The 57671-nt window shown below is 46.0% G+C and carries 56 protein-coding genes (2 of these 56 cut by a window edge); 41 read left to right on the top strand and 15 right to left on the bottom strand.

Translation table 11 applies throughout. The features are described from left to right. Nucleotides 1-146 carry the beginning of a SpoVR family protein gene (locus tag BLS69_RS14585; protein WP_091032671.1) on the bottom strand. 1291 nt of this gene lie to the left of the window's left edge, so 146 of the gene's 1437 nt are visible here — the first part of the coding sequence; it begins with the start codon at nucleotides 144-146; its stop codon lies beyond the left edge, outside the window. Continuing rightward, a complete protein-coding gene (gene yhbH, locus BLS69_RS14580) occupies nucleotides 143-1312 on the bottom strand; it encodes a sporulation protein YhbH (protein WP_036609998.1) in 1170 nt (389 codons plus the stop codon). The genes BLS69_RS14585 and yhbH overlap by 4 nt, the downstream gene beginning before the upstream one ends. A 308-nt stretch (nucleotides 1313-1620) precedes the next feature. On the opposite strand from yhbH, the gene BLS69_RS14575 reads away from it, so the two are divergent. From BLS69_RS14575 to BLS69_RS14540, 9 genes are all read left to right on the top strand, one after another. After that, complete coding sequence (locus tag BLS69_RS14575; protein WP_091032669.1) at nucleotides 1621-2955, top strand: MFS transporter; 1335 nt, start codon at nucleotides 1621-1623, stop codon at nucleotides 2953-2955. Nucleotides 2956-3378: 423 nt separating this feature from the next. After that, nucleotides 3379-4647 (top strand): sulfotransferase family protein, encoded by a 1269-nt coding sequence (locus tag BLS69_RS14570; protein WP_091032666.1) that lies wholly within the window; start codon nucleotides 3379-3381, stop codon nucleotides 4645-4647. Beyond that, nucleotides 4644-6575 carry an asparagine synthase-related protein gene (locus BLS69_RS14565; RefSeq protein WP_091032664.1) on the top strand — a complete coding sequence of 644 codons (1932 nt, stop codon included), beginning with the start codon at nucleotides 4644-4646 and terminating at the stop codon, nucleotides 6573-6575. The genes BLS69_RS14570 and BLS69_RS14565 overlap by 4 nt, the downstream gene beginning before the upstream one ends. A gap of 29 nt (nucleotides 6576-6604) precedes the next feature. Next, nucleotides 6605-6742: a paeninodin family lasso peptide gene (locus BLS69_RS31895; protein WP_017689562.1), complete on the top strand. Its 138-nt coding sequence runs from the start codon at nucleotides 6605-6607 to the stop codon at nucleotides 6740-6742. A 139-nt stretch (nucleotides 6743-6881) separates the two neighbouring features. After that, entirely contained in the window at nucleotides 6882-7829 is a 948-nt protein-coding gene (locus BLS69_RS14560) for a phosphoenolpyruvate carboxykinase (ATP) (protein WP_091032661.1), read from the top strand. Further along, nucleotides 7826-8125: a lasso peptide biosynthesis PqqD family chaperone gene (locus BLS69_RS14555; protein WP_017689560.1), complete on the top strand. Its 300-nt coding sequence runs from the start codon at nucleotides 7826-7828 to the stop codon at nucleotides 8123-8125. The genes BLS69_RS14560 and BLS69_RS14555 overlap by 4 nt, the downstream gene beginning before the upstream one ends. Before the next feature lie 4 nt (nucleotides 8126-8129). Beyond that, the gene (locus tag BLS69_RS14550) at nucleotides 8130-8612 is read left to right on the top strand and encodes a lasso peptide biosynthesis B2 protein (protein WP_074094340.1); all 483 of its coding nucleotides are present in this window, start codon (nucleotides 8130-8132) and stop codon (nucleotides 8610-8612) included. A gap of 52 nt (nucleotides 8613-8664) precedes the next feature. Then, on the top strand, nucleotides 8665-9798 hold the full coding sequence (locus BLS69_RS14545) for a nucleotidyltransferase domain-containing protein (protein ID WP_256332350.1): 1134 nt from the start codon (nucleotides 8665-8667) through the stop codon (nucleotides 9796-9798). Further along, complete coding sequence (locus BLS69_RS14540) at nucleotides 9798-11615, top strand: ABC transporter ATP-binding protein (protein ID WP_176872847.1); 1818 nt, start codon at nucleotides 9798-9800, stop codon at nucleotides 11613-11615. The genes BLS69_RS14545 and BLS69_RS14540 overlap by 1 nt, the downstream gene beginning before the upstream one ends. Before the next feature lie 166 nt (nucleotides 11616-11781). Here the strand turns inward: BLS69_RS14540 and cysC are convergent, their stop codons facing one another. Continuing rightward, nucleotides 11782-12420, bottom strand: a complete 639-nt coding sequence (gene cysC, locus BLS69_RS14535) for an adenylyl-sulfate kinase (RefSeq protein WP_091032653.1) — start codon at nucleotides 12418-12420, stop codon at nucleotides 11782-11784. Nucleotides 12421-12626: 206 nt separating this feature from the next. Here cysC and BLS69_RS14530 point away from each other — a divergent pair, with 206 nt between their 5' ends. Continuing rightward, complete coding sequence (locus tag BLS69_RS14530; protein ID WP_091032651.1) at nucleotides 12627-13037, top strand: hypothetical protein; 411 nt, start codon at nucleotides 12627-12629, stop codon at nucleotides 13035-13037. Nucleotides 13038-13134: 97 nt separating this feature from the next. After that, nucleotides 13135-13914 (top strand): delta-lactam-biosynthetic de-N-acetylase, encoded by a 780-nt coding sequence (gene pdaA / locus BLS69_RS14525; RefSeq protein ID WP_091032648.1) that lies wholly within the window; start codon nucleotides 13135-13137, stop codon nucleotides 13912-13914. A gap of 179 nt (nucleotides 13915-14093) precedes the next feature. Here the strand turns inward: pdaA and BLS69_RS14520 are convergent, their stop codons facing one another. Both BLS69_RS14520 and BLS69_RS14515 read right to left on the bottom strand, forming a co-directional pair. Further along, entirely contained in the window at nucleotides 14094-14942 is an 849-nt protein-coding gene (locus tag BLS69_RS14520) for a DegV family protein (RefSeq protein WP_091032645.1), read from the bottom strand. 105 nt (nucleotides 14943-15047) lie between these two features. Then, a complete protein-coding gene (locus BLS69_RS14515; protein ID WP_091032642.1) occupies nucleotides 15048-15518 on the bottom strand; it encodes a hypothetical protein in 471 nt (156 codons plus the stop codon). A 337-nt stretch (nucleotides 15519-15855) separates the two neighbouring features. Between BLS69_RS14515 and BLS69_RS14510 the strand changes: the two genes are divergently transcribed. Next, nucleotides 15856-16242: a DUF423 domain-containing protein gene (locus tag BLS69_RS14510; RefSeq protein WP_091032639.1), complete on the top strand. Its 387-nt coding sequence runs from the start codon at nucleotides 15856-15858 to the stop codon at nucleotides 16240-16242. Nucleotides 16243-16366: 124 nt separating this feature from the next. On the opposite strand, the gene BLS69_RS14505 is transcribed toward BLS69_RS14510, so the two are convergent. Continuing rightward, on the bottom strand, nucleotides 16367-16939 hold the full coding sequence (locus BLS69_RS14505; RefSeq protein WP_091014625.1) for a hypothetical protein: 573 nt from the start codon (nucleotides 16937-16939) through the stop codon (nucleotides 16367-16369). A 595-nt stretch (nucleotides 16940-17534) separates the two neighbouring features. Here BLS69_RS14505 and BLS69_RS14500 point away from each other — a divergent pair. From BLS69_RS14500 to BLS69_RS14490, 3 genes are all read left to right on the top strand, one after another. Then, nucleotides 17535-17795 carry a hypothetical protein gene (locus BLS69_RS14500; protein ID WP_091032637.1) on the top strand — a complete coding sequence of 87 codons (261 nt, stop codon included), beginning with the start codon at nucleotides 17535-17537 and terminating at the stop codon, nucleotides 17793-17795. Nucleotides 17796-17945: 150 nt separating this feature from the next. Then, entirely contained in the window at nucleotides 17946-18560 is a 615-nt protein-coding gene (locus tag BLS69_RS14495) for a hypothetical protein (protein ID WP_091032635.1), read from the top strand. Nucleotides 18561-18769: 209 nt separating this feature from the next. Continuing rightward, the gene (locus BLS69_RS14490; protein WP_017689545.1) at nucleotides 18770-19072 is read left to right on the top strand and encodes a YunC family protein; all 303 of its coding nucleotides are present in this window, start codon (nucleotides 18770-18772) and stop codon (nucleotides 19070-19072) included. A gap of 108 nt (nucleotides 19073-19180) precedes the next feature. Here BLS69_RS14490 and mtnA read toward each other — a convergent pair whose 3' ends face one another. Next, nucleotides 19181-20254 carry an S-methyl-5-thioribose-1-phosphate isomerase gene (gene mtnA / locus BLS69_RS14485; protein WP_091032634.1) on the bottom strand — a complete coding sequence of 358 codons (1074 nt, stop codon included), beginning with the start codon at nucleotides 20252-20254 and terminating at the stop codon, nucleotides 19181-19183. Nucleotides 20255-20277: 23 nt separating this feature from the next. Beyond that, on the bottom strand, nucleotides 20278-21495 hold the full coding sequence (mtnK, locus tag BLS69_RS14480; RefSeq protein ID WP_176872713.1) for an S-methyl-5-thioribose kinase: 1218 nt from the start codon (nucleotides 21493-21495) through the stop codon (nucleotides 20278-20280). Between the two features lie 297 nt (nucleotides 21496-21792). Between mtnK and BLS69_RS14475 the strand changes: the two genes are divergently transcribed. The 10 genes from BLS69_RS14475 (at nucleotide 21793) to BLS69_RS32140 (ending at nucleotide 31365) form a co-directional block, all read left to right on the top strand. Then, the gene (locus BLS69_RS14475) at nucleotides 21793-22254 is read left to right on the top strand and encodes a Dps family protein (protein WP_017689542.1); all 462 of its coding nucleotides are present in this window, start codon (nucleotides 21793-21795) and stop codon (nucleotides 22252-22254) included. A gap of 126 nt (nucleotides 22255-22380) precedes the next feature. After that, nucleotides 22381-22956, top strand: a complete 576-nt coding sequence (locus BLS69_RS14470; protein ID WP_091032630.1) for a DUF1802 family protein — start codon at nucleotides 22381-22383, stop codon at nucleotides 22954-22956. 370 nt (nucleotides 22957-23326) lie between these two features. After that, nucleotides 23327-24109, top strand: a complete 783-nt coding sequence (gene sufC / locus BLS69_RS14465) for a Fe-S cluster assembly ATPase SufC (RefSeq protein ID WP_062833524.1) — start codon at nucleotides 23327-23329, stop codon at nucleotides 24107-24109. A gap of 25 nt (nucleotides 24110-24134) precedes the next feature. Then, nucleotides 24135-25439, top strand: a complete 1305-nt coding sequence (sufD, locus tag BLS69_RS14460; protein WP_091032628.1) for a Fe-S cluster assembly protein SufD — start codon at nucleotides 24135-24137, stop codon at nucleotides 25437-25439. Continuing rightward, nucleotides 25436-26656, top strand: coding sequence for a cysteine desulfurase (locus BLS69_RS14455; protein ID WP_091032625.1), 1221 nt, complete (start codon nucleotides 25436-25438; stop codon nucleotides 26654-26656). Before sufD ends, BLS69_RS14455 begins: the two co-directional genes overlap by 4 nt. Continuing rightward, nucleotides 26646-27077, top strand: coding sequence for a Fe-S cluster assembly sulfur transfer protein SufU (gene sufU, locus BLS69_RS14450; RefSeq protein ID WP_017689537.1), 432 nt, complete (start codon nucleotides 26646-26648; stop codon nucleotides 27075-27077). The genes BLS69_RS14455 and sufU overlap by 11 nt, the downstream gene beginning before the upstream one ends. Before the next feature lie 20 nt (nucleotides 27078-27097). Beyond that, complete coding sequence (gene sufB / locus BLS69_RS14445) at nucleotides 27098-28495, top strand: Fe-S cluster assembly protein SufB (RefSeq protein ID WP_091032622.1); 1398 nt, start codon at nucleotides 27098-27100, stop codon at nucleotides 28493-28495. 300 nt (nucleotides 28496-28795) lie between these two features. Next, a complete protein-coding gene (locus BLS69_RS14440; protein ID WP_176872711.1) occupies nucleotides 28796-30145 on the top strand; it encodes a jacalin-like lectin in 1350 nt (449 codons plus the stop codon). Nucleotides 30146-30354: 209 nt separating this feature from the next. Further along, nucleotides 30355-31074 carry a M23 family metallopeptidase gene (locus BLS69_RS14435; RefSeq protein ID WP_091032619.1) on the top strand — a complete coding sequence of 240 codons (720 nt, stop codon included), beginning with the start codon at nucleotides 30355-30357 and terminating at the stop codon, nucleotides 31072-31074. A gap of 150 nt (nucleotides 31075-31224) precedes the next feature. Further along, nucleotides 31225-31365: a hypothetical protein gene (locus BLS69_RS32140; protein ID WP_017689533.1), complete on the top strand. Its 141-nt coding sequence runs from the start codon at nucleotides 31225-31227 to the stop codon at nucleotides 31363-31365. A gap of 133 nt (nucleotides 31366-31498) precedes the next feature. Here the strand turns inward: BLS69_RS32140 and BLS69_RS14430 are convergent, their stop codons facing one another. Both BLS69_RS14430 and BLS69_RS14425 read right to left on the bottom strand, forming a co-directional pair. Continuing rightward, nucleotides 31499-32548: an HD-GYP domain-containing protein gene (locus tag BLS69_RS14430; protein WP_091032616.1), complete on the bottom strand. Its 1050-nt coding sequence runs from the start codon at nucleotides 32546-32548 to the stop codon at nucleotides 31499-31501. Nucleotides 32549-32671: 123 nt separating this feature from the next. Next, complete coding sequence (locus tag BLS69_RS14425; RefSeq protein ID WP_091032613.1) at nucleotides 32672-33418, bottom strand: molybdenum cofactor biosynthesis protein; 747 nt, start codon at nucleotides 33416-33418, stop codon at nucleotides 32672-32674. 120 nt (nucleotides 33419-33538) lie between these two features. Here BLS69_RS14425 and BLS69_RS14420 point away from each other — a divergent pair, with 120 nt between their 5' ends. The 7 genes from BLS69_RS14420 to BLS69_RS14390 all read left to right on the top strand — a co-directional run bounded on the left by BLS69_RS14420 (nucleotide 33539) and on the right by BLS69_RS14390 (nucleotide 40371). Then, nucleotides 33539-34969, top strand: coding sequence for a bifunctional metallophosphatase/5'-nucleotidase (locus BLS69_RS14420; protein ID WP_091032610.1), 1431 nt, complete (start codon nucleotides 33539-33541; stop codon nucleotides 34967-34969). Nucleotides 34970-35042: 73 nt separating this feature from the next. Beyond that, nucleotides 35043-36164 (top strand): HD-GYP domain-containing protein, encoded by a 1122-nt coding sequence (locus tag BLS69_RS14415; protein ID WP_091032607.1) that lies wholly within the window; start codon nucleotides 35043-35045, stop codon nucleotides 36162-36164. Nucleotides 36165-36384: 220 nt separating this feature from the next. Then, nucleotides 36385-37521, top strand: coding sequence for a radical SAM/CxCxxxxC motif protein YfkAB (gene yfkAB / locus BLS69_RS14410; protein ID WP_091032604.1), 1137 nt, complete (start codon nucleotides 36385-36387; stop codon nucleotides 37519-37521). A 46-nt stretch (nucleotides 37522-37567) separates the two neighbouring features. Next, nucleotides 37568-38920, top strand: a complete 1353-nt coding sequence (locus BLS69_RS14405; protein WP_091032598.1) for a hemolysin family protein — start codon at nucleotides 37568-37570, stop codon at nucleotides 38918-38920. Between the two features lie 278 nt (nucleotides 38921-39198). Next, nucleotides 39199-39438: a spore coat associated protein CotJA gene (locus BLS69_RS14400; protein WP_017689526.1), complete on the top strand. Its 240-nt coding sequence runs from the start codon at nucleotides 39199-39201 to the stop codon at nucleotides 39436-39438. After that, entirely contained in the window at nucleotides 39428-39703 is a 276-nt protein-coding gene (locus BLS69_RS14395) for a spore coat protein CotJB (RefSeq protein WP_036669913.1), read from the top strand. The genes BLS69_RS14400 and BLS69_RS14395 overlap by 11 nt, the downstream gene beginning before the upstream one ends. A 98-nt stretch (nucleotides 39704-39801) precedes the next feature. Further along, entirely contained in the window at nucleotides 39802-40371 is a 570-nt protein-coding gene (locus BLS69_RS14390; RefSeq protein ID WP_036669914.1) for a manganese catalase family protein, read from the top strand. 191 nt (nucleotides 40372-40562) lie between these two features. Here the strand turns inward: BLS69_RS14390 and BLS69_RS14385 are convergent, their stop codons facing one another. From BLS69_RS14385 to BLS69_RS14370, 4 genes are all read right to left on the bottom strand, one after another. Further along, nucleotides 40563-41555: a 3-oxoacyl-[acyl-carrier-protein] synthase III C-terminal domain-containing protein gene (locus tag BLS69_RS14385; RefSeq protein WP_091032595.1), complete on the bottom strand. Its 993-nt coding sequence runs from the start codon at nucleotides 41553-41555 to the stop codon at nucleotides 40563-40565. 54 nt (nucleotides 41556-41609) lie between these two features. Then, entirely contained in the window at nucleotides 41610-41960 is a 351-nt protein-coding gene (locus tag BLS69_RS14380) for a hypothetical protein (RefSeq protein WP_091032592.1), read from the bottom strand. A 187-nt stretch (nucleotides 41961-42147) separates the two neighbouring features. Beyond that, nucleotides 42148-42516 carry a carboxymuconolactone decarboxylase family protein gene (locus BLS69_RS14375; protein WP_091032589.1) on the bottom strand — a complete coding sequence of 123 codons (369 nt, stop codon included), beginning with the start codon at nucleotides 42514-42516 and terminating at the stop codon, nucleotides 42148-42150. Nucleotides 42517-42528: 12 nt separating this feature from the next. Then, on the bottom strand, nucleotides 42529-44160 hold the full coding sequence (locus BLS69_RS14370) for a thiamine pyrophosphate-binding protein (protein WP_091032586.1): 1632 nt from the start codon (nucleotides 44158-44160) through the stop codon (nucleotides 42529-42531). Between the two features lie 414 nt (nucleotides 44161-44574). On the opposite strand from BLS69_RS14370, the gene BLS69_RS14365 reads away from it, so the two are divergent. Further along, complete coding sequence (locus BLS69_RS14365) at nucleotides 44575-45546, top strand: Gfo/Idh/MocA family protein (RefSeq protein WP_091032583.1); 972 nt, start codon at nucleotides 44575-44577, stop codon at nucleotides 45544-45546. Between the two features lie 176 nt (nucleotides 45547-45722). Here BLS69_RS14365 and BLS69_RS14360 read toward each other — a convergent pair whose 3' ends face one another. Beyond that, nucleotides 45723-47441 (bottom strand): methyl-accepting chemotaxis protein, encoded by a 1719-nt coding sequence (locus BLS69_RS14360; RefSeq protein ID WP_091032580.1) that lies wholly within the window; start codon nucleotides 47439-47441, stop codon nucleotides 45723-45725. A gap of 295 nt (nucleotides 47442-47736) precedes the next feature. Here BLS69_RS14360 and BLS69_RS14355 point away from each other — a divergent pair, with 295 nt between their 5' ends. The 8 genes from BLS69_RS14355 to BLS69_RS14320 form a co-directional block, all read left to right on the top strand. Then, entirely contained in the window at nucleotides 47737-48423 is a 687-nt protein-coding gene (locus BLS69_RS14355) for an HAD family hydrolase (protein ID WP_047844222.1), read from the top strand. 203 nt (nucleotides 48424-48626) lie between these two features. Then, nucleotides 48627-49517 (top strand): carbohydrate ABC transporter permease, encoded by an 891-nt coding sequence (locus BLS69_RS14350; protein ID WP_091014599.1) that lies wholly within the window; start codon nucleotides 48627-48629, stop codon nucleotides 49515-49517. A 53-nt stretch (nucleotides 49518-49570) separates the two neighbouring features. Next, nucleotides 49571-50440: a carbohydrate ABC transporter permease gene (locus tag BLS69_RS14345; protein ID WP_091032578.1), complete on the top strand. Its 870-nt coding sequence runs from the start codon at nucleotides 49571-49573 to the stop codon at nucleotides 50438-50440. Between the two features lie 14 nt (nucleotides 50441-50454). Further along, nucleotides 50455-52296 carry a sensor histidine kinase gene (locus BLS69_RS14340; protein WP_256332302.1) on the top strand — a complete coding sequence of 614 codons (1842 nt, stop codon included), beginning with the start codon at nucleotides 50455-50457 and terminating at the stop codon, nucleotides 52294-52296. A gap of 11 nt (nucleotides 52297-52307) precedes the next feature. Continuing rightward, a complete protein-coding gene (locus BLS69_RS14335) occupies nucleotides 52308-53912 on the top strand; it encodes a helix-turn-helix domain-containing protein (protein WP_091032572.1) in 1605 nt (534 codons plus the stop codon). A gap of 133 nt (nucleotides 53913-54045) precedes the next feature. After that, a complete protein-coding gene (locus BLS69_RS14330; protein WP_091032570.1) occupies nucleotides 54046-55443 on the top strand; it encodes an ABC transporter substrate-binding protein in 1398 nt (465 codons plus the stop codon). Nucleotides 55444-55511: 68 nt separating this feature from the next. Continuing rightward, nucleotides 55512-55847 carry a cupin domain-containing protein gene (locus tag BLS69_RS14325; protein ID WP_091032567.1) on the top strand — a complete coding sequence of 112 codons (336 nt, stop codon included), beginning with the start codon at nucleotides 55512-55514 and terminating at the stop codon, nucleotides 55845-55847. Further along, nucleotides 55844-57671: the 5' portion of an alginate lyase family protein gene (locus tag BLS69_RS14320; RefSeq protein ID WP_091032566.1), read on the top strand. The gene runs 89 nt beyond the window's last position; the window shows 1828 of its 1917 coding nt (coding positions 1-1828); its start codon is at nucleotides 55844-55846; its stop codon lies beyond the right edge, outside the window. The genes BLS69_RS14325 and BLS69_RS14320 overlap by 4 nt, the downstream gene beginning before the upstream one ends.

Here is a 57671-nt window from a genome sequence, read left to right as displayed (position 1 = left end):
GTCGGCATGCCGTAGGCTCCAAATGTATAAATAATATCCGATGGGCAGATTTCGTACCGCATGGGGTAATAGTCCAGACCAAAACCATTGGCAATCTCCATAATCTCGGCAATAGCGTATTCTAGGTCGCGGATCTCATCTGTCATCTAACGCTGCCTCCTTCCCGTTTCTGGAAAAAGCTGCGCAAAGCTTTGTACACTTCGCCTTTTTCTTTGATCACATAATACATGAACTGATCCATCTTGATATGACGATAAGCCGACATCAGTGTACTGCTGCGGTTGTACTGATTCACTTCGCCGTATCCAAACATATTGCTACGCTTCATTAACTCACCGATCAGCTTCACACACCGTTCGTTATCCGAGGTCAGATTATCCCCGTCAGAGAAGTGGAAAGGGTAAATGTTGTAGCTGGAAGGTGGATACCGGCTGTCAATAATATCCAGTGCCTTCATATATACAGAGGAGCAGATGGTGCCTCCGCTCTCGCCACGGGTAAAGAACTCTTCTTCGGTTACTTCCTTGGCTTCCGTATGATGGGCGAGGAAAACAATCTCAACTTTCTCATACTGACGGCGTAGAAAACGAGTCATCCAGAAGAAAAAGCTGCGCGCGCAGTATTTCTCAAACGAACCCATGGACCCGGATGTATCCATCATGGCAATAATAACGGCATTGGATTGTGGAATGATTTTGTCTTCCCACGTCTTGTAGCGCAGGTCATCCGGACTGATGTGATGGATGCCTGGCGTACCGGTCGTTGCATTACGACGCAGATTCTCCAGAATGGTACGTTTCTTGTCAATATTGGACTGCATGCCTTTTTTGCGAATATCGTTGAAAACTACCGTATGTGTCTCAATCAGGTCTTTATCTTTCTGCTTCAGATCGGGTAATTCCAGCTCAGCGAAGAGCATATCTTCCAGTTCCTCAATACTAACTTCGGCTTCCACAATATCATGACCAGGCTGATCGCCAGCTTTTTCACCTTTGCCGGGTTTCTGCGAAGCAGATGGATCACGACCGATGACGTCTCCGACCTGACTGTCACCGTCTCCCTGACCGACATGTTTTTGCTTCTGGTAGTTATACACAAAACGGTACTCATCCAGACTGCGGATTGGTACCTTGATGATTTGTTTTCCATCAGACATGATGATGTTTTCTTCCGTAATCAGATCAGGCAGATTCTGCTTGATGACATCTTTCACCTTTTGCTGATGGCGCTGTTGGTCCTGGTACCCTTTGCGGTGAAGCGACCAATCTTCCTTCGACACGACGAACGAGTAAGGCTGGTGTGAATTTGACATGTAGGCACCCCCCATTGATTACGCGGCACAGTTTGGCCTGTCGGTAATTAAGTATATTCACGGGCGAGGACGATATGTGATGAGAGTGGATATAAAATGATACAATTACGCAAGTTCACCTCGGAGGTAAGGTGAGTCGTAAGAACAGAACTGCACCATTTTTTACAGAAACAGTGAACAAGTGTGATATCCTTCCTTTACAATAGGAGAAAGACATCGATCTGGCATCTAATAGAGGTTGTTTAAAAAGTCACTTAGACTTGTTGAACTCGCACTAATATAGAGATGCATGTAAAGGAAGGATTTATGTGAATAAAAAGGCGATCAAGGCTTGGATTATGTATGATTGGGCCAACTCGGCTTATGCGACAACTGTGCTGGCCGCAGTACTGCCTGTATTCTATGCTTCGGTGGCTGCAGCAACGCTGGATACGGATACCGCCGCCTCCTACCTGGCCTATACACACTCCATTGGCATGTTGTGCGTAGCTCTGCTAACACCGTTGTTAGGCACGCTAGCTGATTTGTCAGGACGGAAGGGCGACTTCCTGCGTGTATTTGCAATTATAGGTGTCCTTGCTACATTGGGATTCAGCGCAATCGGTGAAGGGGACTGGTTCCTTGCTTCCGCGTTGCTGGTCATATCCACGATTGGTTTTGCGGGTGGTAACACCTTTTACGATGCAATGCTGCCGGATCTGGTACCCGTGGAACGAAGAGACATGATATCCTCCAAAGGTTATGCTTATGGTTATATTGGAGGAGGCTTGCTGCTTGCAGTGAACCTGCTGATGATTCAGCAACCGGGCTGGTTCGGGATGAGCAGTACACTAGCAGGCACAAGACTTGCTTTCATCTCCGTCTCGTTGTGGTGGTTGCTGTTCTCGATACCGATCTTTCGCCATGCTCCGAGACGGCCTGCATCACCGGATCTGCCCGGAACGTGGACAGGGTATGCTGCGGTGGGCGTACGCAGACTGCGGCAAACCTTTCGTCAGATGCGGCGTTTTCCCCAGTTAATCCGCATGTTAGTGGCTTTCTGGTTTTTTAATGACGGCATTAATACCATCATTCTGATGGCTACGATCTATGGGACAAGTATAGGCATAGGCACAGCCGACCTGATGCTCGCGCTACTGTTAACCCAGTTCATCGGGTTCCCGTGTACATTGTTACTGGGAGCATGGGCACAGCGTTGGGGAGCAAAGCAGGTATTAATTGTTAGCTTATCGGTCTACATATGTATTGTGATTCTCGGTTATTTCATGACACAAGCGATCCACTTCTATGTGCTCGCCGGGTTGGTTGGTGTCGTGCAGGGTGTGAGTCAATCCACAGCGCGTTCCCTGTTTAGCAATCTGATGCCAGCAGGCAGAACAGGAGAGTATTTTGGTTTTGTGAATATTACAGGCAAATTCTCTTCGATCTTTGGTCCATTTGTGTTTGGTTATGTTGGGCAGATCACGGGTTCCACGCGTTGGGGTATTCTGTCGCTCATCTTCTTTTTCGTCGCGGGAATTGCTGTATTGTTAACCGTGAAGGTACAGAAGGGGATGCAGGATGCTACACGGGCAGATCAGGAAGAAGAGCGAACTAGGAGCGTTGGAGCTCCTGGGAAAAGTTCAGATGTAAGGTTTACCTGATGTTTGTTCACCCGTTTTCATATTAAGTTTCTCAACGGATTACGTATGGCTTCAGGCATTGTTCCTCACAGAACATGTCTGGAGCTTATTCGCGTTTGTGCAATCAGAACATAATTGATCATGAATAAGTGCTTAAATGACAGACAGCAGAATACAGTGAAAGAGTATGAATTTATGAAAAGGTGAAAATAAAAGATTGACATGATACATTTTGTATCATAGAGTAAAACTATAAATACATATTGTATCTGAGAGTTGTCGAATGTAACCATGTGTTTTGCTTCATTCCCGGGTGAACTTCCGACGGAATATTGCAAAATGCTGACCTATAGCGTGCATATTACTCGTTTTGCCAAACACAAAGGTAGAGTCTGGTCTATCCCAGCTACATATTTATACTAATGAACAGAGGAGAGGCTGCCATTGATCGATGCTCAAGGTAACGGACTTGTTTTCTTACTATGTGTTCCCCGCAGTGGTAGTTCCTTATCCACCGTAATGCTGCAAAATCATAGTCGTATATTTGCCACCCAGGAAATGTGGTTTCTGATGAATCTTGTCGATTTGCCCAAGGCTGATTCACGTGCTTATGGTGGCAGCTCCATCATTCGTCAGTTCTACAATGCCATGGTATCCGAGGATGTCTTCGAAAAGGCGTGCAGAAGTTTTGCTCTTGAGATCTACAATGGATTCCTGGAAGGGAGCGGAGCAGACTTCATCGTTGATAAATCTCCACGATACTATTACATGCTGGAATGGCTGGATCGTCTGTTCCCTCAGTCCAAGCGTATTCATCTCCAACGTAATCCTCTGGCCATAGCTGCATCATTCAAAAAGGTAAACCGCCACACAGGAGAAGGATTCGACCTGATTCATAGTCTGCAGAGCCCCAAATTAAATATGAAATCCGTAGATCTTACACTGGGTATGCTCCGCTTGAATGAGTATTTTGCCAAACCCCACTCCAATGCGTATGAATTGCAATATGAACGATTGGTTTCCAATCCTCAAGAAGAACTTGAGAAACTATGCGCGTTTCTGGGAATTCGATATGAACAGGGAATGGAGCAGTATGGACAGTTTCTGGACAGTGCCAAGTCTGACATGTTCTACAGTATGGGCGTGGGTGATCCTTTCCTCTCTTCGCATCAAGAGGCACATCAGGGTTCTGTTAACAACTGGAAAAACATATTAGAACCACATGAAGTTGAACTGTATTGCCGTGTGATGGGGGCAGATCTGTTCCACCGGATGGGATACAGTGAACAGCTGGCAGAAGCCGAACAATGGACGGGTGTACATTATGATGCAAGTCCAGATCAAGAGGTCATTGACCGAATCACGCATCAGTTGACAGCAGCGACCGGTTGCCAGTGGCAACCGCAATATCGAATGCAACCGGCAGATTCTGTCGTTCATGATCCGCTTGGGAATCTTAATGACCAAGTTGCCGAAGAACCGGAAAAGACAGACCCGACGCTAGCTGCACTGGTGACGATCAGACAGCTGCAAGCCGCATTACGGGCAGCAGATCATCGTCTGGAACGGGGTTACAGTGAGCGAGAACGCTTGAAAGTCCAGCTGGCTTCTGCTCAAAGCAAAATACAGCGTATCAAATCATGGGTACCATTTGGTCATCAGATCAGCGCCTGGGCTTCACAGCGCAAGATTCTACGGGGAGGCAAGTCATGAGCGCCATAGCAGGAATTGTTCACAACGATGGTCAGCAGGCGCTATGGGAAGACAGCTGGCGTCTGTACGCAAGCCTGGGGCATGTCCCTGCGGATACAACAGGGGTGTGGAAAGGCAACGAGGCGTTCCTTAGCTGTCACGCCCAATGGATTACACCGGAATCGGTTAGCGAGAAGTTGCCTTTATATGATGAGGAAAGTGGTCTGACCATCACGGCAGATGCGATTCTGGATAACCGGGAACAACTGGCAGATCAATTACAGATATCCAGAGCTGAACTGGCTATGTTGGCGGATAGTGAACTGATCTTGCGTGCCTATCAGCGCTGGGGAGACGATGTGGCTGTCCGATTACTGGGCGATTTTGTATTCGCCATCTGGGATGAGCGGAATCGCAAACTGTATGCAGCGAGAGACATTACAGGTATGAGAGCTTTTTATTACCGACATGATGGTTCACGTTTTGCTTTCTGCACACTCATGAATCCGTTGCTTGGGCTTGAAGGGGTACATAAAGAACTTGATGAGACTTGGCTGTCCGAATTCCTTGCCATTCCTGACATGCATGATTCAGCAGATATCAATTCGACCGTATATCGGGGAATAAGCCAACTGCCTTCTGCACATACACTTGTCTTCCGGGATGGGAGACTGGAACTGAAGCAATATCATCGCTGGAATGAAGTCGAACCTCTGAGGCTTAAATCCGATGGTGAGTATGTAGAAGCGTTTCGGGAGATCTTTGGGCAGGCGGTTGGATCACGACTACGAACGCACAGGCAGGTGGCTGCTGCTTTAAGTGGAGGGCTGGACTCGGGAGCCGTGGTTGGTTTTGCTTCCGGAACATTGAGAAGTCAGGGCAAACGGCTGCAGGCCTACAGTTATGTTCCCGTACCGGATTTCACAGATTATACGTCGAAAACGTTGCTCGCAGACGAACGGCCCTTTATACGTTCAACCATTAATCATGTCGGCAATATCACAGAGAACTACCTTGATTTTGAAGGCAGAAGTCCACTCAGTGAAGTAGATACCTGGCTCGACATTATGGAAATGCCTTATAAATACTTTGAAAATTCATTCTGGATTCGCGGATTCTATGAAAAAGCGAGCCAACAAGATGCAGGCATCCTGCTCACAGGCGCACGTGGTAATTTCACCATCTCCTGGGGCCCGGCTCTGGATTATTACGCCAGTCTACTGAAAAGTGGTCGCTGGTACCGCTGGTTCCGTGAGATGCAGCAGTATAGTGAACGAACCGGCATGCCCTTCTCCCGTATAGCTAAGATCACCGGGAAAAAGGCATATCCGGATTGGTTCAAGGCTCAGTCCAAAGGAGCAAGCCAGGCCGCGTCCGTGCAGTTGATCCATCCTGATTTTGCTCAAAGAACAGGTGTGCTGGAAAGACTCAAATCCATTATTGTTCTGCAGGGCGGTGCCCAGGCTGATGCACTCAAAGTACGTGCCGAGAAATTTAATAACCTGGCCATCGCCAACAAAAACGGTGCTGTAGCTACGAAATGTTCTCTGCGTTACCGGGCTTGGGAACGTGATCCGACAAGTGATGCCAGAGTCATCCGGTTCTGTCTGTCTGTACCGATTGAACAATATGTGAAACATGGGACGGATCGTTCATTGATTCGCCGGGCTACTTCACCGGAGTTACCTGACAAGGTCAGACTGAATCAACGGGTACGGGGTGTACAACCGGCGGATTGGCTGCATCGCATCATTCCGAGTTGGGATGCCTTTACGGCTGAGTTGCGTGCTTTGTGTTCTGACAGCAAGGTCGCTGGCATATTAAACACGGAGCGTATCAAATCTGCCCTGGCGAACTTTCCGAGTCCGAGACCAGAGCTTGCTTCACATCCAGATCTGCGATTGATGATGCATAGTCTGATTGTCTATCGGTTCATTCGGAAATTCTGAATGAGGGCACATGAAAGGAGGTGAATACGATGCAAATGGAAAAAAAGGAATGGCAAGCACCAGCTCTTGAAGTGTTGGAAGTCAATCAAACGATGGCCGGTACTGGCTACAGACAAATTGACTGGGTAACGGTTCACGATGCGGATCTGTACGATCCAACTTCCTAAGTTGTTAAGTTTTATGAAGTGTCATCATACTTAAAGGGCGGAAATGCAACAAATCCAGCTTTTCGCCTCCGCCCTTATATTGAGCAACATGAATATAAGGGCTTTTTTTTACATTTTATTACGAAGGAGGCGTCGTTCATTGTTGCCTGTGCATTATGTGGCGTATGGTCTACGCTGGTCGAGCCAAATTCGAATGCCTGAACTACAGATCGCACCCAAGGATGCAGAGACTGATTTTGATGTCGTGGATGTGCACATCGAGTCTTCAGATCTGACCCCATTGTGGGAGGATTGGGATGTAGGCAACGACAACTTTGTGGCACGAGAGGGCAGTCTTTTTTTCAAAATCGAAGATACAGGTCTGTTTCTAATGGAGCAAGGAAAGCGCATTGTTGTATACCCTATACCGGGTGCAGATGAGAAAAAGGTCAGATTATTCATTCTGGGCACATGTATGGCGGTCATTATGATGCAGCGTGGCATTCTTCCACTGCATGGTAGTGCAGTTGTTATTGATGGCTGGGCTTACGCATTTGTCGGACATTCGGGAGCAGGCAAGTCGACGTTGTCGGCCGCACTGGCATCACGCGGATATCCGCTTCTCACCGATGATGTTGTTGCACTGACCTGGGATGCCGGAGGAAGAGCTATCGTATCACCTGGTTACCCGCAACAGAAGTTATGGCAGCCCAGTCTGGACGGTTTTGGCATGAAGGAGCAGGATTATGCAACGGTTCACGCAGAGATTACAAAGTATGCGATACCTGTTCAGCACTATTTTCATGAGACGGCTGTGCCACTAGGTGGAATATTCGAACTGGCTCCACAACCGGAGGAAAACCATACATCTGTTCAACTGGTTGAAGTGACGGGGCTAGAACGACTGCATCTGTTATGCTCGCATACGTTCCGTGGTGGACTCGTTGCAAGACAGGGGCTGGCACAGTGGTTGTTCGAGACGGCTTCAAGACTTTCAGCAAGTGTGGAGATTGGCAGATTGGTCAGAACGGGTGCGGAGTTTACAGCATTTGAGATGGTGGATCGGATCACAGATCATATACGTAAAGGAGTGCATACAGGACAATGACAGCGACTACGCCGATGAATGTGGAAGACCGGGTAACCCGGAAGGAAGGCAATCTGGTCAGTGATATGGGCAGTGAGAAAGTTATGATGAGCATTAGCTCTGGAAAATACTATAATCTGGGGAGTACCGGTGGACGAATCTGGGATCTGATCGCAGAAGAACGCACGCTGGGTGAAGTTGTTGAGGTACTTGCAGCGGAGTATGAGATTGAGCCAGATGTATGTCGTGAGCAGGTGGTGCAATTCCTGGAACATCTGTCCCGTGAAGGTTTAATCGACGTTACTCGCGGAGTGTAGAATGATGTTGCGAAAAATAAAGGTTTATCTCTCGCTCCCGCGGTCGATGCGTCGACTGGTATGGGAGGCCTATATCCTCCTTGGCTGGGCACGCATTCAGAAGGCTATGCCATTTGCCAAAATCGCGCCAGGGCTGGGTACGCCTATGGTAGAAACACCGATGACAGGACTCGAACGCAGCGAGGTCATCACTATACGGAATATTTCCAAAGCGATTTCGCTCGCCAGTAAATATACGTTATGGGAAAGCCGCTGCCTTGTAATGGCGATTGCCGGGATGAAGATGCTTGAGCGACGCAAGATAGAGAGTACGTTATACATGGGGACTGCACGGAATAAGCAAGGACATATGATGGCTCATGCCTGGCTGCGAAGTGGTAAATTGATCGTGACCGGAGCTGATACTATGGACCAATATACGGTTGTCGGTGTGTTTGGCAAACGGTGTCCGGAGAAGGGATCTGGGGAGATTGTCTATGATACATGAAAGTGAACTCTATTCATCAGGGTTTCCGAAGGAGCTTAAGCTGATTTTGAGCATGATTAGAGGTGATCTGACGGCTCTATCCCCTGAAGAACTTAAGGCGGGTTTGCAAGGAACCGATTGGCAGCTCTTTCTGCGGCTTGTCTATCATCACCGCTTATACTCTGTCCTTTATTTGAAAATGAAAGAATTGAACTCTGCAATCATTCCTGCAGATGTTATGGAGAGTCTGAGACAACAATATACGGTCAATACGTTCCGCATGTTACATCTGACAGCTGAAATGGAGCAGGTGTGTGGAGCTTTTCGTGAACGCGGCATCCGCAATATTACACTAAAGGGACCAGCGCTCGCACATGATCTCTATGGCGATGTATCGATGCGAACCTCCAAAGACCTGGATATCCTGATTCCGTTTGATGATGTGGAAGCGGCTGAAGGCATTCTGGCTACCCTCGGATATATATCCAAGGAAGGGGAGCGGGCACCTACGGTGCGCAGCTGGAAATGGCGGGAACATCATATCTGTTACACCCATCCGGTCAAAAGGACTCAAGTGGAGATCCATTGGCGCCTGAACCCGGATTCGGGCAAAGAAACCGATTTTGAATTGCTGTGGAAACGCAGCCGGTTCAGTTCATACACACAGACACCTGTCCGTATGCTTGAACAAGAAGACCTATGGGCTTATCTCGTAACCCATGGTGCACGACACGGCTGGTTCAGACTGCGCTGGTTACTGGATATCGACCAGATGATCCGCAGCATGCCACTCGATGTGAAGAAAGTAGAGAGACATCTGAAAGCGGAGGGACGTTTATCTATCGGTTCACAGGCTCTTTATCTGGCCTCGGAGTTGCTGAACACGCCGCTGGATGTAGAGTACAGATCCTTGATGTCCTTAAGTGACCGTACAGGCAAGAGATTAGCCAACGAAGGCGCAAAGTTCATGAACGACATGCTGGAAAGTCCGGCTGATATGAAGTCTTATCAATCGTATTTGTTTAGTCTTCGAAGTACAAAACAGAAATGGTTTTTCTTTATTGAACGTTTATATCCGAGTACATGGGATGTGGATCAATTGCCGCTTCCGCGTTCTTTGTTTTTTCTGTACTTTCCGTTACGTCCGTTTCTCTGGTTCTGGCGGCGAATTAAAAGGTATACGGTGACGGAAAGGGGTAAAGTATGATCTCGGAATTAAGGTATTTCATGCGAAAGTTGCATCATGTCACGGGGCCCATTTTATATTGGAATCTGCTAGGGATGATCTGTATCAGTCTCATGGAAGGGATCGGTATCTACATGCTTGTTCCGATGCTGAGTCTGATTGGCATATTTGAGATGGGCTCCACAGGCTTAAACATTCCCTGGCTTGGCGAAATGTTGAATCGTTTTTCTGAAAATAGCCAATTGTTATTCGTATTGTTCACCTTTGTGTTGATTGTCTCCGGACAGGCCTGGATGCAGCGTCTCCAAACGATCCGTAATACTCGAATCCAGCAGCAATTTGTACGAACGCTGCGCATGGAAACCTATGGTGCTATTATTATGGCGCAATGGTCATTTTTTCTCCAAAAACGAAAATCCGATTTTAACCATATATTAACGACTGAACTTGCACGTGTGAGCCAGGGAACGAGCATTATGCTGCAAATGGCAGCCTCTCTGATCTTTACGGGCATTCAGATCGGTCTTGCTTTCTGGTTATCCGCCAAGCTGACGGCACTTGTGCTGGTCTGTGGATTGTTATTGTTTTTTGTCTTGAGAAAATTCGTCAAGCGGGCCAAGCAGATCGGAGACCAGACCTCTGAATTCTCGCAAAGTTATTATAACGGCATTACTGAGCATTTTAACGGAATTAAGGATATTAAGAGCAACATGCTTGAGCGCTCACACATGAACTGGTTTGAGCGCATGTGCAGACAGATTGAACGCAATGTCATTCAATTTAGTCAATTGAACAGTGGAACACAGCTGATTCACCGGATGTCCGCGGCAATCATTATCGCTGCATTCATCTATCTTTCTCTACGTGTAATGACCGTGCCACCCGCAAGTCTGCTGCTCATCATCCTTATCTTTTCCCGGTTATGGCCAAGGTTTACGGCAATTCAGTCCAATCTGGAGTACATCAGCTCCATGCTGCCTGCATTTCGGATAGTCAGAGAACTGCAAGCGCAGACGGCGAAGAGTCGTGAGATTAGTGCAGAGATTGCTTCGGCAGGAGACGTTGGAACTGATGGGATTCAACCTATGGAACTGAAGGAATCTATTACCTGTGAGGATGTCTGCTATCGCTATGAGGGAAGTGATACGTACTCATTGAGAAATGTGCAAGCTTCGATTCCAGCAAGGGGTATGACCGCAATTGTAGGTAAATCCGGAGCAGGCAAGAGCACGCTGATAGATCTGATTATGGGCCTCGTAAGGCCTGAAACTGGTCGTATTCTGATTGACGGTGTGCCTCTGTCAGAAGAACGATTATTGAGCTGGCGAAGTTCCATCGGATATGTCTCCCAGGACCCATTCCTGTTTCATACGAGTATTCGTGAGAATCTGCGTCTGGTTGATCCAAATGCAAGTGAAGAACAGATGTGGCAGGCTCTGCAATTTTCCTCCTCTGCGGCATTTGTACGGAGGTTGCCTCAGGGTCTGGATACGATTATTGGTGATCGGGGTATTCGTTTATCCGGGGGTGAACGTCAGCGATTGGTGCTCGCCCGGGCCATGCTGCGGAATCCTTCGGTCTTGGTACTGGATGAAGCAACAAGTGCGCTGGACAGTGAGAATGAACAGTACATTCATGAGGCGCTTGAACGGTTAAAAGGACATGTGACCATTATCGTGATTGCACACCGATTGTCTACGATTCGGACGGCAGATCGTGTAATTGTGCTCGATGAAGGTCGGGTGATTCAAGAGGGCGGGTACCAGCAGTTATCTACTGATCCGGTAGGGACGTTCAGCAAACTTCTTAATATGCAAGCGGGTGTTGTTGGGCAGTAAAGTAAGTGAGTGAGGGGACATCAAGACGTTATAACGCGATGATAGAATATTGTATCTTCTTCGGTATATTCATTTATCGCTGGTATAACCAGCAATGTATCACGTAAAGAGGCGCGCCACTATGGGCGCGCCTTTCATGTAAGTAGGTTAATATAATGAGCAAGAATTAATGGACCAGTTCTGTATTGGAAGGGCGCGGAAGCTGGAGAGCGCCGATCTGTTCCAAATGTTGTACGATCTCTTGCACGGCTTCCTCAATGGAAGATTGCTCCGTATCGATGATAAATGAAGGAGATTTTGGTACATCATAGGGGGCAGAAATGCCTGTGAAATGCGGGATGTCACCGTTGCGTGCTTTTTTATAAAGCCCCTTGGGGTCACGCCGCTCACATTCTTGAATTGAACAGCGCACATAGATTTCAATGAAATCGTCTGGTTCAAATAACTGTCTGACCATCTCCCGATCCTGTTCATGAGGAGAGATAAAAGCCGAAAGTACAAACAACCCGGCATCTACCATTAACTTCGATACTTCACCAATTCGCCGCAGATTTTCTTGACGATCCCCTGCTGTAAAACCGAGATCACGGTTCAGTCCATGACGTACATTATCCCCGTCCAGAACATAACAGCGTACGCCTTGATCGTAGAGATACTGCTCCAGGGCAAATGCAAGGGATGACTTTCCTGCACCTGATAACCCGGTAAACCATATGGCACGACTACGGTGCCCATTATGCTTCTCCCGGTCTTGTCTGTTGATGCTGGATGATTGCCAGGTTATATTGCGCTCTTCCTTCGACATGAGTATCCCGCCTTTTCCCTACCATGATATGTATAATATTTTAACATATTTACAAGATTATAGCACCTTACAGATTTCTTCAAAATAAGCGTGAATCGACAAAATATCGGGTATAGATGTAGTACATACATAAGCATTATGCATATATCCAAGGAGTATTTGCATCCAATGATGCAAAATGCTCATATCGCAGGAGGAACAATGTCATGAACGAAAACATACAAAACATACAAGTTGGATTCAAATGCCCGGATTGCCAGCAGGATATCCGAGCGGAATTTATAGATGAACAGGTCAGCACGGTTCGTTGTAAAGGTTGTGACAGAGCGTATACACTTTTGAAGCCAACCATCGGTGATGAGATTCTACTGGATTGGGAGCAGGAGGCTTTGTATCACAAGCTGAGGGCAGAGCGGTCTGAACTGGATAATCACAATATGTCGGCCTTGATTATCAAAGTTATCGAGCTGCTTACATGGCGTGATCGGGGAGATGGACAGACCCGTGCCATACAGACCGTGAGGGAATGGCTTGCTTCCAGTGGCAAACCTCAGACCTTGCTTGAATTGTTCCATCAATCTCCGCCACAACCTGAAAATAAACGTTTCGATCGTTGATGATTTACATACATTAGCCGTTCCTGTGGCATATTACCTGAAGGTATTCGTGTGTGCAAACGACTAACCGAATTTTTCAGGAACAGGAGCGGATAAAATGAAGCGAATGGTTCTATATGTACTGTTGGGACTGTTATCCATCAGTATGGTACCGGCACAGACTGAAGCATCACCGGTTACCGGAGCGTATCACTTTGGCTTCAAAAAAAGTCAAAACGGTCAACTGCCCTCCATTGATCAGGAAGGCTTTAAATCGATCTTACAACATAACGATGCCATTTTCCTGGGGGATACAAAACAGAAGGAATTGTATCTCACGTTTGATAACGGGTATGAGAATGGATTCACACCTGCCATACTGGATGTTTTGCGTACCAAGAAGGTGCCAGCTGCTTTCTTTGTGACAGGTCATTATCTGAAAGATCAGCCTGAGTTGGTCAAACGTATGGCGGCTGAAGGTCATATTGTCGGTAATCATTCATGGAGTCATCCGGATATGACCCGCATCTCCAATGAAAAGCTTAGAGAGGAACTCGAGAAGGTCAAGTCGGAGGTCAATCGGCTGACGGGTCAACAAGCGACCTTTTTACGGCCACCGCGTGGGATTTTTAACAATCGTACGCTCGCAGAGAGTCATGCTCAGGGTTATGTGAATGTGTTCTGGTCTGTTGCTTATAAAGATTGGGATACCAATGTGCAGCGTGGCGCACAATATGCTCATCAACAGGTGTTGAAACAACTCCATCCGGGGGCTGTCATTTTGCTTCATTCGGTATCCAAAGATAACACGGAAGCTCTGGGTTCCATCATTGATGAGGCTCGCAAGCAAGGATACGCATTCAAAAGTCTGGATGATCTGCGGACCAAAAATTATTGATCTGTATCGTAATGACCAAGGTTACTCTTGAGTTTGGCAAAATATTAAAGGGCATCCTGAGCGATTAAGCTCGGAATGCCCTTTTTAGTTATAACGGTATGCCAATCCAAGTATTGGATGTACCACATACAGATTAAGAAGAAAGGATTGGGTAATACGATACAATGTAACGTGTAATACTATAAAACAGTGTTATAGATGATTCCAATCGTTTTCGGGCCGCAGTGACTGCATACTACACAACCAGCAGTGGTCAGTTCCACACGGGCACCCGTTTGTTCCTGCAAAGACTTCTGCAAGTCAAGCGCATCCTCTTCAGCCATGGTGTGCACAACAATCAGCAGGTCTGGATCGATCTGATCCTTCTGGCTGAGCGTATTATTCAGCATTTGTTCCAGAGCTTTCTCCCGTTTGCCGCGGACTTTATAGGCAGGTGCCATCTTGCCATCCGTTACCCGGATGACAGGACGAATCTTCAACAGGCTGCCAATCAGATTCTGCATGCCTGAACAGCGTCCACCTTTATGCAGATACTCCAGTGTATCGATGACAAACTCCGTGCGTACATTTGATTTCATCGCCTCAATCAGGTGTGTAATCTGAGTCAGGTTTTGCCCTTTATCAGCAGCATGTACAGCTTTCATCACCATCAGTGCAATTCCTGATGAGAGATTCTGTGAGTCAATGACCGATATTCGACCTTCCGGGAACTCGGAACTCGCTAGTCGTGCATTTTGATAGGTAGAGGAAAGTTCAGAAGATAAGCTGATATATAAAATCTCATCCCCTTGATCTATGTAAGGTTGAAATGCCGTTATGAAATCAGCGGGGGAAGGTGCAGCTGTTTTGGGAAGACGCCCATCTTGGCTGACACGTTCATATAGCTGTTCAGGCTTAATCTCAGCACCGTCTTTCAGTGATTCATCACCGAACACGACATATAAGGGGATGATACCGATATCGTGCTGCTGGATCCATTCTGGAGCCAGATCACTTGTGCTGTCCGCAAAAATTTTGATTCGTGACATGTCAATCTCCTTTGAAAACAATGATTTTGGCAAAAAATATAGATTATACTTATGTGTAAACCCATTCATTTTAATTATAAGGAAACATGACGCTGATGCAAAGCGTTACATCAGCGTCATGCCTACCAAGATAAGTCCAACGAATAACAGAATCATGATCCCATTTAATATGGTTCCGATAATGGCAAAAACTTTCTTTCGATTCTTGAGAACAAGACCAATAATTCCGACGATACCTCCGGCCAGATTGAGAATCAGGCAGACCAGAATGGCTAATGAAGCCAGAACCACGGCTGGATGCAAGGCTATCTCTTCTGTCTGCAACGGGGTGAGAACTCCGATGGACTCGTTTACAGCCATGGTGGCAATAAAGAATATCAGAATATAACCCAAGATTGCAACCAATCCAATGACAAAGCTGGCGATCCCAGGTCCGGAATGTTTCAGTGGTGCCATTGGTTGCCTCTCATAATCTGGCGGGTATGCTTCATACCCATTGTTATTGAATGGATCTGCATGGCCAGGGTTCGGATCCGTGTTGTTATAACCTGAATTATAGGAATCGCGATTATCCATAATGTTGACTTACCTCCCTTAATCATCGTACTGAGTGTTATTAACCTAATCGATGAGTAATGATTCTCCTTTTAGAGGTTGTTCAAACTCGGTACTGAAAACCAATCTTTTTGAACTTGCACTTAAAATACAACGATTACATACCTGTTACTTTTCCATAATTATTGATAAAAATCAAGGATTTACGCCAGTTTTCTACGATATATAGGGTAAAGATAGGATTAGTAAGTATAAACAGACATATGATCTATGAAGCTCCACCCCGACTGGTAAAGGAGGAGTGGATTCGCTACAATAATAGGAGTGAAGTGTAGTTGAATTAAGGGAGAGAACTTATATGCAACGAAGATGGATGATGCTTGGAGCTGTAATGACCATGCTGTCGGTGGCGATAGGTGCTTTTGGTGCTCACATGCTCAAGGATACGATTGGGCCCGCGGCCATAGCTACATATGAGACGGGTGTGCAATATCACATGATTCATGCATTGGGCCTGCTCATTATTGGTTTGACGGCTGGTCAACTTGGAGCATCTACAAAACTGAAGTGGGCAGCGCGCCTGTTGTTTATCGGAATTATCGTGTTCTCGGGCAGCTTGTATGTGCTTAGTATTTCTGGCATCAAGATTCTGGGTGCCATCACACCGATTGGTGGGGTAGCCTTCATTGCCGGATGGTTGTTATTGGCATTAGATGTATGGCAGCGAGGTAAGGATCGCTCCTGATCGGTCCAAACAAATCTCGGAGGGTTCAATCCTACATGAACCATAGAACTAAAAAAGCAACTTGCGTTAGAATGTCCCGTCATTCTAACGCAAGTTGCTTTTTGTTTTAATCCGATGAAGTTAGTTACAGAAACTCATCGATTTCATTGGTTCGGAACGTATACACCTGTTTTTCATCGACATGGTAGATGCTCACAATACTGGTATCTCGATCAAAATTCAGAATGCGGCAAGGAATGCTCTGATGTTTACCGTTCTTGTTATTGACAACAATACGGGTGAGTTTGTTCTCTTTAATGAGCGTGTCAATCCACGCGTCAAACGAGTTTCCATCGGAAACATTGGATGTTTGGGTGGCAGGCTTTTTCTCGCTAACCGGCTTTTCTTGCTGATTCTGTGTTTTGACTGGAGCAGGTGAGGCAGGTGTCTGAGCTGCAGTGGACGCCTTCTGTGCTGCGTTGGCTTTTTTGCGTTCGTTGTGAAGTGTGACGAAAGAGTCCTTCTTGGACTGGAGTGTCGCTTCAATAATTTTGCCTAGCTCTATGCCGGATTGAATCCGAAAGTCCGCAATTTGTTCTTCATTGTTTATGAACTCCAACAGGGACTGCAGTGCCAATGCATTTGAGCGGCTCTTAATAAGTATATCGACATTAAATAAAAAGCCGATGTCCTCTTGATTGGATAAGGTTTCTTTCATTCATCCCAGCCCCGTTAAAAAGTATGTCAGCTCAAAAAAACGCTTCAATTAACTATATCATTAAAAAGGAAATTATCATAGTGCTAGAGACGCAGAAATATGCCGAAACAAATGGGTGAATATCACAAATAAACCTTATTATTCACGTCTTTTAGAAGGTGTCCACAAGACAATCCAGAATGAGGAAAACAACATTCGTGAACTGTGGAAGAGGAGGTTGAACGGGAAATTTGTTGACCGATGCAGTCCATCATTGTTGGAGAGCATGTATCGGCATGTGCGGAGCAACTTATCGTACCTCATTTTGGAGTAGAGTCGCAAAGTGCTGGTATATGTAAATAATCAACCCGTATGAGACAACATTCATTAGTTTTCAAAAGTGTTTAAAAGGAGTTGAGAATGCTAAAAGAAATCAATTGTGACTGTATTTTATGACGAGATCCGTAAAGGCTGTGCTTTTGCTTAACTTCCCTTTATTATGTTGATCTCCAAAATAGGCTCATGCCCACTCTAATTGTTTGTACTCTGACGTTTAACAACCGTCTTCTCGTTATTATGTTACAATATGCTCATCACACATTAAGGAATGAAGATCATGCATCAAGAGGACAGTCTATTTGAACAGATTATGAAGCAGAAAAGATTGAAGCCTATCAAGCCTGCAACTACAAAAGTTCAAGTAAAACCAATACATAAAAAGAAACTAGCTCAGGAGCAATTAAGTGAATTGGATGTCCAGTTCAAAAAGTCGGTAGCTGAATCAATAGATCGAAGTGTACTTCATAGACGTGTACTGGGAATTAGAAGAGAGTTAACGGAGATAAGGAAATTAAAGAATGATGAGCATACGTTTTAAATTAGGCCTAATTCAACTCATCTTGGGTGAGAGTGGTTTTTATATTATGGCGTTTATTCCCTGCGTTCTAATCCCTTCTATCGAATCCCATAGACCCGCTCCTTTTGGCATGGTATAATCATTCCATAATTTAGGAGACGAGGTCTACATATGAAGAAGTTGGTTTTATCGTTTTTAGCTTTATTATTGTTTGTCGTTTCAACTACATATTCACCGGCACCAGCAACAGCGGCTACTAAGTATGATTTTAAGAACGTAAATTGGGGTATGACAGTTAATCAGATTAAAAAGAAAGAGAAGTCGAAATTGTTAGATACAACCAAAATCAAGGATATCTCACTACTGGAATACAAAACAACGGGATTCAGAGTAAACGCAAAACTAGTATACATATTCTATAAAAATAAATTAGTACGGGCAGTATACGAGATTTATCCTAATGATTCTAAAAAAACCACTATGGATAAGTACTATAAATACTTCAGCATAAAACGTGATCTCTTTGACGAATATGATGGTTCAATTAACTTCAAAGATGGTTTAACTCCAGGTGGGAAACGAGTACTTTATGATAGCGAGGACGTAGAAAAAGATTTAGTCACGGGTGCTATTGCTCTTGAATCTAATTGGGTAATTGACAAGAAAAAAACCAGTATTAGTTTGATGTTGGCTAGAGTTACTGATGCTGTAAGACTTAGAGTGATATACACAGATTATAATTTAAAGTATGACCTTGATGAACTTATAGACGCTCAAAAATATTAACGATTATTATAAGAGCTGCCTCATTCCTGAGGTAGCTTTTTATATTTCAACTAAAGCATATTTCTAATAATCTGCGAGAAGAATTATCAACAATATATTTGAACTGTAAGTACCTACATTTTCTCAAACACGGCAGGTGTCCACACGACAATCCAGAATGAGGCATACAATTATCGTGACCTGTGGAAGAGGAGGTGGATCGGGAAATTATGGTGACGATGGAGCCTATTGTAGTTGGAGAGCATGTATTGGTTGGGGTAGAAGTCAAGCTGCCCAAAACAACGTTGTTGACCATTAATACATCCAAAGGATATATCATGTGCGGAGCACTCGACGTGGGATTACTTAATGAGAAGCTCGGGGATCGCAAAATTATTGCGGCTCGGGCGGTTGGTGTGCGTACACTGGAGCAGTTGCTGCATGCACCTATGGAGTCGGTGACAACAGAAGCCGAGGCCATGGGCATTACGGTTGGCATGACGGGTGTAGAAGCTTTGTTGAAAATGATCTAATCACTAACAAAAGGGCTCCCCATATGGGAAGCCCTTCTTTAGCGTTGTAATACAGAGCCTGGCACATCGTAGCTCCCACCTCTATACACACGAACGCTTTCCATTTAATTAAACTTCTTCCTTCGCGAACAAGGCAGCCAGATTTTCTTGGAAAGGTGCGCGAACAACGCCTTTTTCCGTGATAATAGCTGTTACATATTCGTTAGGCGTTACGTCAAATGCTGGATTAAATACTTTAACACCTTGCGGTGCTGTACGTTTACCAAATCCTTCGGTCACTTCCTCCGCGGCACGTTCCTCAATTGGAATCAGGTCGCCGGATGGAGTGGACAAGTCTATGGTCGACAATGGGCTTGCTACATAGAACGGAATATTGTGAGCCTTGGCAAGCACGGCTACGCTGTAGGTTCCGATCTTGTTAGCTACGTCACCGTTCGCTGCCACACGGTCTGTTCCGACGATAACAGCTTGAATCCAGCCTTTGGACATCACCATGCCTGCCATGTTATCACAGAGCAGCGTGACGTCAATGCCGGCTTGCTGTAACTCAAATGCAGTCAGGCGTGCACCCTGAAGTACAGGACGAGTTTCGTCTGCAAATACTTTCAGGTGAATGCCACGTTCCTGTGCGAGATACATTGGAGCAGTTGCCGTACCGTATTTCGCAGTAGCCAGTCCGCCTGCATTACAGTGAGTGAGAACACCCATACCATCTTCGAATAAAGGCAGTGCATTCTCGCCGATCATGCGGCATACTTCTTCGTCTTCCTTCTGAATTAACAGAGCTTCTACTTCAAGAGCATCATTGCCCTCATCCAGGCTCAGGCCGGATTCAACGACCTCATTTGCTTTTTGCATCATGCGATCCAATGCCCAGAACAGGTTCACCGCTGTTGGACGGGAAGTGGCCAGATGAGCACATATGGATTTCACGTGGTCCAACCAACCTTGAATGGTCGTTCCGTCATATGATTTGGCACCCAATACAACACCAAATGCAGCAGCAATACCAATCGCCGGAGCACCGCGTACTTTCATGGAGTGGATGGATTCCCATACTTCCTCGGGTGTATACAGTTTCAACATGAGGATCGTTTCGGGCAGCAGACGCTGGTCAAGCATTTCAAGCTTGTCCTTTTTCCAGATGAGAGAGGACAGAGGCTGATATTCAGGGGTTGTCATGGGTGGTTCCTCCGTTCCTTATGTTAAGCCTTAGTAGTAGTAACAGCTGTGGATACAATATCCAGTACTTCGCCGATGGTATTCAAGCGACGATTGTTCTTGATCAATGCTTTACCAATGGACAATGCTTTACGCTGAGCATGTTCACGTTCAGTCGCATTTGGAATGGTATCAATATCCGCCACGTGAGCGAGTCCAACGATACGACGAACCATTTTGGCACCTGCGAAGCCAATGGAATCTCTGAACAATTGTTGTACATACAGATCCTGATAGCCTGGCGTTTTTGCCATCGGATCAACGAGGTCATTAACCCAGAGGGCACGGAAACGAGATTCGAATTCAGTCCATACATCACGAACCATGTTCAGCAAAAGCGTCTCACGCTCACGCAAAGCAGTCTCATCCTGAATCCATCCTGGCAGGGATGCGTAATTCAAGAGCAGGTTCGCGAGGACTGCACCAACATCGAATCCCATGGGTCCGTAATATGCAAATTCGGGATCGATGACTTTGGTCGATTCAGGTGTAACAAAAATACTGCCTGTATGCAGATCTCCATGAAGCAATGCCTGCCCATATGTCAGGAATTTTTCCCGCAGCAAGGCCACTTCAAGGTGAAGCTCTCCATCTGTGCGCAGGGCTTCAGCTTCGTCTTCAATAGAAGCATCATAATTATTTTTCTCGGCGATCCGGTAGGGTTCATCAAAGATCAGATCCTCCGTTATTTTGCATTGGTCCGGATTAATGAATCTGCCCTGTTGTTCCTTCTTCAATTGCTGATCCATGCCCAAGTCGGATGTGAAGAACAGCGTTCTTGCCATGAATTCCCCAATATGCTGTGCAAAAAGAGGATAGGAAACACCTTCAATCAGGCCTTTGCGCATGATCACATGATCACTCAGATCTTCCATAACCGTTAAGGCGAGGTCATCATCGTAATGATACACTTCGGGTACCATCCCTGGACACAGACGATACTCCTCCTGAAGAATCTCACGTTCAATGCGGGCACGTACCAGAGACAGTGGCCATGATTCTCCAACCACTTTCGCATAAGGAAGCGCCTGTTTGATAATGATACTTTTATCGGAGTTCAGATCCGTGATGTGGAAAACCAAATTCAGATTACCGTCGCCGATCTCGTGACAATCCAGATTTGCATCTGCCGCAAATGGACCCGGTAATGTTTTGGCCAGTTCAATTGCATCCTGGGGGGTAAACGGGCGATATTGGGACAAAGGTGCCACCTCCATATATATGAAGAAACAGGAAAACCCACTTCTTTGCTTGGTATATGTCAGTATATCGGAAATAGCGTGGTTTTTGAACTTTTTTTTGAGACAAGCCAAGTTGATCCTGATTCGAACTTCCTGTTCCAGGGTAAAAACAAATAGGCCGGACAGTTGAGAGAAACACTGTTCATAAGCCTCTCCGCTAGCAAGCGGTGACACATTATTAACTCTCTGTTATGCATTGCGGGACAACCTGCTTATCATGCCATGACAGACTAATTTTAAATAAAGGATGGGATTAATATGGCTACAAAAAACAAAACAGATCAAGCAAAATCGGTGGAACAAGTACTTAATCGTCAGGTAGCTAACCTGAACGTATTGTATGTTAAAATCCATAACTATCACTGGTACGTAAAAGGACCTAACTTCTTCACGTTGCATGTGAAATTCGAAGAGTTCTACAACGAAGTTACAGTACAAATGGATGAAATCGCAGAGCGTATCCTAACGCTGAAAGGTAGCCCAGCGGCTACAATGAAAGAGTATCTGGAGCTTTCTTCTATCCAGGAAGCAGCAGGCGGAGAAGACGCAAAAACAATGGTGCAAAACCTCATCGAGGACTTCGCTACACTTTCGAATGAATATCAGGAAGGTATCGAAGTTGCAGATGCAGCTGAAGATCAACCAACATCCGATATGCTGACAGGCTTCAAGGCCGACCTGGAGAAACACATGTGGATGCTTCGCTCTTTCCTAGGTTAATATAGCCAAGATTTTGCCTAATACAAGTGGTTCTCTTACGTAAGCTTTCTGAGCTCGGATCTTTGTTGTCAGAAACGCCCTGAGCGTCTATACTGCTGACAAGAATGATAGGGGAGGGAACCGCTTATGTTAGAACCAACGATACCGGCTTTAAAAGAATGGGCTTCTGCAATCAAAGCACTGGAAACGGGTCGCCAAATTATGGTGATGCGCAAAGGTGGTATTGTAGAGGAAACCCGACATTTTGAGCTGAAAAGTCCGGCGTTTTACCTGTATCCGACTTATGAACATCAGCGTAAAGAACTGATTAAGTCCTCGGATCAATCCTATGTTGAAGAATCACTGGCCGAATGGGTGCCCGAAGCTTCGACAATCCCTATTACTGCATATGCCGAAGTAACGCAGGATCTGGAGATACGAGATCAGGAGATGCTGGATCGACTTCTTGACTTTCATATGTGGACAGCGGATTTTGCCGAAGACCGTTTGAAATGGAAACGGAAAGATCCGCTCCATGTATTGATTTTACGTGTGTACCTTTTGAAAGAACCGATGGAAATCCCCGTACTGCCTGAATATAACGGTTGTCGTTCATGGATTTCTATTCCGAATGGTCCGGTGCCGCGCGAAATGACGCCGGTGGTGGACGTTGCGGATTTTGACGAACAGGTACAGAAGATTAACGAGATGCTCAAATTGTAATATTATTAATGAAGGGGCTTGTCCATAATATGGATAAGTCCTTTTTTGGATTAGTGTATAGCAGATACGATAAAAGCTTGATTTTCTGTGATTTTTCTCACTGTCCATCTTGGCGGGAGATGTTTTCTCATTTGATTCAATCTGGTATTTATTATAGAATCAGAAAGAATAATGTTTCCTGCAAGGAATATACACTCTGAGGAAATAGCTTGATTATCATTGAGAATCAGTTTAGAATTATTCTAAAGTGTTCTTGCTTTAAGGAATCGAGTACAAGAGAAATTCAGGGGAAGCCCTGTTCAGATATAATAGGCGCTTTTTCGTTTTCGACAGTAAACATCAATTTAATCAATGGAGGGAAACAATACACATGGCTACGAATTTCGTCATTGAAGGTCTGAAAGCGACGATCGAAGGTAAGGAAATCCTGAAAGGCATCAACCTGGAAATGAAAGGTGGAGAAATCCACGCAATCATGGGTCCGAACGGAACAGGTAAATCAACTCTGGCTTCTGCATTGATGGGCCATCCGAAATATGAAGTAACTGACGGTACAATTACACTTGATGGTGAAGATGTATTGGATATGGCAGTAGATGAGCGTGCACGTGCAGGTCTTTTCCTGGCTATGCAATACCCAAGTGAAATTGCAGGTGTTACAAACTCCGACTTCTTGCGTAGTGCAATTAACGCACGTCGCGGCGAAGGTAACGAGATCTCCCTGATCAAGTTCATTCGTCAAATGGAAGGTAAAATGAAAGAACTCGACATGAACCCTGAGTTCGCTCACCGTTACCTGAATGAAGGTTTCTCCGGTGGTGAGAAAAAACGTAACGAGATTCTGCAAATGATGCTGCTTGATCCGAAAATCGTAGTACTTGATGAAATTGACTCCGGTCTGGACATCGATGCTCTGAAAATCGTAGCAAACGGTGTAAATGCAATGAAGAGCGAAGATCGTGGTTTCTTGATCATCACTCACTATCAACGCCTGCTTAACTACATTACTCCTGACTACGTACACGTTATGATGCAAGGTCGTATCGTGAAATCCGGCGGACCTGAACTGGCACACCGTCTGGAAGCTGAAGGATATGACTGGGTTAAGGAAGAGCTGGGAATTACAGACGAAACTGTAGGTCAAGAAGCGTAAAGACAAAACGGAGGAGGATTAATCAATGACTACACAAACAATTCTTCCGGTTGAATCTGAAGCGCTTCGCGCCTTGTCGGAAAGCAACAATGAACCCGGCTGGTTGACCGAACAGCGGCTCGAAGCTTTAAAGCTTGCGAGCGGGCTTGCGCTTCCTAAACTGGAAAAACAAAAAATCGAACGCTGGAATGTCAGCGAGTACGGAACATATAAAACAAGTGAAGCTATTTCTTCTTTGACAGAAGTACCTGCTTCTATCAAAGATCTGGTTCAGGATCAAGCTGAAGGCAGTCTGGTTATCCAGCGCAATTCCGGTACGGTATACTCCAAGGTGTCTGCTGATCTGGCGGCAAAAGGAGTTATCTTCACGGATCTGGCTACAGCGGTTCGCGAACATGGCGATCTGGTAAAACCATATCTGAACACAGCGGTGAAAGCGGATGAGCATTCCCTCGCTGCATTGCATGCGGCACTTTGGAATGGCGGGGTCTTCCTGTATGTTCCGAAAAATGTCGAAATCGAAGTACCACTGCAAGCAGTGTTACTTACGGATGACGCATCTGCAACGTTTGCACCTCACGTGCTTGTGGTTGCAGAAGCAAACAGTTCAGTAACTTATGTTGATAACTATGTATCTGGCGAATTGTCCGCACCTGTTTTCCATAATGGTGTTGTGGAAGTATTCGCAAAATCCGGTGCTAAAGTACGTTTCGCATCGGTTCATCAACTGAGTGTGAATGTAACTGATGTTTCATTCCGTCGTGCAGTGTTGGAGAATGATGCTTCGATCGAGTGGATTGTAGGCGAAATGAATAACGGCGATACAGCGAGCAACACGATGACCGTGCTGAAAGGCAATGGATCAAGTTCTGATTCCAAAGTCATCGCTGTAGGTTCCGGTTCACAGAAAATCAACTACACCACAGAAGCTCGTCACTTCGGCAAGAATACACCAAGTCAGATGATTACACGTGCAGTTATGCGTGAAGAAGCTTCTGCAATCATCAACGGGATCACGAAGATTGAGAAAGGCGCTACCAAAGCCGATGGACAGCAGACAGAGAAAGTGTTGATGTTGAGTCCTAAAGCACGTGGAGACGCCAACCCAATCCTTCTGATTGATGAGGATGATGTAACAGCAGGTCACGCGGCTTCTGTTGGTCAAGTCAATGCCGAGCAGATTCATTACTTGATGTCGCGCGGAATTAACCGTACGGATGCCGAACGCCTGATCATCTATGGCTTCCTGGCTCCGGTGGTGGCGGATATTCCTTTGGAAGCACTGCGCACCCAATTGCAGTCCCTGATTGAGAAGAAGCTGGGACAATGAACCCGTCCATTCGCGAGCAGTTCCCGATCCTCCACCAGGAAATTAACGGACACCCGCTCGTATATTTAGATAGTGCTGCGACTTCACAGAAGCCTCGTGCTGTGATCGAAGCAGTCAAACATTATTATGAGTATGAGAACTCCAACGTACATCGCGGTGTTCATACCCTTGGAAGCCGTGCAACCGACGCTTACGAAGGCGCACGTGAGAAGGTAGCCAAGTTTATCAATGCTCGTAGTACACAGGAGATTATCTTTACTCGCGGGACAACGACAGCCCTGAATCTGGTGGCTTCATCATATGCCCGCGCCAATTGCAAAGAAGGCGATGAAATTGTTATCACGCAAATGGAGCACCATAGTAATCTGATTCCTTGGCAGCAGGTTGCCAAGGAGACAGGTGCAACATTGAAATACATCCCGCTTCAGCCTGACGGTCATATTGAATTGGCTGATGTCGAGAAGACGATTACGAACAATACTAAAATTGTAGCCATCGCTTATGTATCCAATGTTATGGGTCTGATCCATCCTGTGAAACAAATTGCTGAAATTGCACACCGCAATGGTGCTGTCATCGTTGTTGATGGCGCACAAAGCACACCTCACATGAAGGTGGACGTGCAGGATCTAGACTGTGATTTCTATGCATTATCCGGTCATAAAATGTGCGGACCAACCGGAATCGGTGCACTCTACGGCAAAAAGGCGCTGCTGGAGTCCATGGAACCCATTGAGTTTGGCGGTGAAATGATTGATGATGTGGGTCTGTACGAATCCAACTGGAAAGAGCTTCCCTGGAAGTTCGAAGGTGGAACCCCGATTATCGCAGGTGCGGTAGGGTTGGGAGCTGCCATTGATTTTCTGGAGCAGATTGGTATGGATGAGATCGCACATCATGAGAGTGTGCTGGCAGCTTATGCAACAGAACGACTGGCCGAGATCGATGGGCTAACCATCTATGGCCCAGCCAAGCGGCATGTGGGTGTTGTTACCTTTAATCTGGGGGATGTTCATCCGCATGATGTGGCAACAGTGCTGGATGCGAGTGGCGTAGCCATTCGTGCCGGACACCATTGCTGTCAGCCGCTAATGCGCTGGCTTGAAGTTAGCTCAACAGCTCGTGCCAGCTTCTATCTATACAATAACGAACAAGATGTAGATCGGCTTGTCAGCGCCTTAATCCAGACAAAGGAGTATTTTGGCGATGCAACTTGATGATCTGTACAGACGTGTTATAATGGACCACTACAAAAACCCGCGTAACCGCGGAACATTTGATAATGACGCTGTCACGGTGAATTTGAACAATCCAACGTGCGGCGACCGGATTTCACTGCAAATTTTGCTGAAAGACGGAATCGTTCAGGAAGCCAAATATACGGGTGAAGGCTGCTCCATCAGCATGTCCTCTGCATCGATGATGACGGAGGCTGTCAAAGGCAAAACGATGGAACAGGCACTCGATATCGCTAACCGTTTTTCCTCACTGATGAAAGGTGAAGAAGTCGATTTCGACGATTATGAAGATCTCGAAGCCCTATCCGGTGTGAACAAGTTCCCTGCACGCATCAAATGTGCCACTCTGGCCTGGAATGCATTACGCAAAGGGATTGACGAAGAGAACAAAGTACAATAACGATAGGGAGGTAGAGCAAGATGGCTAAAAAAGCACCAGAAATGGAAGAGTACAAATATGGTTTTCGCGACGAGCACAAATCCATCTTTCAAACCGGTAAAGGTCTGACTGCAGAAGTGGTTACCGAGATTTCCAAGATTAAGAATGAACCGGAATGGATGTTGGAATTCCGTCTGAAATCCTTGAAACAATTCGAGAAGATGCCAATGCCGAAATGGGGCGGAGATCTCGACGGATTGGATTTCAACGATATTCAGTATTATGTGCGTGCTTCTGAAAAACAAGGTAAAACATGGGAAGAGGTTCCTTCTGAAATCAAGGAAACCTTTGATAAATTGGGGATCCCTGAAGCAGAGCAAAAGTTCCTTGCAGGTGTATCGGCTCAGTATGAGTCCGAGGTTGTATACCACAACATGCAAAAGGAATTGGAAGACCAAGGTGTAATCTTCATGGATACGGATACGGCTCTCAGAGAGCATCCGGAAATCCTGCGTGAATATTTTGCAACAGTTATTCCGCCAGCAGATAACAAATTTGCTGCATTGAATAGTGCGGTATGGTCCGGAGGAAGCTTTATCTACGTGCCTAAGGGCGTTAAATGTGAAGTGCCTCTGCAAGCCTACTTCCGGATTAACTCCGAGAATATGGGACAATTCGAGCGTACACTCATCATTGCCGACGAAGATAGCTTCGTTCACTATGTAGAGGGCTGTACAGCTCCAATCTACAGCACGAACTCACTGCATAGTGCGGTCGTTGAGATCATTTGTAAGAAAAATGCCCGTGTTCGTTACACAACGATTCAAAACTGGGCACCAAACATCTACAACCTCGTTACGAAACGTGCGGTTGCAGAAGAAAATGCAACAATGGAATGGGTCGATGGTAACATCGGTTCCAAACTGACAATGAAATATCCAGCGGTTGTACTGAAAGGCCGTGGAGCTAAAGGTTCCGTACTCTCCATCGCTGTAGCTGGTAAAAACCAGCATCAGGATGCAGGTGCGAAAATGATTCACTTGGCTCCGGATACAACATCTACGATTGTATCCAAGTCCATCAGTAAACATGGTGGTAAAGTAACGTACCGTGGTTTGGCTTCCTTTGGACGTCAAGCTGAGGGCGCGAAATCCAACATCAAGTGTGATACACTCATTCTCGATAATGAGTCCACATCGGATACAATTCCTTACAATGAAATCATGAATGATAACATCATGCTGGAGCATGAAGCTACAGTATCCAAAGTGTCTGAGGATCAGCTCTTCTACCTGATGAGCCGCGGTCTGACTGATGCAGAAGCAACACAGATGATTATCATGGGCTTCATTGAGCCATTCACGAAGGAATTGCCAATGGAATACGCCGTTGAGATGAATAGATTGATCAAATTCGAAATGGAGGGCTCCATTGGTTAATCCAATGCAGCGCCTTTCGAAGCCGTAAAGCTAAACTTAGCTGCTGATGTTAAGCAGTAGATATAGTTTCATGTGATCGAATACCCTCTAGAGCAGACTTTTGAAAAGTCTCTCTAGGGGGTATTTTTATTCAAAAAATCTGGGGATAACAGCGTTCAGAAGGTTGTTCTGTAATCGGAGTGGCAAGTGAAAATATTCTTTAGTTCAATTTGTATATTTACAAATGAATAGACCAGCGTTATTCTTCCATTAACGAATGTTACATATATTTGAATAGATTCTAATATGAGGAGGTATATGATGCCAAGAAGTATAGTTAAAAAGGGAGCAGCCTTGGTATTGTCTGCTGTTGTTGTCTTTACGAGCTCTCCTTTATTTTTATCCTCGGCCAGTGCAGCAGAAGGTAGTACGGTATCCGGTTCATTCAACGTACTTAGTTACAATGTAGGTGGTCTTCCGGATCTGGTATCCAGTTCCAACCCCAAGGAGTACACCGTTCAGATATCCCCAAAATTAAATGACTATGACATCATTAATGTGCAAGAGGATTTTAATTATCATAATGAGCTGATATCCCAAGTCACTCTGCCGTATTTGACGACAACAAGCGGAATTGCGGGTTTTGGTAGTGGGTTGAACAGTCTGTCCAAATATCCATTCCGTGACTTGAAGCGTGTAACCTGGGATAAGCGATCCGGTCTTTTTGACAATGGAAGTGATGAATTGACTCCAAAAGGATTTACAGCAGCTACATATGAGATCACACCTCAGGTGAAAGTGGACGTGTACAACTTGCATGCGGACGCAGGTAGCGATGATAAATCGCTTGAGGCCAGACGAGATAATATCAGACAACTCTCCAATTACATCAAGGAGCACTCGGACGGGAACGCGGTTATCGTATTTGGGGATACCAATACACGGTACACCCGTGCGGCTGACAATATAGAGTTGCTCATGTCTGAGAATGGTTTAAGAGATCCGTGGATCGATTTGATTCGAGGTGGGAGTATTCCCGCTGATGGAGACGCCCTTATGGATGCAACCAATTTAAATGGACCAAACTATGAGATAGTGGACAAAATTTTGTATCGAGGAAGTAAAGCATTGTCCCTGAATGCACAGAGCTATCGATTAGAAAATCAAACATTTGTTGACCCGAGTGGGCAGCAACTCTCCGATCATTATCCGATTACAGCGGAATTTGTGTACAGCACATCTTCTCAGTACCAACTAAGTTCAACAATCGGAGGGTCTGGAGGAACTGGGTTTAATGATCTAAATCATATTCCGGAGTCCAGACCTAGCTCAGTGGTGCTTAACTCGGGCAACCGTGTAGACGGCATTTCAACGTTGTACAGGGATGGAACGAACCTGGCACATGGTGGTCAATCCAACAATGCCACACTTACCTTGGCAGACGGAGAGTACTTAACTCAGGCAACAATTGGCCAGGGGACACGTAATGGAGATAAACGAATCTTTTACGTGGAGTTGTCCACCAATCTTGGAAATAAGATTGAAGGGGGACAAAAGACATCGGATCAAATTAAACTTGAGGCACCAGCAGGGTGGTATATAGCCGGATTTTATGGAAGAGCAGGACAGGAACTCGATCAGTTAGGGGTCATATACAGACCTCTGAATTAGGAGTGTGTAGTGGTTGAACTAAAAACATAGTATATGTAACTGATAGAGTAATCATAGTAACATAGCGCGCCGCTTGGAATATACGTTGGAAAGACCACAAGGTTTTCCCAATGCTATTCTGAGCGGTATTTTTGTGGAATAAAATAAGACCAATAGCACAAGCCATTTCGTAGATTTAAGCATTTAATGATAGAAAAGGATGTGAGTGTATGAGCGTAAACCCTTTCGAGGGCTATCGGATTACAAGTTCATTCGGCTATCGAATTCATCCTATTCATGGTGGACAGACATTTCACCGCGGAATTGATCTCGTGACAGAGCCCTGGAATGGCCCCGTCTATGCCTTTATGGAAGGTAGGGTACGTTTTGCTTCCGAAGGAGTTACAGGCTCCGGATTCGGCGGTTACGGGCTTACAGTTGCCCTTCAAGATCATCGTGGCTACTTGCATTGTTATGCTCACCTTTCGCGGATTGCCGTAACCGTTGGGCAGCGTGTGAAGCGAGGGCAGCTTATCGGTAATCAGGGAAGCACCGGTCAGAGTACTGGCCCGCACGTACATTATGAGATTCGTAAAACAAGTGCACCATCTTACGGGTATACAGCCAGCGAAGATGGTGTGACGGAACCGGGTGCGTATCTACAGGCCGAATACGGAACTGCATCCCAGGAACAGGAGGCTCCGCCGATGACCACTGAGCAGAAGAAAATGTTTGAAGCCATGCAGAAAACGCTGGAGATTCAAGGGGGATGGATTCAGCAACAGGAGCAACTTTCCAATATGGATTGTCCCGCATGGGCGCAGCAAGCGTTTGATTATTATCGACCGTTTATTATGAACGACAAAGGCAGTTATGAATTTTGGAGATTACTTGTTATTATGCACCGCAAGGAAAAAGGCATTCAGGTTCATTCGGATTCCGACATATAGATCTCTGCAAAGAACAGGGAGTAGCAAAAGGCTGATCCACTCAGGTAGATGCAGACAGACAACCATTTATCGAATGTTGCCTGTTCGCCCGGTTCATTCCAACGGAAACGTCATATGTTAGGGTATACCTGATGAAGAGGAGGCAATCACATGAGCGAAGTAGGATATGGCTGTGGTGGCAACGTAGGCGGAGTAGGCGGCGTTGGCGGATACAATATGTTCACAAACACTGGTGCAATCTTGGTACTGTTCATTCTGTTGGTTATCATCACAAAAGCATTCTGCGTGTAATTCCAACATGATCGAATCGGAATAGACAAAAGGGAAGCCGATTACGGCTTCCCTTTTGTCATATGCCGACCTATGAGTTGGCTATTTCAGTTACTATGGAGTTCTTCGTATACATGCTGTGTACAATGAACAGTTACTGTACATAGATCTCAACGATAGCAATATCTCTTTCTTTCGCTAAATCGATAAAGGCCGTAGAGGTCTGAACGAGTGGTCGGAAATAATCCGCAGGATTATTCATGACAATGAGTCCCGTCTGACCCGTGGTGAGCAGAACCCTTTTACCGATAAAATTAGGCAGCATGTGCTTGATCAGTTCCTGCGTTGCTTCAGCATTTAACTGACCAAAGCTGAGGCTGTACAGTTCACATAGAACAGAGATCAGTTCCTGTTTGGTCTGGTACACCCGATTCGTCGTCATGGCGCTGTAAACGTCTGCTACAGCAGTTATACGGGCATATGGGTGGATCTCGTCTCCTCGCAGTCCATGAGGATAACCACTTCCATCCTCGCGCTCATGATGCTGAAGTGCAACCGTTGCCAGAATTTCATCCTGAGTGGATTCTTTAATGATATCGTACCCATAGAATGTGTGTTTCTTCATTTCGTCAAATTCTTCCGTGGTCAATTTACCAGGTTTATGTAACATTTCAGAAGGAATCTTGGACTTGCCAATATCATGAAGATATCCTGCTTTGGCTACCGTTAGACATTCTTCGGGGTTGTAACCCATCCAGCCGGCGATATAAAAAGCGAGCATTCCGACTTGCAATGAATGGTTGTACGTATAATCGCTATCCCCGTCCAGCATAAGTAACAAGGAGACAACATCTTTTTGTTTTTCCAACTGTTCTGTTAGGGTGAACAAAATCTCATCGACCTGTGTCTCATCAATAAAACCCTTCTCCATCGCTTGTTGAAATAGAGATTCAGTACCTTTGATCGTATCGTTAAACAAGTTAGTTAACAGACGGGTTTGATCGGAAGGTAAGGTTTGTGCATCAGAGTGTAGGTCGGATGTTGTGTGTTCTACATCTGCGTACTCGATTCCATGTTGCAACAGTTTGGATAGGTCATCTTCACTGAGGGTGGAACCTTTCATCAGCATGTGGAGACCCGAACTGTTGTATACATCATTTTTTAACAGGTCACCCGGTTTAAGATCAGTAACATGCACTCTCACGTATAAACCACCTTTTCTCGACTAATATCGACACATATAATTATAATAACAAGAAAAAAATGGGTTGACAACGACTTATTTACTATTAACCCACTCTGTCTAAAAGGTGTAAAGGCTCATTATTTAGTTCTCCATGGGGTTCCATGGTCCTAATTGATGTCCCTTCCATTCAGATCCATCTTCCCAAATTTCCTTTTTCCAGATCGGAACGGTCTGTTTGAGTCTCTCTATGGCGTAACGGCTTGCATCATAACAGTCGTTGCGATGAGGCGAGGAAACGGCAATGACTACACTAATCTCTGCCACATCCACTTTGCCAATTCGGTGACTGATTGCACATAACACACCAGGCCAGCGATCGGAGATTTCCACACCAATGGCTGCCATCTGAGAAAGAGCCATCGGCACATAGGCCTCGTATTCAAGATGAACGGTGCGTTGTTCACCAGTCATTTCACGAGTCGTACCTACAAAAGTAAGAGCTGCCCCGTGATTCGGGGTAATCACTAGCGCCGTTGTTGCTTCCACGGACAAGGTGGACTCTGTAATCAGAAATAAGCCATCTTCAGTCCGATGCTCTGGAACGGTAGAGCGATGCTTCTCATCGGATATATCCGTACCATCGCCTCCAGAGACGGGAGGGATCAACGCAAGTTCATCTTCTGAGCTAAGTATAGTATCGGCAGGAGCGTACTGCTGGTTAACTGCCAAAAAGGATGTCCTTATCTGAGAAGCTGCCTCTGGGTAGGCCAGACTCAGTTTTTCTTTTAAATTGGCAGCGGTTGGAAGGTCTCCAATGTACTCAAACTCCAGGAGGGATGTATTTAAACGTTCTGCAATGCCTGCAAATAGTTGAATTGTCAATTTCATAGATATGACTCACCTCTTTTTGATCTCTAAACCCTTTAAATATATCATAACGACGCGGAAAATGTTATGCTTATCCATTAGAAGAATGAACGTTTATTGAAGAGCAGGGGAGGCGGTGTGATGAGCACCAGGGAGAAGCAAACGTTAACGATTCTACACACCAATGACATCCATAGCCACTTCGGCTCCATGAGCACCATCGCCGCTATGATCAATGAGGAACGTGACCAAGGTGGCAACTTCCTTGTATTGGATATCGGCGATCATATGGACCGGATGGCCGTTGAAACAGAAGGAACACTGGGTACGGCTAATGTTGATGTTATTAACCTGACGGGCTACGATGCCATTACAATCGGTAACAACGAAGGACTAACCTTTACGCCAGATCAGCTCTCGCAGTCCTACGCTGGACTTCTGTGTCCTGTGGTATGCGGCAATGTTGTGGAGCAAGATACTGGACTTCCACCAGTGTGGATGAAACCTTCTCTGATTGTGGAGAAAGGTCCATTTCGCGTTGGTCTGCTGGGGGCAACTGCCCCTTTTACCACGTTTTACGAACTGCTTGGGTGGGATGTTCTGGACCCTGTGGAGTCACTAAGAACTCAAGTGGAAGCATTACGTGATGAAGTGGATGTGGTGGTTGTTCTTTCACATCTGGGACTTTCGACAGATCGGAGACTGGCGGAGCAGATTACTGGAATTGATGTTATTCTCGGTGGACATACCCATCATGTTCTCGAAGAACCATTAGTCATTGGTCAGACCGTGCTGGGTGCAGCTGGGAAATTTGGCCAATGGCTTGGGAAAGTGGTTCTGGAACGAACAAGTGTGGGAAAACCTCTCCAACTGGTAAGTAGCGGTTGTATGGCTGCCAAGAGTATATTACTAGATGATCAGGTCGCGCTGGCAATCGCTACGAATCGTACGGAAGCCGAAAGGACACTCAATCAGACGGCAGTGATAACGGATCGGGTGCTGCCCATCGCGTATGACCGGGAATCCCCGTTTGCAACCTTGCTTGCACAAGCTGTTCGTCATTTCACGGGGGCACAGCTGTCTCTGGTGAATGCAGGTCAGCTTCTGGGAGATCTTCCACAAGGTAATATTACAAAAGGAATGTTGCATTCCCTATGTCCATCTCCTATAAATGCTTGTACAATATGCTTGAGTGGAAGTCATATTCGTGAAGCACTTGAGCAGTCCTTGTTGGACGAGTTTTCAGGTAAGCCCATTGTGGGATTTGGTTTTCGTGGTCATATTCTAGGCACATTATGTATGGACGGAATGGAAGTTCAATACAATCCACATGCGCCAGCCTATGAGAAGATCGAGACCATATCCATCAATGGGGAGCCTATGGACGAACAATGTGAGTATATCGTTGGAACACTGGACATGTTTACGTTCAATGTGGGGTATCCTCCTCTGGCTCATGGAACCCGTACGCTCTATCATCTTCCGGAATTCATACGCGATTTGCTGGAAACGGAAATAAAACGACCAGGGGCTCTGGACGACAGCCTGCGAGCCCGCTGGCATCAAAGCTAAATTTAAAGTACTTGCCTTCTGCTGAAGCGGCGGCTAGTGGTAATTACATCTACGGAGCGGGAGAGGATAGGCTGTGCGTTTAGTACATATAAACTTATTGCAGCCTGGCATGAAGCTGGGGAAACGTATTTATAGTGAAGAAGGCCTTGTATTACTTAGTGAGGATGTAGAGCTAACCAGTCGATTGATTGGACGCCTTAAGGATCTCGGAGTCGGTTATGTGTATATTAAAGATGCTGCGACAGAGGACATCATCGTTCCTGAAATGTTGCAGGAAGAGACCAGGAGGAAGGCACTGGTAGAGATCAAACAGCAATTTCAGAGTATGTCAGGACTGAAAACCAAAAATCAGATTCCTCATTTCGGTAAAGCGCTTAGTGGTGTGATGAATGCCATTCTGGAAGACATCGGCAGTCAGAAGGAAGCCATGATTATGCTGATGGATATGAACTCCAGCGATTTTGACCTGTATAACCATTCTCTGAATGTATGTGTGTACACGCTGGTTCTTGGTGTCGCTTCGGGTTACACACGCCAGCAATTAATGGAGATTGGTCTGGGCGCTTTGTTGCATGATATCGGCAAAACACAGATTGCACCAGAAATTTTGCATAAACCCTCCAGATTGAGTGACGAGGAATTCAAAATCATTCAGCAGCACACTACATATGGACACCGTATTCTCAAAGATGAACCAGGTATACCGCTTCTATCTGCGCATTGTGCATTGCAGCACCATGAACGAATTGATGGCAGTGGATATCCCTTTGGTTTGAAAGACAAGGAAATTCATGAATATGCCAAATGGATTGCGCTTGCTGATTCGTATGATGCCATGACAACGAATCGGGTGTACAAGCAAGCTTTGCTGCCGCATCAGGCAGTAGAGGTGTTGTATACAGGTTCAGGAACCCTCTATGAACAACGGATGTTGGAGAAGTTCAGGGATTGTGTCGCGATATACCCAGTAGGTATTTCAGTCAAGCTCAGTACGGGAGAGGTTGGGGTAGTTGCATCAATTCATTCACGTGTTCCTCAACGTCCGCTTATCCGTGTTCTAAAAGATGCGGACGGTCAGACTTTATCTTCGCCTTATGAAATTAACCTGCTGACAGCTCTGTCTGTGATGATCACAGGTGTAGAGGGTGTGGAGGATACACTTTCAGCGGCTCAAAGTGAACAGGTGGAAAGCTGAACTAATTGAAAGTTGATTAGCGCTCATGTCGTAATATCCGGGCCGTTTCGTAATTCGGTCCAGAGTTGCCTGAGCGTTTTTTGTCATGTAATGGACAGGGTCTGCGTATGCCGGAGCATTCAAAATTGTGCTATGATAAAAGATAACTCCAAAAAGAGAAACACAAGGTATGATGTAAATAAAACTTTTTAGGTTAATAAAAGGAATAAGGTGAAGAACAATGACCATGCTAAACTCAGGATCGGTACAACCGATGCCTTTATCGCCAACGAATGATCCGTGGGATCCGATCGGCTCTCTGCGTACATATGGACGCCATGTGCTGACCAGTGTAGAAATGACCGTGACACATCTATGCAATATGAGGTGTGAGCATTGTGCCGTGGGAGATATGCTTACGATGCGTGAGGCGCCGGCTCTTCCGCTCCCTCTGATGCTGAAACGATTGGATGAAGTGGAGCATCTGCAGACGATTAGTCTGACGGGTGGCGAGCCAAGCTTTAGCCAGAAAACAGTGGATGAGATGATTATCCCGCTGCTCAAATATGCCAAGGAACGTGGAATTCGTTCCCAGATCAATTCGAATTTAACGCTGGATATCAGCCGGTATGAGCAACTTTTACCTTATCTGGATGTTATGCATATCTCATTCAACTATCTGAATGCTGACGATTTCCATCAAGTTGGATTTGCGAATAGTGGCAGACCTGTGAAACGTGAAGTAGCGGTAAAGATGTATGAGAAAATGATTGAAAATTCACGCAAACTGAGTGAGGCAGGCATGTTTATCTCTGCGGAATCGATGATTAACTTCCGTACGCACGACAAGCTGGATGGTATTCACCAATTAATTCGTGAGATGGGCTGTGTCCGTCATGAAGTGCATCCGATGTATAATTCGAACTTTGCTTCGTCGTTGCCTGTGTTATCACTGGACCATATGAGAGCAGCCATTCATCGTTTGCTTGATGTGCGTGACAAGGATATGTGGATGCTCTTCGGTACCCTGCCATTCTTCGCGTGCAGTGCAGCAGAGCAGGATCGGGAACTGATCAACCGTTTATACAGCGAACCCAATGTGACGGTACGTAACGATCCGGACGGACGCAACCGCGTTAATGTCAACATGTTCACGGGTAATGTGTATGTGACGGATTTTGCAGACATCCCGGCATTTGGCAACATTCGTGATCGTAAACTGGATGATGTGTTCCATGAATGGTCAGCTGAACATCCGTTGAATCAAACGGTCAATTGCCATTGCGATATTGCATCCTGTTGCGGACCAAACCTGCTAGTGGCAGATATGTATTACAAGGGTGTGGATTTCAAATCGAGAAAGGCAATCACACGTTGATATTCCAGGTGTATTCCTGAAATAGATAGAAAAGGGGAGTTTCAACTTGGATATTCATACCGAATTTCATCTTGGACAGCTGGTATTTAATCTGGTCTGTGTCTTTTTGCTCGTATTTTTGAATGGCGTATTTGTCGCAGCGGAATTTTCCCTTGTTAAAGTAAGGCAAACGCGCTTAACTCAATTGCAGAGTGAAGGAAACCGTTTGGCTGGTTATGCACTGAAGGTGAATAGTAAACTGGATTCCTATCTATCGGCAACTCAGTTCGGGATTACATTGACATCGCTTGGACTCGGGTGGCTGGGAGAACCAGCCATCTCTGAATTGCTCGTTGAGCCTCTCATGTTTAAGCTCGGTGTAGGAGATACAGGGCTTATTTCGACCGTGTCGGTCATAATCGGTTTCTGTATCATTACGTTTCTGCATATTGTGCTGGGTGAGCTTGCGCCTAAATCGTTGGCAATTCAAAAAACAGACGGAGTGGCATTGTTTTTATCTGCGCCCTTGCTGTTGTTCTACAAAATCTTCTTCCCGTTCATCTGGGTACTGAATGTATCGGCTAATGCATTGCTGCGTCTGGCGGGTATCGAACCTGCCAGTGAAGGAGAAGCTCACTCGGAAGATGAACTTCGAATTTTGATGAAGCAGAGTGCCAAAAGTGGTGTCATCGATAAAGATGAGATCAAACTGATGGACAACATCTTTGATTTCTCTGATATGCTGGCACGTGAAGTGATGTTGCCACGTACAGACATGGATTGTCTGTACACGCATATGTCTTTGGAAGAGAACCTGGAGATCATTAATGCAACCAAACATTCCCGGTATCCCGTAGCAGTAGAAGACAAGGATGAGATCATTGGATTTATACACATCACCGATCTGTTGCTGGCTAAACCGGAGCAACAACATGATCTGGCTTCACTTGTTCGTCCAATCTTAAACGTTCCTGAATCCATGGAAATCAGCCATGTGCTGCGTCTCATGCAGAAGAAACATTCTCAGATGACGCTGGTTGTGGATGAATATGGCGGCACAGCTGGATTGCTGACTGCGGAAGAAATTCTGGAAGAGATCGTTGGAGACTTGTATGACGAGTTTGAGGATGAGCGTCCGCATATGGAACGCAGTGGAGATTCCTTTTCCATTGATGGTCGTTCGCTTATTGAAGAAGTTCATAAGTGGACCGGAGCCATCATTGAGGATGAAGAAGTGGATACCATTGGCGGATGGTTGTTTAAAGAGCTTGGAGGTACTCCAGCCAAGGGCAAAACTCGGGAGCTGAATGGATACGTCTTTGAAGTGGAAGAGTCCACTCGTTTGCGAATTACTCGGGTTCGAGTGTACAAGCAATCTGTTCCTCAAGACATGAATTCGGAAGAAAATCCAGCAGAATAGAACTCGTTGCAGGAGCAAGATAAGACGAGCAAAAGTATGAAATGACGCAGATTATGAAAATCTGCCAGGATATAAGACCTTTGGAAGTTACCTGAAAGGGGAACGAACCGAAGGTCTTTTTTTATTTTAAAGAAGAATTTGGAGAAATTCTGCACATAGTTGAAACGAATTTCGGATTAACTTTGGGGACAGCGTCATATGGTTATATAGACGGGAAACTGGAAGGACCTCAGTAATATTCAGTTGCACCAATGATGTATTATAGGAGGCGTTGTTCTGTGAAAGATCCGCAACTTCGTGCTTACGCCCCTTTTGTGGGGCCGTTTGATCCTTGTCCGCCAGTAGAGATTCGGACGTATCTGGTACCTCCGCAATTATTTATTCCATTTCAGCCTATGGGCTGGCCACAGTACAGTCCGGCAGAAGCATTAAGAGTGGGGACGTTATGGCCTGCATTATACAGCCCTTATACACCAGCAAGATCGAAGGGAAGGAAGGTGGATGTGGATGGAACCTGAAGGAGCAAAAGCGTGCGATACCCAATACTATGAGCTGCTGGAGGAGCTTCAGGCTCTGGATTTTGTATTAGTGGAGTTGAATCTGTACCTGGACACCCATCCTGGGGATTATCAAAGCATAGAGCAATATAACAAATTCACGCAAGAACGTACGCGGGTGGCGCAGGAGTTTCAACAATTGTATGGACCCCTGATGAACTTTGGTCATGCCTTCTCCAAGTATCCGTGGGAATGGTCTCAGACGCCCTGGCCATGGCAAGTGTGACACATCAGCCTCAGGCTTCCTTGCAGGACTTTAGGGACAGGAAGCCCGAGGGTTAGAAGAAGAGCTGTATTTTGATAACGTAGAGGGAGGCGTCTTACATGTGGGTGTATGAGAAAAAACTGCAATATCCCGTAAGGGTTAGTAAATGTGATCCTCGTATGGCGAAATTGCTGATGGAACAATATGGCGGTGCAGATGGGGAGTTGGCCGCTGCCCTTCGATATCTGAATCAGCGTTATACAATTCCAGACAAGATTATCGGTCTGCTGACGGATATTGCTACAGAGGAATTTTCTCATCTGGAGATGATTGCCACCATGATCTACAAGTTGACCAAGGACGCATCAGTGGATCAACTGGAAGAAGCGGGACTTGGGCCGAACTATGCTCAACGCGATTCTGCCTTGTTTTATACCAATTCCTCCGGTGTACCCTTTACAGCTGCCTACATTGCTGCAAAGGGTGATCCAATTGCGGATCTGTACGAGGACATTGCAGCAGAAGAGAAAGCTCGGGCTACATATCAATGGTTGATCGACCTGACCGATGACGTGGATCTGCAGGATAGTCTGAAGTTTCTAAGGGAACGCGAGATCGTTCATTCCTTACGCTTCCGGGAGGCTGTAGAGATCCTGAAAGACGATCGGGAGACAAAGAAGATTTTCTGAACGTTTGGTATAAAAGCAGAAGTCTGGCAGTCCGATAGGGCTGCTTTTTGCTTTGAGTTAATTGCTATGAGTTAATAAAGCCCGAAGCAGTGTACGTGGTGTATTGAGGGTTGCTTTCAAATAAAAAGACGATCCTTTTTGAATTTAAAATAAAAGGGATCGTCCTGGTTATTATTTTGGTGAATTATGGCCTAATATTCAACCACCATGGCAACATTTTGCCATCCAGCTCCAACGGTCCAGAACAACACTTTGTCACCACGCTGAATCTGACCAGTTGTAATCGCTCGATGTAATGCGATGAACGGACTGCTGGTTGAGGTATATCCGAACTCATCTCCGATATAGACTGCAATATCGTCACCAATGCCGATGTTCTCGGATACAGCCCGAATGTTACTAATGGATAGCTGAGAGAAGCAGGCGGCTCTGATCTCGTCTGGTCCAATCTCGTTGCGTGTCAGCAAGGTACGAATGGACTCCGAAGCGGCGTCCACACAGATCGAATCATCAAATGGGATGAATTTCACATGAAAGGCACCTGCATCCACACCTGTTTTGCCCAATTTCGCCAAGCCTTCTGCAGGAAAAAGAGAATTACCATACACACAGGTATCCGTCTGATAGATGGAATCAATGAAACCGACAGCATGTTCATCCCGCTCTACAATAACCGCCGCTGCTGCATCACCGAAATTGGCGAAGTATACGGGATCATCGGGACTGGCGTGAGGAGCTACGTAATCCGAGCCGATGATTAATGCCCGGCGAATTCGAGGATTGCCCAGCATCTGCCGGTTAACCTGTTCGAAAGCAGCGGTCATGCCTGCACAGTTGGCGTTACTGTCAATACAGATCGTGTGAGAAGCTCCGTTAATCAGGCGATGAATCATCAAGGAATTCGTAGGAAAGATGTATTCCGGCGTTTGGCTTGCATAAGCAATCAGATCAATATCTGCACCGGTAAGTCCGGTTTTTTCCAGTAGGTTACTGGCTGCCTCAAAGGCCATGCTTAGTGAATTTTCGTCATCGTTGTCAATTTTATAACGTGTATCACGACCAAGTGCCTTTAACAATCCACGAATATCTACACCTCTTGCGTCAAAATGTTCAATATAAAAATCATTGTGCACCTTGGTTGCTGGATGATAGATATCGATATCTACAATACGAATTCCGGCCATCTTCATTCTCCTCTTGAGCGGAAGGGTGAATTCACAGCTTGTCCGCCTGGTTTATTAAGTGGTAACGGTAGATATGATTTCGAGATTGTCCAGGCCAACAGACCGACCAAGTCGGGACAATTGCATTTTTAGAATCGCGTTGTTCTCGAGGGTCAACACGACTTTTTTATATTCATCTTTTTTGAACATTTGAAGGCAGCCTTCCAGAAGAGGAACAATCTCCGGAGCAGTAACATTCAACTTTTTGCAATCGATGTTCAGGTCATACTCCTTGGTGTTAAGAGGAGCGATCGTATCCTGATATGCCGAGATGGAACGCAAACCGTCTTCTTGAGAGAAAGAACCCTCCAGTTCAATGTTTAACACCTTGTTCGGAACGTCAGTCTTAAGAATGAAATTTCCCATGTTTGATCTCTCTCCTTTAAATGAGTTAAGGCTATCCTGCTAATGGATACACAGCCCCATAGGACCTCTGTTGAAAGCTTCTAAGATGAGAGCTGGTTCGAAGGATAATTTAACCATATTATAAAGGTAGGAATGTAAAAAGATCAATAAAAAAGTCGAATCATGTATAAAAATGTAGAAAAGTGAATTACTGTATTTCTTCCAAGGTAGCAAGCAAAATATTGAATGCACTAATGATGCGTGGAGCACCCACACAGGGTGCCAGATGTAGCAATATTCCCTTGAGCTGATCCACCGTCACTCCCACGCTCAGAGCCATCGTGTAATGTACCCCTAATTGTTCATACTGTCCTTGGGTGATCAACGAAGAGATGATAGCAACTTCCTTCCATTGATCCGTAATCGTGGTGCGCTGAAAAATATCCCCGTATGCCGTCCCCATAATAAATTCCGACAATTCGGGAAAATGTTCTTTGATGGGTGCAAGGGCTCTTGCGCCGTACTCACCAGAAAGTTTTGCGAAACGGTCTAGTCCCTGAGCTACATGTTCACTCATGATCTACTCCTCCTAATTTAAAGTTACGGTGCGGTGAGCCGTGGGTGGGATTTCATCTCGATCGGTCAGAAGCTCAATAACAGTTACCTGATTTAACGTCTGGGCTGTGTTCAGCGCAGATGAGAATTCAGCAAGGGTTTCTGCTCGAAACGCAACCGCACCGAGAGATTCGGCGAATTTGGCTGCATCCATAGGAACTTCATATAATGTGCCATCAATTCTGCCTGTTGTTTTTTCCATTCCTTTGAGTGCCATGTCCAGTTGTTTGTTATTAACGACAATGAAGATGACATTCAGATTGTTGCATACCGCGGTATTGATCTCCGTCCCCAGCATCATGAAACATCCATCCCCGGTGATACATACAACGGTCTCTTCAGGTGAAGCGGCCTTTGCACCTATCGCCATACCAATGGCGTTACCCATGCAGGCAAAGTACGCGTCAAACACAAAGCTGCCTGGTTTTTTGACTTTATATCGCTGGACCGCATGAAATCCATGGCTGCCATCATCAACAAACAGCTTATGATCGTAAGGAAGAAGTTCGCTCATCCCGTCCAGCACAGAAGCCAGAGACAGGCGGGGCAGATCTGGTAATGGGACAGTGTAATCCATGGGTGTCGTGGTTCTCTCAGGAGTAGGGAGGTCTTCTAATGTGCCCAGCAAATATTGCAGGTTGTCCTTCAAATCACCGGTGATATGTAAGGTTTGAGCGCTCAGAATCTTGCCTACAAACGTAGGATCAGCGTCAAATTGGATGAGGTGTACCGGATGATGTTCAGGCTTCAGATTGCAGAGGGTCATATCACTTAGACGTGAACCGAGTACGATATAAAGGTCACTTTGGTTCAGGATGTCGTCTGCATGCGGGAAACCTCCAACACCACAAGGTCCATGGTATAGGGGATGGTCCCACGCAATCGCTCCTTTTCCACCAGGAGTAGTAATGACGGGAATGTTGAACGATTCGGCCAAATGAAGCAATTCATCATGGGCTCTGGCGCGACTTACACCTTTACCAGCAATAATTAAGGGACGGTTGGATTGCTCAATGAGAGGAAGAATGCGATTCAGATTAGATACGCTAAGCAGAGGTTCCGGTTCGGGAATGACAATCCGGCATTGGGATAACAACTCGGTCTGTACGTCAAAAGGAATACAGAGGTGAACAGGGCCTTTATTGGGGCCGAGTGCAATGGAAAGGGCGTGATTCAAAAGTGTGCCGAAGTGATCTCCACGCTCAACCAGTTTGCTGAATAGCGTAGCAGGCCTGAACATCTCAGCCAGATCAGCCAGATAGGAAGAGGAATCCTGGCACTGGGGTAGCCCCAGTTCCTGAATGGATTGATGGCCCGTAATAAACAGTACCGGCAGATTGTTGGCCTTTGCATGGGCTGCTGCAGTAAGCAGATTGGTTCCGCCTGGACCGGATGTGGCAAAGGCAACGCCGAGTTTACCCGTCTGTAATGCATAACCGGATGCGGCAAAACCTGAGCTGGATTCATGACGGCCTGGAATGAACTCTAATCCGTAATCCACCATTTTCAGTACAGCAGGACAGATGGATTTACCAATAATACCAAAGACATGAGTAACGCCTAGATTACGCAGAGTTTCTGCCAAATAGTCCGCAACTGTTCTCATGCGGGACACCTCGCTTCATGAAATAGGTTATTAGAACCATACGCATATTCCATTTGTTGAATGCAAGTTACTGTCTAAGGTTGTAAGAGGAAATATTCATTGTTATTAGGAAGAGTATCTTTTTTTGTGGTTTTTTGTCAACCTGTTTTTGTGAGTCTAAATTCCTGATTCTTAAGTTGGTAACGCTTTAAGTGTTGCTGGATAAAGTAAAAATAATTGGTTATATATCCCTGCAACGAATTACCCAATCGCAACAAAGTTACAAATAATGTAAAATGATGACTGTAAATGATGAATTTCAGCCACAAATAGCGACTTGAAAGCTTGAGATTTATCTTTTTTCGTATCAACGCATCATCGCATTCGCATTTCTTTGCTTTCTGCTATACTGGAAAGGAATTGGGAGGGGATGGAATGACAATCATCAAGATGGCTCTGATTGGGCTGGGTAAAATGGGACTACATATGGTTCATCTAATCGAGAATACAAAGATGGATACAAAGATTGAGATTGTAGCGGTGTGTGATGCGAATGAGGACGGTTTGGCGTCTTTTGCAGCTTCTCATCGGGGAGTTAGGACGTATACGGATTACAAGCAATTGATGAATGAACATCAGATTGATCTGTTGTATATTGCAGTTCCGCCGAAATTTCATTATCCGGTTGTCATGGAAGCGCTGGAGCGCAAAATTCATGTGTTCTGCGAGAAACCGCTTGCCAATAGTGTAGAAGAAGCCAAAGAGATGCTGGATGCAGCGGAGCAGGCGGGCGTTGTTCATGCCATCCATTTCTCGATGCCGCATGAACCTTCCGTGCTGAAGTTGCAAGAGATGATTAAGCAGGGTACTGTGGGGGCCGTTCGCAAAATAGATCTGATTCTGCAATTCCCGCAGTGGCCACGATCATGGCAACAGAATGCTTGGATTACGAGCCGGGAACAGGGTGGATTTATTCTTGAAGTAGGGATTCACTGGATTCATATGATTCAAAAGGTGTTTGGTGCCATCCGGGTAGTGAGCACTCAGGTTCAATATCCTGAGAATGGAGACTGTGAACTCGAAGTACAGGCTGCAATGGAATTGGAAGACGGGACTCGAATTCAGCTAAACGGCATCTCTCAATTTGCGGGGGAAGAACGTGTATCCATGGTGGTGTACGGTACGAAGGGCACGATTGCTCTGGAAAATTGGGAAGAATTGAAGACGGGTCGGGTGGGACAGCCACTGTCTCGAGTAGAAGTGCTTGAATCCGCCAGTGAATTGCCGGTTCTGAAACATGTCATTGCCCGTATACAAGGCAAACCAGCTAAGATATATGATTTTAACGATGGGTATCAGGCACAATTGATACTGGAAGCGTTGCGAAGTACGGAACAATCAGGATAAGAAAAGGAGTGCCAGGTTTCTCATTTCGAAGTGCCTACTGTACCTTTAAATATCAGCTCTCCTTAAACACCAAGAAGCATCGCAGTGGCCCAGGTATGCCTGTCTGCGATGCTTCTTTCCTTTGTTTTGGCGCAAAATAGAGCCATATAGACATTCTATCGGTATGTTGATTCAGGTCACGCCAGCTTGAATCGTTTAACCAGCTGATCAAGTGCATCGGACATTTCATTCAACTGCTTGGACGTGTCAGACATTTCCTGCAGAGAAGCAAGTTGTTCCTCCGTCATCGCAGATACTTCTTCCGTGGCTGATGCAGTATCTTCCACAACAGCCGATACTTCATTGATGGACTTCATCACAGCCTCACTACCGGAAGTTAACTCCTCGACAACAGCAGATACCTCCAGAACTTCACCACTGAGGTTATGAATATGCTGAGTAATGGTTGAAAAAGCATTACCTGCATCCTCAATGGTCCGCAACCCTTCATTCACATGTAGCGTGCTCTCATCAACCACCTGCACCGTACTTTGAACACCTGTTACCACGGTTTCCAATATACTTGTAATCTCTTTGGCTGATGTTGCACTTTGGTCTGCAAGATTACGAATTTCCGCGGCAACGACAGCGAAGCCGCGTCCATTTTCCCCAGCGCGGGCAGCTTCAATTCCGGCGTTAAGTGCAAGCAGATTGGTTTGTCTCGCAATACCCGACATTGAATCTGCAATGTTGATCACTTGATCAGACATCTTCGAAATTTCATTAATGGCTTCCTGTACAGAGCGGAAGGATTGTTCAATGGAACTCATTTTACCTACAGCATTATCAATGCGCTGTTGCCCATCCACGGCAATGGATTCGGTACGAACTGCACGGCCTGCCACGTCACTTGCCGAGGAGGCGACACGATTAAGGCCATTTAGGGATTGCTGCATCGCAGCTACCATGGTTTGCGTAAGAGCAACCTGTTCATCAGCGCCTTCAGCGACGCGTTCCATGGCAGTGGCAACTTCTTTTCCTGCAAGATGGCTATCGGCAACCCCTTTATCCAATCGATCCGAAGCTGTGCTCAGAATCATGGCATTGCTCTGAACGTCTAGCATCATTTGCTGTAAACCAGCGAGCATTGTATTGGCTGCCTCCGCGAGTTCACGAGTTTCGTCTTTCATTGGCGTAGCGATTCTCAGTGTCAGGTCACCATTGGAAGAACCGATGTCATTTAATGCCTGTTTTACGGTACGAATGTTTCTAACAATGGCACGTGACAGGACCAATGCAGTGATGAACGAGATAATGGCCACAACGATAAGTGCCCCATACAGTTCCAAGTTCAGTAGTGTGTTTTTTTGCTTCAGCGCTTCTGTACGGTTATCGGTTAACGTATGCTCGTTGGTTCGAAATGTATCGAGAGCAGTCCGAATCTGGTCCATGTCTCTTTTACCTGGATCATCTGCGAAAAAATCTCGAATGGCCTGCGTATTATTGGCTTGGCGAAGGGCGACCACAGGTTCACCAGCGACCTGGACCCAGTTCTCCATATTAGTATGTATGTCTTCCAAAAGTGCAAGTTGAGCCGGATTATCCGAAATTAAAGCAGCAAGTTCATCCCTTAGTGTAATAAGTTGCTCTTTTCCTTGGGTGTAGGGATCGAGATAATTGTCCTGACCCGTGATGATGTAACCGCGTTGACCTGTTTCCATATCTACCATGTTTCTTTCGAGTTCATAGGTGAGGGCGTGTACCCTCATATCGTGATCGACCAGAAAATCCAGTTCCCGTTGGAGCTGACTTGTGCTGTTCTGAATCAGCAGGATGCAACCAGCCAGTACAGCCAGTACGAGTAAATATCCTAATCCGATCTTATAAAAAATCTTAAAAGTCTTTCGCTTTTTCATGTTTGTTATTCCTCTCTATGGGGTATATGTAGTTGTCGAAAAAACCGGAAATGTAATGATTGTAGGTCTTTAGAATAGGTGTCTAAAGAACTATTTTTTTAGTATTATACGTAAAGAAACTTCTTTTGTATATAGTTTGTTTAGCTTAAATATAATGTTTGGTTGATGTTGTATAAGGTTGGGGTTGATGATGTTTTACAATCGTTGGTTTACACGTTCAAACGTTATGTTTATCATGGGAAGGGAACGATTCCAATTACATATACAATATCCCAATCCGAAAGGAACATTGGACATGAATAAAGAGAAGGTATTGCTCAAACCGGAAGCGATGATTTTTGACATGGATGGTACGCTGTTCCAGACAGAGACCCTGTTGTTGCCAGCATACCAGCAACTATTTGATACATTGCGTGCCGAAGGGCACTTTGAAGGAGAAACTCCACCCGAGGAACGGATGCTGGGAAGTTTGGGCATGTTGCTCGAAGATATATGGAAAGTGGTTATGCCTGAGGCATCGGAAGCGGCACATCGCCGGGCAGACGAACTGCTGCTTCAACTGGAGATTGAGGGGCTTGATCAAGGAAGTTCTCAATTGTATCCGGGTGTGAAAGAAACGCTGCAAGCATTAAAACAACAAGGAGTGCGTCTTTTTGTCGCAAGTAATGGGCTGGAGGACTATGTGAAGGGTGTGGCGTTTGCACACGAGATTATGCCTTTCTTTGAAGGGGTATACAGTGCAGGCCAGTACAAGACTCCTTCCAAAATTAATCTGGTGCAGATCCTGCTTGAGAAACATCGTATTCAGGACGCATGGATGGTAGGGGATCGCTCTTCTGATGTGGAAGCTGGTAAAATGAACGGTCAGGCGGTCATCGGCTGTGCCTATGCCGGGTTCGGACGTGATGAGGAGCTTGCGGGCTCAGATGTGCTCATCTCTGATTTTACAGAACTGCTGCGTCTGTATGATGAAGCAGAGTAGTCTCTACGCTGTATACGTTTACTGAGATTTAAGATTACGAACCACATGATATGAACCTGTATTCAACGGAAATCCGTTGAATACAGGTTTTTTTGTTTGGTCATGCAGTCACATTCTCCCCTGTAGAAAGTTGATTTCCCTATCCCGCTTTCCTTCATATTCCCTCTATACTTCATTCAAAAGCTATAGGGGGTCCGATTCTGGTGAAACCATCCAAAATACATGCCTATATGTTCATCTTTCCAAGTCTTTTTTTAACTGTTGTATTCGGGATCTATCCTCTGTTATGGGCGCTGCGTTACATGTTCTATGATTATCAAGGCATCGGAACGCCTGTCTTTATTGGGCTTGACAATTTTGGACGCATTTTGCGTGACGGGCAATTCTGGGATTCTGTAGGCAACACGGGTGTGTATGCACTGGGCAAACTCGTCGTTACGATTCCACTGTCGTTAACTCTGGCGATTATTCTGAATCGTAAATGGAGAGGTCGATCCCTCTTTAGGGCGATCTATTATCTTCCCACTATTTTCAGCGCTTCGGTCATGGCGATTGTATTTTTTATTATTTTCAACTCCTATAACGGAATATTGAATCAATTGCTGCTTAAGTATCATGTGATCTCCGAATCCATTAGCTGGCTGGGGGCTGAACATGCCATGTTAACAACCATCATCATCGCCATCTGGGGGGCTGTGGGCAACTATATGTTGTTGTTCATTGCGGGTCTTCAGAGCATTCCTGAAGAGCTTTATGAGGCGGCATCGCTGGATGGAGCAAGTGAGTTTCAGAAACTGCGGAATGTAACGATTCCGTTGCTGGGTCCTGTCTTGCAGATGATCATCATGCTGGCAATTACCACGGCGCTGAAAGGTTACGAGAGTATTATGGTGCTGACCGAAGGGGGGCCATATGGCAAAACAGAGGTGATGTATCTGTATTTGTTCAAACTGTTGTTTCCCGTGTCGGCTGACACACAATCACTCCAGCAGCTCGGTTATGGCAGTGCAGTCGGTTTTACAACGGCTCTCATCGTAGGGGCTGTGACGCTCATTTATTTCCGTATATCCAAAAAGCTCAATGATGTCTATTAAACTGAAAAACAGACTTTTTGAACACGTATAAAATTAATCAGGAGGAAACGATGATGACTCAAAAAGTACTTGCGCCCTCAGGGTCTCCCCAACTCATTCGCTGGACCAAACGAACAGTACTTTGGCTGTTTTTGATCGCAATCGCTCTGCTGTCGCTGTTCCCCATCATACTTGTATTGCTCGGTTCCTTCAAAACGAACCAGGAATTGACCGGAGGAGCTACGATCTGGCCGAAGATTTGGCAGTTCTCCAATTATGCTCAGGCTTGGCGAACCGCCAATTTTTCGGGTTTTACGATTAATAGCGTGTTTGTTAGCATCAGTACAACAGTTGGCACGTTGCTGGTAGCTTCGATGTCAGCCTACGCTGTGGATCGAGTGAATTTCAAAGGGAAAAAGGGGTACACCCTGCTCATGGCATCTACTCTGTTTATTTCCATAGGCGCAGTTGTGCTGCGTCCGCAATTTGACCTCATGGTCAAGCTGGGGCTGAATACCACGTTGTGGGGCGTTATTATTATACTGATCAGCGCACACGCTGCCACATACTTTATTCTCATTGGTTTCTTCAAGAGCATCCCGCGCGAACTGGATGAGGCGGCGATGATTGATGGCTGTAATTTCTTCACCACATACTGGCGCATTATTCTTCCACTCCTGCGGCCCGGACTCGCCGTTGCAGGTCTGGGTGTATTCCAGAGTTCATGGAATGAATATATTCTTCCTTTTGTGTTCACCATGAGCAATCCGGACTTGCAGACTTTGCCCGTTGGGCTGGCTAATCTGCGATATGGCATCGGAGCTGCAGCTGAGGTCCAACTGATGATGGCCGGAGCCTGTCTGTCCATTTTGCCGCTGCTCATCGTTTATATTTTTGCCAACAAATCATTCATGCAAGTGACCTTGGGAGCTGTGAAAGGATAGGCGTGAGCACAATCATGGAAACGGTTTTACGGGTTATTCCACTGTGCTATACTCATTTTAATTCACAGCGGACAGGCCAAGCCGTGTTCAAGGAGCGAGCGCCGATGATATTCGACTTTTATAAAATGTCCCTGAAAAAAAGAATACAGCTGCTGTACATTTTTCTCGTGGTCTTGTGCATCAGTGTGACCGGGATATGCTCTTATCTCTTTGCTGCACGAAGCATTGAGCAGAATGCACTTGAACTGAAACAAAGCATTCTGAACAAATCAGTGCAGGTTATGGATGAACATCTAAGGCACATTGTTGTATCCTCTTTTTCTTTTATGCTTAATGAAACGTTCACCCAGGTTATGAAGGACGTTGGAAAAAATAAAACATCTCATTATTATCAGAATCTCTCGCTGCTGCAAACATCGTTTGCTCAATTGAAGCTCGTAGAGCCACTGATTGATACCGCATATCTGAAAACACCTATCGGTGATTTTTTCTCAACCAAAGATTTTCCGAATCGCAATAACTCGTTCGACAGGGAATACGGACGCTACGTGAAGCTGCAAGGCTGGAATACGATGTGGTTTGGTTCACATCAGAGTCAGTTATTTCAATCCCGAGGAAATGTGTTATCTCTGTTGCTCAAACCCATTGTGATCGATAATCATACCTATTCGAATGTATATATGGTCGTCAATATGAAGGAAGAGGCGATGCGAGACATTCTGACGCAGGATCTCATGAATAACCAGATTCAACTGTTTTTGCTGCACAAAAACGGAAATGAAGTCATTCGGCCCAGGTCCCGAAATTACGATTTCATTATGGAGCCTGACTTTACACAACAGTTTAGCCGTGACGATGCTGGGGATTTCACCTACAGGAACGATCAGGGGGAGGACATGCTTGTTAACTATTCGGCATTGTCGATGAACGAGGATTGGGTCATGGTAAGTGTACAGTCCAAGGCTGACTTGTTGTCCCCCCTCCAAAAGATACGCTGGCTGATCATCCTGATCATGTTGTTTTGCATTTTGCTCGCACTCGGGTTGTCCAGGCTGCTGGCCTCCGCTCTGCTGAAGCCACTGAACAAACTGCGACGCTTGATGGTTGAGGTGGAGTCTAATGATCTGGATGTACGGTTTCGCAGCAAGTATGACGATGAAGTCAGCGCTGTAGGGCATCGTTTCAACCGGATGTTGGACCAGATTCAGATTCTGTTTGAAGAAGTACGGACAACGGAGCAAGACAAACGGCGGTTTGAAGTCAAGGCGCTTCAGGCGCAGGTTGATCCTCATTTCCTCTACAATACGCTTAATACGATGTTCTGGAAAAGTGAGAGCGGAGAGAAGAAGGATGTAAGTGAGATGATCGTCTCCTTATCCTTATTATTCCGTCTGGGCCTGAATGATGGTAAAGACATCACCAGTGTGGAGCAGGAGATCAAACATGTCGAACAATACATGCAGCTTCAGCAAAAATGTTATGAGGATCTGTTCGTTTATCGGATTGAGGTGGGGGACCCCTCTTGTTACGCTGTTGATATTTTAAAAATATTACTTCAGCCCTTGGTCGAGAATTCCATCCTGCATGGATTCAATGACAAAGAAGATTTGGGCGTTATCCTGATCCGCATTGATCGTCAGGGTGACACACTACGGCTGGAGGTGGCTGACAATGGATGTGGTATGGATGTAGCCGGCATCTATGCTGAGGATGTTCCTGACGGGGGACGCAAAGGTTATGCCCTATCCAATCTCCATGGCAGATTAAGCCTTCACTACGGGGATGTGGCCTCAATTGTATTTCATAGCAGTACAGATGTGGGAACAACGGTTGTTATCACGATTCCGATCACCTGAGGAGGGGCAGTATGGGCCAATTGACGATGTGTGTTATGGATGATATCCAGGCAGTTGTAAAGGGCATATCTTCAACTATTCCGTGGGAGGATCATCAGGTTCGGATTGTAGGCACGGCGGGCAATGGAGAGCGCGGTTGGTCCTTGTTGCTGGAGCAGCAACCCGACATCGTGATTAGTGATATCAGGATGCCCAAGCTGAGCGGGCTGGAACTAATGAAGCGGGCATTGGATGCCGGACTGCGAGCCAAATTTATTTTCATCAGTGGTTATTCTGATTTTCAATATGCACAGGAGGCCATCAAGCTTGGTGCATCCGATTATTTGCTCAAACCGTTTACCCCTGAAGAAATACTAGGTGCGGTGTTGAAGGTAAGACAGGTGATTACGGAAGAGCAGGCACAGTGCAAACAGTTGGAACAGTTGGAGCAGAAGGTGGAGAGTAGCAGCCAGTACGAGCGTCACAGCTATCTCCTGGGCTTGTTGCGTCATGAAATCGGGGGCTTCCTGAATGAAAGTCGCTGGAACGAGCTGCACATTGATCTCGATTCATCCAATCTTCTCGTCATGGTCATCGAGGTGGATGGTTATACGCGATATGGATACACGATGCATCTGGATGCCGAAATCGTTCCTTTTGCGGTCCAAAATATTGTGGGAGAAACCTTAAACCGCTATACCAAAGGCGTTGTTTTACGGGAAAACCGATACCGGCTTGCAGCCATATTTAACACACCAAGCCAGATCGACGTCTCTGAGCTACTGGAGCAATGCCGCCAAAATGTGGAGCGATTCAGCAAAAAAACAGTCTCGATTGGTGTTGGTACGATTGCCCGCAGACCACAGGAAATCTGGACGTCCTACGCACATGCAGATCAGGCGATATCCTATCGTTTTTACAGTGAAGGAAATTGCATCCTCCAGTATACTGAACTGGAAAATCAGGCCTGTGTGGCTCCGGTATATCCTTTGGAGAAGGAGAAAGAGCTTTTTTACGCACTCAAATGTGGTAATGAGAGCACCTGTCACCGCATCATTGATGAAATTCTCGAAGAATGGCAGGTCTCCGAAGGATTTCCCGAGCCTCTCACGATGATTCGTTTGCTGTCTGGACTGGCTTTTGCCATCTACCGTGCCTTTTGTGATGAGATTACAGCAGAGGAACGCTTGCGTCTGGAGGCCGACCTGACAGTGCTTGAGGCGATGCGCTCCTTGACGTTTGAGGGCTGGAGGGGATATATCAAACATTTTAGCAGTATGGGTTGCGAGATTATGGACAAAAAACGACTCACCGATGTCAAACAGGCGATTAGCAAAGCCCAGGAATATATCAGTCTGAATCTTGCAGAGAATCTGACGCTGCATGCCTGTGCCCAATCCGTACATTTAAGTCCGAGTTACTTTGCCAATGCCTTCAAAAAGGAAACCGGCATAACGCCGATTCAATATATTACTAAGATGAGGATGGAAAAGGCCAAAGAATTGCTAGTTGCAGGTGTACAGGTGCAAGAGATCTGCCAGAGGCTGGGTTATGAGGACAGGCCTTATTTCAGCGGTTTGTTCAAGAAATATTGCGGCATGACGCCAACCTGCTTCCGACAAATGTATGAGAATTGAAACCGATACGGAACGTCATTTTTCCCACCATGCAAAGTCAGAATGTCCCTCACCTCCATGAAAGCGTAGCGATTATCATTACGTTAACGGATAACCAAACGGGTTGTCCAGACAAGCATAAGGGGGCATATCAATGGTTAAAAAGTGGATGGTGACTACGCTAAGTGCATTGCTGGCGCTAAGTTTGGCAGGTTGTTCGGCTGACAGTGGTACTTCGGCAAATAGCGAATCGGGGACCAGCGGGGAGGATGCCGGAGGGAAAACCAAAATCATATATTGGACACCGGACCGCCATGATGCTGATTTTATGAAATCCAAGATCGATGAGTTCAACCAGACAAACAAGGACAACATTGAAGTGGAGATGACCGTGATGGGGGACAACTATCCACAGGCGGTTGATATTGCTTTTGCCAGCAAGCAGGCACCCGATGTGCTGCAAGTTAATGATTTTCAGACGTATTATCAGAAGGGGTATCTCGCCCCGATCGATGGATACATGAGTGATGAGATGAAGGCCGTGTTTAAAGACAGCTTGATTGAGAATAAAAACACAATTGATGGAAAAATATATTCCCTCCCCAATACAGGGCAGGTCTGGCGGCTTGTGTATAACAAAGATATTTTCAAAAAGGCAGGGATCGAGAGTCCGCCAAAAACGTTGGCTGAGATGGTTGCGGATGCCAAAAAAATTACCGAAGTTGGTAAAAGTGAAGGCATCTATGGTTTTGCCAGCCCGTTCAAGAGCAGCAGCGGTTTCTGGAGAGCAGCCAATACGATTGCAGGTGCAAGCAATAATGTTGGTATTGATGGTTACAACTACAAGACTGGCCAATTTGATTTTGGGATGTACAAGGATATCGCAATGGCACTTCGTCAGATGAATCAGGATGGCAGCATGCTGCCAGGTGTTGAAAGTCTGGACATCGATCCGCTCAGAGCCCAGTTTGCTCAAGGTAAAATCGGAATGTACATTAACCACTCTGGTGAACCAGGGGTATATAAAGATCAGTTTCCTACAAAAGAAAATTGGGCAGCGGCTCCTGTGCCAACAAATGATGGAACGATCAAGGGCGCTTCACAAGTCATCGGGGGCTCCTACATCGGCATCAATGCAGATTCTGCCAACAAGGAAGCGGCATGGAAGTTTATGGAGTATGTGTACAGCACAGATCTTCAGAGTGAGTATTACGAAAAAGGATACGGAATCTCACTGATTCCTGCTGTACTAAGCTCTGGTAAAAAACCAAGCATTCCGGGCATTGAAGGTTTCCTGCCCAAACGTTATGATGCCATTTTCCCGGCAAATCCAAGTGTGGTGACCGAGAGTTCACTGGAAGGAAATAAATGGAGCGATGCATTCTCCATCTATGTATTCACGGGTGGTGATCTCGATAGTGTAATCAAGGATCTGGATACGAGATACAATGCAGCTCTGGAGAAAACCAAAGCAGCAGGGCTGACCAATATAACTGCTGATCCATCGTTTGATTCTTCCAAGCTTCAAGGCAAATTGTCCACAGAAGACTAATAAACGTTCATAGCGGCCGTGGTTTAACTACTTCGGTCGCTTACTCACAAGGAAAGGGGAAAAGCAAAATGATTATTAATCATGCGTCTATCGATGCACATATCATTAACGAAACGAGTTCCCGCAAGATTTTGGGCATGGGCGGTACATTAATGATGGTGGAGGTTACCTTTGCTAAAGGGGGTATTGGAGAAGTTCACTCCCATGATGCGCACGAGCAGGTCAGCTATATCGTCAAAGGCAGCTTTGAGGTACAGGTCGGTGAAGAAACTCGCATCTTAAAAGCAGGGGACAGCTTTTATGCCGGTTTTAACGTCCCGCATGGGGTCAAGGCACTGGAGGACTCCGTCATTCTGGATGTTTTTACCCCGTTCCGTCAGGATTTCCTTGAGGCGTCCCAATGAGCGATTTTTACCTTTCGGCAACGGATCTGCAACGGGCTGCCCAATATTATGAAAAACATTTTCCGGAAGAAGCCCGAAATTCGCTCACGATAGCCAATCGTGCCATCCTGAATGAATTTATCGTTCCTTATACCAACGATCTGAATCGCTGGATTCCGATGGGGACACCCGTGGACTGGCTTCACAACCCGACCAATGATCTGGAGTTCACATGGGGCATCAATCGACACTGGCATATGCTCGATCTAGGCAAGGCGTATCTGATGAAGGGCAATCCGCTATATGTAACAACATTTATTGACCACTTCCGTAGCTGGAGACAGCAAAACCCGGTACCTGTAAATCTGGTTTATGACGAGGCCGTGTTCTTTCAAAAGCCCGGTCCATGGCGCCTGCTGGAGACGGGACTACGTGTGCAGTCCTGGATATCGGCATATAAATATATGGAAGCAAGTTCATTGATAGACGAAGGCTTTCAAGCGGAGTTCCGACAAGGTCTGAACGAGCACGCCGAGTTTTTGACCCGTTACCTCGGCAGCACGGAAATCAATCATGCCATTATGCATATGCAAGGGTTGTTCATGATTGCTACGTTCTACCACCAGCATCCGCGAAGTCCATACTGGCGTCTAGTGGCGATGGAACGTCTTGAGTTGTGTTTGCTGCATCAGTTGGGTGAAGAAGGAATACAGGTTGAACTGACAACACATTACCACAATGCCAGCATCGAGATGTTTGGCACCCCTTATCGGTTGGGCGAGATATCAGGACATCCTTTCTCGGCATGGTATGCCCGCTGTCTGCGCCAAATGGCTGCATTCACCGAGGCGCTGATCCGACCAGATCATCAGTCTACCGGTATTGGTGATTCGGATTGGGTTGGTGATGGACGACAACGACTGACCCTGCTTGGAGCGATTCTGGACGATGATGATTTGATGGCTCGCGGAACAGATAGCTCGGAGTGTCTCTGGTTGCTGGGTGTGGAGAAATATGAGCGATGCCTCAGACTACAGGCTTCTTCTTCTCCGGCGTTGTCGAGCCGGGCTTTTCCGCAGACAGGATATTATGTCATGAGGGACAAGTATCAATATCTTTTTTTTGATGCGGCTGCCATGGGCGGAGCACACGGACATGCAGATGCGCTGAATGTGGAGTGGATGTGGAAGAACCAGCTTTTCTTCACGGACACCGGACGTTATACGTATGAAGAAGGGGAATGGCGGCGGTATTTCAAAAGTACGCGGGCGCACAATACCGTCACAGTGGATGGTCTGGATCAGACACCTTATCTCTCCACACAGCAATGGGGTGAACCGGAGGCTCAGGCCACAACGCTACGTTGGGAGAGCAATGACAGCTATCACTTCATTGATGCTTCACAGGATGGATATACACATTTGCCAGATCCAGTTACACATCGTCGGTGGATGCTGGCAGGGGTGGAGATCCCTATACTACTAATTGTGGATTGGCTGGAAGCAGAAGCAGAGCATACGCTGGAGCAACGTTTTCACTTGCATCCGCAAGCGGATATTGCATTGAGAATGAATGCAGCTGGAGAAATGACGGCGGATATGAGCTATGAGGCATCTTCCATAACGCTGACGATGCAATGGGTTACGGCAGGCATCGGGAAGGGAGCCTTCGCGTTGACGGAGCAGCCCGGCTGGGTATCTGAGGTGTATGGTTCCAAGTCGGAAACATCGGTCATTCAGGGCAAGACTGATTTCTCGGGCAAAGTGGGTATTCTGACGTTGTGCCTGCCTGCGGATCATACAGACCAGGTTACACGTGTTACCACATGCCAACTGGAACCTGACC

This window comes from Paenibacillus sp. CF095, from assembly GCF_900101225.1.
Lineage (GTDB): Bacteria > Bacillota > Bacilli > Paenibacillales > Paenibacillaceae > Paenibacillus.
This window is presented reverse-complemented; position numbering and strand designations above follow the sequence as displayed.

Excerpts from the sequence above, each read along its gene's own strand:
- yhbH (WP_036609998.1), bottom strand. The coding sequence starts at position 1,312 with ATGTCAAATTCACACCAGCCTTACTCGTTCGTCGTGTCGAAGGAAGAT.
- BLS69_RS14565 (WP_091032664.1), top strand. The coding sequence starts at position 4,644 with ATGAGCGCCATAGCAGGAATTGTTCACAACGATGGTCAGCAGGCGCTA.
- BLS69_RS31895 (WP_017689562.1), top strand. The coding sequence starts at position 6,605 with ATGCAAATGGAAAAAAAGGAATGGCAAGCACCAGCTCTTGAAGTGTTG.
- BLS69_RS14555 (WP_017689560.1), top strand. The coding sequence starts at position 7,826 with ATGACAGCGACTACGCCGATGAATGTGGAAGACCGGGTAACCCGGAAG.
- BLS69_RS14550 (WP_074094340.1), top strand. The coding sequence starts at position 8,130 with ATGTTGCGAAAAATAAAGGTTTATCTCTCGCTCCCGCGGTCGATGCGT.
- BLS69_RS14545 (WP_256332350.1), top strand. The coding sequence starts at position 8,665 with ATGATTAGAGGTGATCTGACGGCTCTATCCCCTGAAGAACTTAAGGCG.
- cysC (WP_091032653.1), bottom strand. The coding sequence starts at position 12,420 with ATGTCGAAGGAAGAGCGCAATATAACCTGGCAATCATCCAGCATCAAC.
- BLS69_RS14530 (WP_091032651.1), top strand. The coding sequence starts at position 12,627 with ATGAACGAAAACATACAAAACATACAAGTTGGATTCAAATGCCCGGAT.
- pdaA (WP_091032648.1), top strand. The coding sequence starts at position 13,135 with ATGAAGCGAATGGTTCTATATGTACTGTTGGGACTGTTATCCATCAGT.
- BLS69_RS14520 (WP_091032645.1), bottom strand. The coding sequence starts at position 14,942 with ATGTCACGAATCAAAATTTTTGCGGACAGCACAAGTGATCTGGCTCCA.
- BLS69_RS14515 (WP_091032642.1), bottom strand. The coding sequence starts at position 15,518 with ATGGATAATCGCGATTCCTATAATTCAGGTTATAACAACACGGATCCG.
- BLS69_RS14510 (WP_091032639.1), top strand. The coding sequence starts at position 15,856 with ATGCAACGAAGATGGATGATGCTTGGAGCTGTAATGACCATGCTGTCG.
- BLS69_RS14505 (WP_091014625.1), bottom strand. The coding sequence starts at position 16,939 with ATGAAAGAAACCTTATCCAATCAAGAGGACATCGGCTTTTTATTTAAT.
- BLS69_RS14500 (WP_091032637.1), top strand. The coding sequence starts at position 17,535 with ATGCATCAAGAGGACAGTCTATTTGAACAGATTATGAAGCAGAAAAGA.
- BLS69_RS14495 (WP_091032635.1), top strand. The coding sequence starts at position 17,946 with ATGAAGAAGTTGGTTTTATCGTTTTTAGCTTTATTATTGTTTGTCGTT.
- BLS69_RS14490 (WP_017689545.1), top strand. The coding sequence starts at position 18,770 with ATGGTGACGATGGAGCCTATTGTAGTTGGAGAGCATGTATTGGTTGGG.
- mtnA (WP_091032634.1), bottom strand. The coding sequence starts at position 20,254 with ATGACAACCCCTGAATATCAGCCTCTGTCCTCTCTCATCTGGAAAAAG.
- BLS69_RS14475 (WP_017689542.1), top strand. The coding sequence starts at position 21,793 with ATGGCTACAAAAAACAAAACAGATCAAGCAAAATCGGTGGAACAAGTA.
- BLS69_RS14470 (WP_091032630.1), top strand. The coding sequence starts at position 22,381 with ATGTTAGAACCAACGATACCGGCTTTAAAAGAATGGGCTTCTGCAATC.
- sufC (WP_062833524.1), top strand. The coding sequence starts at position 23,327 with ATGGCTACGAATTTCGTCATTGAAGGTCTGAAAGCGACGATCGAAGGT.
- sufD (WP_091032628.1), top strand. The coding sequence starts at position 24,135 with ATGACTACACAAACAATTCTTCCGGTTGAATCTGAAGCGCTTCGCGCC.
- BLS69_RS14455 (WP_091032625.1), top strand. The coding sequence starts at position 25,436 with ATGAACCCGTCCATTCGCGAGCAGTTCCCGATCCTCCACCAGGAAATT.
- sufU (WP_017689537.1), top strand. The coding sequence starts at position 26,646 with ATGCAACTTGATGATCTGTACAGACGTGTTATAATGGACCACTACAAA.
- sufB (WP_091032622.1), top strand. The coding sequence starts at position 27,098 with ATGGCTAAAAAAGCACCAGAAATGGAAGAGTACAAATATGGTTTTCGC.
- BLS69_RS14440 (WP_176872711.1), top strand. The coding sequence starts at position 28,796 with ATGCCAAGAAGTATAGTTAAAAAGGGAGCAGCCTTGGTATTGTCTGCT.
- BLS69_RS14435 (WP_091032619.1), top strand. The coding sequence starts at position 30,355 with ATGAGCGTAAACCCTTTCGAGGGCTATCGGATTACAAGTTCATTCGGC.
- BLS69_RS32140 (WP_017689533.1), top strand. The coding sequence starts at position 31,225 with ATGAGCGAAGTAGGATATGGCTGTGGTGGCAACGTAGGCGGAGTAGGC.
- BLS69_RS14425 (WP_091032613.1), bottom strand. The coding sequence starts at position 33,418 with ATGAAATTGACAATTCAACTATTTGCAGGCATTGCAGAACGTTTAAAT.
- BLS69_RS14420 (WP_091032610.1), top strand. The coding sequence starts at position 33,539 with ATGAGCACCAGGGAGAAGCAAACGTTAACGATTCTACACACCAATGAC.
- yfkAB (WP_091032604.1), top strand. The coding sequence starts at position 36,385 with ATGACCATGCTAAACTCAGGATCGGTACAACCGATGCCTTTATCGCCA.
- BLS69_RS14395 (WP_036669913.1), top strand. The coding sequence starts at position 39,428 with ATGGAACCTGAAGGAGCAAAAGCGTGCGATACCCAATACTATGAGCTG.
- BLS69_RS14390 (WP_036669914.1), top strand. The coding sequence starts at position 39,802 with ATGTGGGTGTATGAGAAAAAACTGCAATATCCCGTAAGGGTTAGTAAA.
- BLS69_RS14385 (WP_091032595.1), bottom strand. The coding sequence starts at position 41,555 with ATGGCCGGAATTCGTATTGTAGATATCGATATCTATCATCCAGCAACC.
- BLS69_RS14380 (WP_091032592.1), bottom strand. The coding sequence starts at position 41,960 with ATGGGAAATTTCATTCTTAAGACTGACGTTCCGAACAAGGTGTTAAAC.
- BLS69_RS14375 (WP_091032589.1), bottom strand. The coding sequence starts at position 42,516 with ATGAGTGAACATGTAGCTCAGGGACTAGACCGTTTCGCAAAACTTTCT.
- BLS69_RS14370 (WP_091032586.1), bottom strand. The coding sequence starts at position 44,160 with ATGAGAACAGTTGCGGACTATTTGGCAGAAACTCTGCGTAATCTAGGC.
- BLS69_RS14365 (WP_091032583.1), top strand. The coding sequence starts at position 44,575 with ATGACAATCATCAAGATGGCTCTGATTGGGCTGGGTAAAATGGGACTA.
- BLS69_RS14360 (WP_091032580.1), bottom strand. The coding sequence starts at position 47,441 with ATGAAAAAGCGAAAGACTTTTAAGATTTTTTATAAGATCGGATTAGGA.
- BLS69_RS14355 (WP_047844222.1), top strand. The coding sequence starts at position 47,737 with ATGAATAAAGAGAAGGTATTGCTCAAACCGGAAGCGATGATTTTTGAC.
- BLS69_RS14345 (WP_091032578.1), top strand. The coding sequence starts at position 49,571 with ATGACTCAAAAAGTACTTGCGCCCTCAGGGTCTCCCCAACTCATTCGC.
- BLS69_RS14340 (WP_256332302.1), top strand. The coding sequence starts at position 50,455 with ATGGAAACGGTTTTACGGGTTATTCCACTGTGCTATACTCATTTTAAT.
- BLS69_RS14335 (WP_091032572.1), top strand. The coding sequence starts at position 52,308 with ATGGGCCAATTGACGATGTGTGTTATGGATGATATCCAGGCAGTTGTA.
- BLS69_RS14330 (WP_091032570.1), top strand. The coding sequence starts at position 54,046 with ATGGTTAAAAAGTGGATGGTGACTACGCTAAGTGCATTGCTGGCGCTA.
- BLS69_RS14325 (WP_091032567.1), top strand. The coding sequence starts at position 55,512 with ATGATTATTAATCATGCGTCTATCGATGCACATATCATTAACGAAACG.